Here is a 57,671-nt window from a genome sequence, read left to right as displayed (position 1 = left end):
CCAGAATCTTCTGGCAAAACAACGCTCACGTTGCACGCGATTGCAGAAATGCAAAAACTCGGCGGTACTTGCGCATTTATCGACGCTGAACATGCGTTGGATGTGCAGTACGCATCTCGTCTCGGTGTTGACGTAAACAATCTTTTAATCTCTCAACCAGATACAGGTGAACAAGCTTTAGAAATCGCCGATGCTTTAGTGCGTTCAGGCTCTATTGACTTGATCGTGATCGATTCTGTTGCCGCCTTGGTTCCTAAGGCTGAGATTGAGGGCGATATGGGAGACTCTTTGCCTGGCTTACAAGCCCGCTTAATGAGTCAGGCATTGCGTAAGTTGACGGGTGCGATCAAGCGCACCAATACTACGGTGATCTTTATTAACCAGATTCGCATGAAGATTGGTGTGATGTTCGGTTCACCAGAAACAACGACTGGCGGTAACGCTCTGAAGTTCTATGCCTCTATGCGTTTAGACATTCGTCGTATTGGTAGCATCAAAAAAGGTGACGAGGTTGTTGGTAATGAAACCCGCGTGAAAGTTGTGAAGAACAAAGTTTCCCCTCCGTTCCGTGAAGCCATTTTTGACATCATGTATGGCGCTGGTATTTCTAGAGAGGGTGAAATTATTGATATGGGCGTCGAAGCAGACCTCGTTGAAAAGTCAGGTTCTTGGTATAGCTACAACGGTGATCGTATTGGTCAAGGCAAAGACAATGTGCGCGAGTTCCTAAAAGAGAATCCAGCGATCGCTCAAGATATCGAGAAAAAGATTCGCGAGAAACTTGGAGTAAAAGCGGGTTCAGCTGTTGTTACTGATGTGCTGGCTGAGGAAGAGGAAGTTGAATAAGTTCGTTGAATAATTCAATGTCAGAATCAAGTAGCAATAAAAAGTCTAAACAAAGCCCGAGTCTCAAAGCTCGGGCTTTGCGTCTTTTGTCCCTGCGAGAATATAGCCGCAAAGGCTTGGCAGCTAAATTGACGGAATCTGAGGCTCGCTGGAGCAAATTAGGCGGTGAACAAGCAGAGCAAACTCCAGAATCTAGAACCATTCAGATTGAGGCTGTTTTGGATGATTTTGAGGCTCGCGGCTGGTTATCCGACGAACGCTTTGCAGAGGCATTGGTGCGTCGGCGTAGCGAGCGATATGGGATAAGAAAGATTGCGGATGAGCTGGAAAGGGCTGGGGTGGATTCTAAGCAATCAGCCAGGTTATTGGGGGCATTGAAAGAGACTGAGTTTCAGCGCGCCTACGACCTATGGATGCGTAAATATGGCCAGCAAGCCACCGATCAGAAGGAGCGAGCCAGACAATACCGCTTTCTAGCTTCAAAGGGGTTCGGGTCAGATATCGTAGCTAAGGTTATAGGTGGGCAAACCCCTGATTAGGGCAATTACGGATCGGAAAACGCGATTTGCGGCATTGCAACATGATAGACTTATGAAGTCGGTCAAGCCGTTCACATTTATTCAAATTTGGCTAATTTAGCCATTTCTCGAGTAAGTATGGGATCAAGGCAACATCGGTTTAACTAATCCTCATCGCTTGCTAAAAAAGATACCGTTTCGGAGTAATTATGAAAATTCACGAGTACCAAGGCAAAGAACTTCTTCGCCAATTTAATGTGCCTGTTCCTAACGGCATTCCTGCATTTAGTGTTGATGAGGCGGTTAAAGCTGCTGAAAAATTAGGTGGCCCAGTATGGGTTGTGAAGGCGCAGATTCATGCAGGTGGTCGCGGTAAAGGCGGCGGTGTGAAGTTGGCTAGAAGCATGGATGAAGTGAAGAAATATGCTTCTGAAATTTTGGGTATGCAGCTCAAGACACATCAAACTGGACCAGAAGGTCAAAAAGTAAATCGCCTCTTGATTGAAGATGGCGCTGATATTAAAAAAGAGTACTACTTCAGTATCGTTACAGACCGTGGCACACAAAAGAATGTGATCATGGCTTCTAGCGAAGGCGGTATGGATATTGAGGAAGTTGCTGAATCTCATCCAGAAAAAATTATTAAAGTATTTATTGATCCAATGGTTGGCTTGACAGATGCGGATTGCGACATCGTTGCAAAAGGTATTGGCGTTCCCGAAGCGTCTATTCCAATGGCACGTGACGTGTTCAAAAACCTCTACAAGACCTACTGGGATACCGATGCATCATTGGTTGAAATCAACCCATTAATCCTTGAGGGTAACGGCAAGATCAAGGCTTTGGACGCTAAGTTCAACTTTGATCCAAACGCATTATTCCGTCATCCAGAGATCGTTGCTTATCGTGATATCGATGAGGAAGATGCCGCTGAAATTGAAGCTTCCAAATTTGACCTTGCTTACATCTCGCTCGACGGCAATATTGGCTGTTTGGTGAATGGAGCGGGCTTGGCGATGGCCACCATGGACACTATTAAGTTGTTCGGTGGCGAGCCAGCAAACTTCTTGGACGTTGGCGGTGGTGCTACAGCAGAAAAAGTAACTGAAGCATTCAAAATCATGTTGAAGAACAAGAGTGTTGAAGCGATTTTGGTTAACATCTTCGGCGGCATTATGCGTTGCGATGTGATCGCTGACGGTGTTGTTACTGCATGTAAGGCAGTAAACCTGACGGTACCTTTGGTTGTGCGTATGAAGGGCACTAACGAAGAGTTGGGTAAGAAGATTCTTGCGGACTCTGGTTTGCCAATTATTAGCGCCGATTCAATGGCTGAAGCTGCTACTAAGGTAGTTGCTGCTGTTGCCAAAAACAAATAATCCAGGAATTTCAATATGTCTATTTTGATCAATAAAAACACCAAAGTCATTACACAAGGTATTACTGGTAAGACAGGTCAGTTCCATACTGAAAAATGTCAGGAATACGCAAACGGCAAAAACTGCTTTGTTGCCGGTGTAAATCCTAAAAAAGCTGGCGAGTCCATTTTTAATATTCCTATTTATGGAACAGTTAAAGAGGCTGCACAGCAAACTGGTGCAACCACTTCTGTTATCTATGTTCCACCTCCTGGTGCTGCTGCAGCGATTTGGGAAGCAGTTGAGGCTGACCTTGACTTCGTTATTTGTATTACTGAGGGCATTCCTGTACGTGACATGCTTGAAGTACGTAACAAGATGCATGCGAAAGAAGCTGCTGGCGGCAAGAAGACTTTGTTGCTCGGCCCTAACTGCCCAGGCATCATCACTCCAGATGAACTCAAGATCGGCATCATGCCTGGTCACATTCATAAGAAAGGCCGTATTGGTGTTGTTAGCCGTTCCGGTACTTTGACTTATGAAGCAGTTGGTCAGTTGACAGCTATTGGTTTAGGCCAATCCACAGCGGTAGGTATCGGTGGCGACCCAATCAATGGTCTCAAGCACATCGACATCATGAGAATGTTTAACGAAGATCCAGAGACTGATGCTGTGATCATGATCGGTGAAATCGGCGGCCCAGACGAAGCAGAAGCTGCTCGCTGGTGCAAGGACAATATGAAAAAGCCAGTAGTTGGCTTTATTGCGGGCGTAACAGCGCCTCCAGGCAAGCGTATGGGTCACGCCGGTGCATTGATTTCTGGCGGTGCAGATACTGCCGATGCGAAATTGGCTGTAATGGAAGAATGTGGCTTCAAAGTCACAAAGAATCCATCAGAAATGGCTGCTTTATTGAAAGCCATGTTGTAATTAGTGTTTTGGAAAAGGGTGCTGCTAAAACAGCATCCTTTTTTGTAGTGCCAAGTAGTTAAAAATAAAATAAAACATAAGAGAAACGTAGGAGACATCATGGATTTATCAGCATTTTCTGACGCTACCTTCTGGGCGGCGCTTTTATCAATCATCGTTGCAAATATCTTGCTATCTGGGGATAACGCAGTCGTGATCGCCTTGGCATCACGCAACTTGCCTCCTGCGCAACAAAAGAAAGCGATTTTTTGGGGTAGTGCAGCCGCAATTATTTTGCGTGTCGTACTCACCATTACGGCGGTTGCGTTGCTTACTTTGCCTTACTTAAAAATTGTTGGTGGTTTGTTATTGCTTTACATCGGTATTCAGCTTTTATCTGATAGCGGTGGCGAAGAGCATATGGAAGCTAAGACTAGCATCTGGGCTGCCATCCGTACGATCTTGATCGCTGACTTAGTAATGAGCTTGGATAACGTATTGGCAGTTGCAGCTGCGGCACAAAAAGGACCGGAAGAGACCCGCCTCCTCTTGTTGATCATTGGCTTGGGAATGTCTATTCCATTAATCATTTTTGGTAGCGCTATGTTGCTGAAGGTGATGGAGCGTTTCCCAATCATCATCACTTTGGGTGCCGGCCTTTTAGGTCTGCTGGCTGGTGGCATGTTGGTTGATGATCCTGCTATCAAAGACAGCATCCAGGCAGCTTTAGGTGATGCCAAACTTGCTTTTGAGGTTATCGGTGTTGCTATTGTGATTTTGGTAGGTACATATCTGAAGAAAAAGAACTCTGCTAAAGAGCACTAATTTTCTTACGAGTGATTCAAGAAAGCCGGCCTTTAAAGCTGGCTTTTTCATTTCTAGCGCCCCTTGAATATAAAAGGCGTAGACTGGAATATGAGGATTTCACCTCAGGAGCTAGAAAATATGCAGAGTATTAACAAAGAAATGGAGAGTCTAAAAAGCTCTCAGGATCAAAGCTTAGAATCTGGATTTACTTTGATTGAGGTGATGGTTGTCGTCGCCATCATTGGTATCTTAGTTGCTGTAGCAGTGCCGCAATATCAGGATTACATTGCACGCAGTCGCGTAGTAGAGGGAATGAATTTATCCTCTAGCGCTAAGCTTGCGGTAACGGAGGCATTCGCAAGTAGGGGCACTGTCCCAATGGATGAGGCAACTAATGGGGCCTTCACTTTTACACCGACGCGCAGCGTCAAGCTCATTGAAATTACACCATCAGGAGCGATTGCAATTGACTATCAAGTGAGCGTAGCGCCAGATGGCAAGAACACCCTTCATTTAGTACCCACCAATGAGCCTGATGCAAATGTGCCTAAGCCATTGGACTTATCTAAACCCGAGGGCTCTACTTGGGCAGGCGGTTGGTCATGTAGGTCGACGGAAACGAATTTGATTTCCCAGCTTTTACCTTCAGAATGCAGATTGAGTAAATAGTAAATTAAATGATTTATAGGGCGGCCCTACATGCTGGCAGCCCTATCTCAGACTTAATTAATTTTTGTATTGATGGCTGAGCTTAGTAATAAAATTAGGCTATGAATCCACAATTTCAATTAATGCTCCAGCAGGCTATAGAAGCGTTTCAAACTGGTCACTTTGATACGGCCGACGGTATTCTCAAACGAATACTACAAGTGGATCAAAAGAATTTACCTGCACTACACGTTTTAGGACTAATTAAAGCTTCACAAGAGAAATTTAAAGATGCAGCGGAGCTGCTGGGTAAGGCAGCTAGAATAGCCCCCGATGACGCTTCCATTCAATATAACCTTGCTAAAGCATTGATGGATAACGGCTCGGTAAAAGAGTCTATTACTCACCATAAAAAAGCTGTAGCGCTCTCCCCGGGAAATCCAGAGGCATGGATGAATTTCGGCAAGGCTGCTTCCATCCTCAAAGATTTTGAGCATTCAGTTTCTCATTTTGAAAAAGCAATCAATCTAAATTCTAGCTATGCAGAAGCCTGGTTCAATAAGGGGAATGCTTTACGAGAGTTAAAGTTCAATGATGAATCTATGGCGGCTTATGATGAGGCAATTAAGATTAAGCCTGATTATGTTGAAGCCATCCTCAATAAAGGTGGCGTGCTCCAGGAGCTTAAGCAGTATGAAAGTGCTATAGATCTATATGATCAGACCATCAAGCTAAAGCCTGATAGTGTTGAAGCATGGTCCAACAAAGGCGGCTGTCTTCATGAATTAAAGCAATATGAGGAGGCAGTCATTGCTCTTGATAAGGCAATTTCCCTGAATGGTAACTATGCATTAGCATGGAGCAACAAAGCACTTAGCCTATTGCAATTAAAGAAATTTCCTGAGGCTATTTCGCATTATGAGCAGGCAATAAGAATTAGGCCAGATTTTCTTGAGGCCATCATAAATAAAGGGAATCTTTTTTATGATTTGAAAAGATTTCACGAGGCTATTGAGCAGTATTTAGCTGCAATTAATTTAAACCCAAAATATGCTGAAGCAATGTTTTGTTTGGCAAATACTTTGGTTGAGTTGAGGTTGTATAAAGATGCCATCCTGAATTATGAAAAAGGTTTGGCTTTAAAACCCGATGCCGATTGGTATGCGGGCGAAATTATGCAGGCCAAGCTTAGAATTGCTTCTTGGGATGGGTTCGATGGCAACGAAGAGGCAATTAAAAACTTTGCAGAAAGTCAAAAATTAATTCCATTTAACCTTCTGGTGCTTACCGATTCTGGAAAACTAAATAAAAAATGTTCTGAAGTTTATATCGAGGAAAAGTATCGACAGAACTCGCGCCTAGGGAATATTGCCAAATTAAATAGAAAAGATAAAATCCGAATCGGATATCTTTCCGCAGACTTTAGTACGCATCCAGTTGCTTTTTTATCTGCTCAACTATTTGAGATGCATGACAGAGATTGCTTTGAAGTATATGCATTTTCATCCAGAAAAGTCTCGGAACAAGATGCTATGCGCACCAGGCTAATTAGGGCATTTGATCATTTCATTGATATTGATGATTTGAGTGATCTTGAGGTTGCAAAGCAAATTAGAGGGCTTGAGATTGAAATAGTTATTGATTTAAGTGGATTAACCAAGGATTCGAGGACGGGAGTTTTGGCATGTCGCGCCGCCCCAATACAAGTAAATTATCTTGGATATCCGGGAACGATGGGTGCACCGTATGTTGATTACATCATTGCAGATTCAGCCTTGATCCCAGAAAATCTGCAGGGTAATTACACTGAAAAAATTGTATATTTACCTAACACTTATCAAGTCAACGATAGCACCCGTCCTATTTCAACGCGTGAGTTTTCAAGAAAAGAGCTTGGCTTACCTGAGTTTGGGTTTGTATTTTGCTGCTTTAACAATAATTTTAAAATATTGCCGAATATTTTCGATGGCTGGATGCGTATTCTCAATTCCGTACCAGGAAGTGTCTTATGGTTGTATGAGGACAACGAATTCGCATCTGAAAACTTAACGAAAGAGGCTATTAAGAGGGGTGTTGATGCAGATAGAATTGTTTTTGCCAAGCGAATGTCGCTTGCGGACCATTTGGCAAGACATCAGTATGCTGACCTTTTTCTTGATACATTCCCGTATAACGCACATACAACCGCAAGCGATGCTTTGTGGGCTGGACTCCCATTAATTACCGTTATGGGTGAATCTTTTGCATCACGAGTTGCTGCGAGCTTGTTAAAAGCAATTGGCTTGCCAGAGATGATCGCTGAATCCCGCGAAGCATATGAGTGTTTAGCTATTGATCTGGCCAAAAATCCCGAAAAATTGTCTGCAATTAAGAGCAAGCTTGCAGACAATAGATTGAAATTACCTTTATTTGATACTAAAAGATTTGCAAAAAATATTGAATCGGCTTATGTTCAGATGGTTGAACGATATCAGGCAGATGCTCCGGTTGAGAACTTGTATATTGAGGAATGAGTTCATTCTTTTGATATGTATATAACATTACCTATTAGCATTGCTTAACCAGATGAATGATCGGCTCCGATATCTTTTGGGGGAAGCTGTGAATGCTCTCCGAAATCAAAATAGTGTCGCGGCAGAATTATTTCTAAATCAAGCTTATAAGCTTGATCCCAAAAGCATTGATGTTTTACGTTTGCTGGGTATATATGAAGTACAAAGAAAAGATTACGATAAGGCCTTAACCTTATTTAAAAAAGCATTTAAAAATGCCCCTAAAAATGCATTACTTGCAAGCAATATTGGTAACGTATATTTAGAGCAAAAGCATTTCTTAAGAGCTTTGGAATTCTATGAAAAGGCAATCTCACTAGATGTAAATTATGCAGAGGCTTATAGCAATAAAGGCAATGTTTTGCAGGAGCTAAATCGGTACCCCGAAGCTATCGTCTCTTATGATCAGGCGATACAGCTTGATCCTATGGATGCTAAGACTTATGTAAATAAAGGCAATGCCTTGTTGGAGAGTGGGCAATTAACTGATGCCATTCAAGCTTATGATGATGCTATTCAACTGCAGCCAGATCATTATTTGGCGTATTGGCACAAGTCATTGGCTTTGCTTTTAAGCGGCAATCTGGAGGATGGATTCTCACTTTATGAGTCTCGATGGGGTAATGGAGATGAATTTAAATTTAGTGGCGTAAGAAGAGGGTTTACAGAGAAATTGTGGCTTGGCGAAGAGTCACTGCAGGGTAAGACCATTCTGATCTATTGTGAACAAGGCTTGGGGGATGCCCTTCAGTTTGCTAGGTATGTTGAGTTAGTAGCTCAGCTTGGTGCCAAGGTGATATTAGAGGCACCAAAGTCACTGAATGAAGTTTTTAGTAATCTAAGTGGTGTTTCCCAAATCATCAATAGAGGCAACAATCTCCCGGAATTCGATTTTTATTGCCCCATTATTAGTCTTCCCTTCGCATTTAAAACGAATTTAAATTCCATACCCTCAAAATCTGCATATTTCAAAGCGGATATGAACAAGGTAGAGGATTGGGTGAAAAAATTGGGCCCCAAGACAAAGCCACGCATTGGAATCGCGTGGAGTAGTACTTCAAACTTTAAAAATGACGCTAAACGCAGTTTGTCGTTGTCGGAGTTTCTTGTGGCTTTGCCCGATAAAGGGTATGAATATGTTTGTCTTCAAAAAGAGATTAAAGATTGCGACAAGGAGACACTAGCTTCTCACGGAGATATCAGATTTTTTGGAGATGACTTACAAAGTTTTGGAGATACGGCGGCTTTAATAGAGTGCGTAGATCTAGTTATTAGCACCTGTACGAGCATCCCCCATCTTAGCGCCTCTCTTGGTAAAGAGACCTGGATTCTGCTATCTTTTATCCCTGATTGGAGGTGGCTATTGAATCGCGAAGATAGTCCTTGGTACCCATCTGTCAAATTATTTAGGCAGGATAAGTTAAATAACTGGGATGGTGTGTTGACAAGGGTGAGGGCAAGCTTAGAAAAGGGTATCAGCTAGAAGTGCAGGAGCCATTCTTTGGCACAACCCAATGGCTTGGTATATTTGCCGCATAATCTGCATCGCTTGGAATCCCGTCTAATCCTATTAGCTCGCCGTAACGATCGCCAATAAATTTTCTTTCAACATTTGTAAAGGGCATAAATAGTTCAATTGGCTTATTTGCAAAATTAATATCGTAGTCGTGACGGCTAAATTTTGTAAATTTTCTAAGCTGATCTTCGCAAATCACCTGTATACAGGTTTCTGGCAAATTTTGACTCTGACAAAAAAGAGTGGTCCAGCCGCTATTTAGCTTGTTTATATAATCCGTAAGGCTTTTAGAAAGGATAAAAGTATCGCTTTCAATATGAATGATCTTATTGAATCCCAAGGTCTGCGCCCACGTACCAGAAAAAATAAAACTTCTATACCAGCCTGGATAGTTGAGCAGGCTACTTCTTCCAAGGCGGCTATTAAAGTGATAAAGAGCGATTTCTTTGTCATTTAATCTCGGCAAGTTGGGCTCTTGGTAAATGGTTAGATTTTCCCAGTTTGGTAATATGGGGCTGCCATCGTCAATTAATAAAATTTGAGCCCTCTCTAAATGACTGTTGCTAATATGGTCTAGCCATTTCTTATAGCGATTACCCCACTCTTCATTTGTAGCTGCAAATGAGGTGCAAAAAATGAGAGTTTTATTTTGTGGCTGAGAGGACATTACGGGCTTTAATTAATAAGGCTATCAAAATTTTAAGGATTGCCTTTATAGCGCTCAATAAAAGTCAAATTATAGAAAACTTTCTTAACTTTATGTGCTTAAACAGGGGGGGGTAATTTAAGAACCCTATATACATATGGCAGAGTCTAGTAATATTTGCCCATGAATCCACAGATAGGTTTGCTTCTCAATCAGTCGCTTGAATCGCTCCGAAGCTCGAATTTCGAGTCAGCCGAGATCTATCTAAAGCAAGTGATTAAATTGGAGCCAAGTAATCCCCATGCTTTGCGGCTCCTGGGGGTTTTATCGGCTCAGAATAAGCAGTATTCCGATGCTATTCGCTACCTAAATGATGCTCTTATCGCAATGCCTAATAATGCATTAGCGTTGAGTAATTTGGGAAATATTTATTTGGAGTTAAAGCAGCCCACAAAAGCTCTTGACGTATATCAAAAATCAATTACTATTGACCCGCATTACGCCGAGGTCTGGTCAAATAAGGGTAATGCATTATTTGCACTTAATAGGTATGAGGAGGCGTTAGAACACCATCATCAGGCTCTATCTTTAAATCCCAATTATGCTGAAGCCTATTCCAATGCGGGAAATACTCTAAATCATCTCAAGCGTTACGAAGAGGCAATTGCGTATTATCAGCAAGCCATTCTTTTAAATCCAAACTACCCTGAAGCATATTTTAATATGGGTAATGCGCTAACAGAGTTAAAGAATTTTGAGCAGGCAATTTCTTGCTATCGGTCTGCATTAGATTTGAATCCGACCTCTCTAGAGACGCGCTGCAATATAGGAGTTGTATTTAACCAAATGGGACGCCCTGAAGAAGCTCTCGTTGAGTTTGAAGAGATAATTTTGCGCAATCCGAACTATGCGGAAGCGTATTTGAATAAGGGCGGCACCTTAGTTGAGCTTAAAAAATTTGAAGAGGCCATTACTTCTTTTGAAAGAGCTATAAGCTTAAAGTCAGATATTGATTGGGCTCTAGGAGATTTATTATTTACTAAGATGAAAATCTCTCGTTGGGAAGAAATGTCCGAGAGCATCAAAGTAATGGAGAATGCCTTATTGGAAAAGAAGCGAGTAATTCAGCCATTCGCACTCTTAGCGATATCAGACAACCCAAGACTTCATAGCGCCGCTTCTGAAATTTATGCCGCCGAAAAGTATCCTGCGATCTCAAATTTAGGAAATTTCCCTAAATACCTAAAAAAGGAAAAGATTCGTATCGGGTACTTTTCCCCAGATTTTCGCACGCATCCGGTCTCATTTTTAACGGCGGAGCTTTTTCAAAAGCATGATAGAAGCAGGTTTGAAATTATTGGATTTTCTATGCTTCAAGCTCCCCAAGGCGATAAGATGCGCGCTCGCTTAAAAGATTCATTTGATATTTTTATTGATGCGGAAAACATGTCAGATGCTCAAATTGCAAATCTTGCTAGAGAAATGGAGATTGATGTAGCGGTCGATTTATCAGGGCCAACTCAGCATTCAAGGGTCGGGGTTATGGCTCATCGCGCTGCCCCAATTCAGGTGAATTGGCTCGGGTATCCCGGAACCTATGGCGCTTCATTTGTTGACTACATTATTGCCGATGAAGTCATTCTTCCGGAAGAAAATAAACAGTTCTTTGTAGAAAAAGTCGCATACTTGCCAAAGACTTATATGGTGGATGACTCTAGACGGCTACCCTCTGGCCGAGTTTTTACAAAGGTAGAATGCGGTCTGCCTGAAGATGGATTTATTTTCTGCTGCTTTAATAATGACTATAAATTTAATAAAGAAGTATTGGATTGCTGGGCGAGTATCTTATTAAGAGTTCCAGGCAGCGTCCTATGGATCTCAGAGAATAATCCAGCTTTTAGAGAAAACATTCTGGCCGAATTTGAGCTTCGTGCGGTTGGGGCATCTAGAATTATTTTTGCCAAAAGAATGGATTTAATGTCTGATCATCTAGCTAGATACGCATTGGCTGATCTATTTTTAGATACATTTCCCTATAACGCTCACTCCACTGCAGTTGATTCTCTAAAGACGGGCGTTCCAATAGTCACGCTCTTGGGAAAATCTTTTGCTGGTAGAGTGGCGGCAAGTCTTCTAACGGCAGCTGGTTTAGTTGGGCTCATTGCAACCACAAAAGATCAATATGAGGATATCGTATGTGATCTAGCAACCAATCCACAGAAATTATTGCAATATAGAAAAATACTAGTTAATTCAAGATTAAATGGGGTACTGTTTAATTCCAGTCAATTTGCTAGGAATATTGAGGCTAGCTATTCAATGATGTATGAGAGGCATCATCAAGGGTTGCAACCAGATCATCTAAAAGTAAATTGAATATTTCATCCATTTCTTACTTGTTGTAAAAAATTTTTCCATTCTGTGGTTCTGCTGTCCCAGGAATAGAATTTTTTATAGTAAGCGTGTTGCTCTTTAAGTTTACTCTGGTTTTCTTGAGTCCAGTATTCATCTATAGATTTATTGAGCGCGAATGAAAATTTCTTTGCTAAATTTTTCTTATTTGAGTCATAGCTAACCAATCTTCCCCAGCTATTTATAGTTTCATAAATCGCCCCCAGATTTGTGCTTACCAAACTTAATCCAGCCATTCCTGCTTCAATGGCACACAAGCAAGATGTCTCCTCCCAGGTGCTTGGGTATGCAAAGATATGAGCTTTGGCAAGAGCCTCTCTTACCTCTTCATTGCTAGCATAGCCATGATAGTTAACGTTTTTCATGGCTCGAGCTTGTTCGAAGAGGCCCTCATATTTTTGCTCATTTCCGTCAAAAAACTGGGTTCCATAGATGATGGTCGAGGAATAAATATCTAGTTCAACATCATCTCTATCTAAAAGCGAAAATGCTTCCAATAGAACATCAAGGCCTCGCCATGGCGTAGATGTGTAAATCAGATGAATTTTTTCCGGCTTTTCTTTTGGCTCAATTAATTCAACTGCGTTTTTAATAACGAGAGATCTACTCTCGGGTATTTGAAAGTGGTAGCGATACTTTTCGAATTGCCAGTTGGATACATACACAAAGTACTGAACTTCATTTAGGAGAGCTCTATTCTTGTAGTTTTGTATGGCCGGCTGATTATAGGAATGATGGTTCCATAAAATATTTATTTGATCATTTCTCAGGGCTTTTGGTGAGAGATCATTCACAAATAAATTAACTCCCTGCAGATCCTCTTGCCCAAGTTTTTTAAGTAGGGTCTGATGAAGTATCTCTGTACCACCCTTTGGCTCAATCATAAAAGTACCTAGTTCTTTGCTTATTCAATTAAATTTATTATCAATTTCTTAAAATTGATAATTCGCCCTACATTCCAATTAAGAGCATGAGTTGCTAGCTTAAGCTGCCTTCCACTCCCCAGACTTCCCGCCACTCTTCTCAAGTAACTTCACATCACCCATCACCATGCCACGGTCTACTGCTTTGCACATATCGTAGATTGTGAGTAAGGCGACTTGGACTGCGGTGAGGGCTTCCATTTCAACACCTGTTGGCCCAGTAGTTTCAGCCTTAACCTGGCAGGTCACACTATTTTCTTGGGGATTCGTTTGAAACTCCAGACTAACGTGAGTAAGAGCCAATGGGTGGCAAAGGGGAATAAGGTCCGAGGTTCTTTTTGAGGCCTGTATTCCTGCAATCCGAGCTATACCTAGAACATCCCCCTTTTTATGGGTGCCTGCCTCAACCATTGTGAAGGTATCAGGACGCATGGAGATCTTGCCGGTAGCAATAGCTATGCGATGGGTGTTAGGCTTATCACCAACGTTTACCATGTGGGCTTGCCCGCTGGCATCAAAATGAGTTAGTTTGTTCATGGGATAAGTTTTACCATATAGAGATGCAAGACATAAAGTCAGTACCTAAAACCGCTTTTTTGCACCGCGCTTTAGCCGTTTGGCTGGTGCTGGGGCTTGCCTGCTCTGGATTCCCTGTTTACGCAGCACCCCCTACTGGGGATGTATCCGTTGAGGGTAATTCTGCCGCCATGGAAAATATTGGTCGAGCCATGCAATCCCCTGATGCTCGACCCAGTAATGCGCCAACGCGAGGCGCTTTACGGAGTCAGCCAACAATCGTCTTGCCGGATATGGGTGATCCGGGGGGTGATGCCTTAAGTCGGGTGGACGAACGTAAGTACGGCGAGATGATCATGCGCCAAATTCGTCCAGATCCAGATTACTCAAATGATTTACCTCTTTATGATTTTCTGAATCAGATGGAGCGTCGCTTATTGCAGGCGGCCAAGAAATTACAATTAGGTGGTGCAAACGAGCAGGGCAGCGGCGCATATAACTTCGAGGTATTTGCAGTTAAAGACAGCAGCATTAATGCGTTTGCATTACCTGGAGGCTTTATCGGTTTTCATACGGGCTTGATCGTCAGTGCAGAATCAGATTCTGAGGTGGCTTCAGTTATGGGGCATGAAACAGGCCACGTATTGCAACGTCATCTGGCACGCCAGATGGATAAGCAAACCACCAACACGATGATTGCGATTGCCGGTATGGTGCTTGGGGCATTAGCAATGTCTCGCAATCCTCAGGCGGGTGCTGGCCTAATGCAGGGCGGTCAAGCGGTTGCCATCAATAATCAGCTTTCTTATTCAAGGGATGCGGAGCGTGAGGCTGATCGTATTGGCTTTCAGATTTTGGATGCCAGTGGATATGATGTCAATGGTGCGCCAGGCTTTTTCCAGCGCTTACAAAAAGCGACTGGCATTATGGATAAGGGTGTTCCTGCGTATGTGCGGACTCACCCTTTAACAACTGATCGTATTGCCGATATGCAGGATCGGGCTCGCACTGTGCCCGCTCGCAATGTGCCCAGTTCAGTAGAATTCTTTTTTATTAAAGCTCGAGCACGCATGGAGCAGGCGGGAAGCTCCAGTGGAATGTATGACTTAAAAAATACCTTTGACAGTTTGAGTAAACAGACACAAATTGGCAAACAAATGGAGGGTTTTTATGGCTTGGCACTCATCGCTCAGCGCCAAGGAAAATTAGATCTAGCTGAATCCAATCTTCAGCAAGCCCGAAACCTAGCTCAGAAAGCAAGTGCACCTGGATCGCCTATTCAGAGGCAGAGTTTATCGCTAGATATCACTGCATCTGAATTGGCTTTAGCTAAAGGCAAAGGTGAAGAAGCGCTTCAAATTGCTCAGACAACATTACGCGCATATCCTCAATCGTACGCAGCAGGTGCTGCAATGATTAATGCCTATCTGAAACTTGGCCGCACTAACGATGCAATTACTTGGTTAAAGGCGCGAACAAGATCTCAACCTAATGAAATTGTCTGGTGGAACTTGCTATCTAAGTCCTATGATCAAGCTGGTAATGTCCCAATGCGTCATTACGCGCTCGGCGAAAAATATGCTCTTGAGGGTGCTTGGCCATCTGCCATTGAGCAACTCCGCATTGCTCGCTCAGCTGGTGGTGCTGATTTTTACCAAGGCTCCAGTATCGATGCTCGTTTGCGTGAAATGCAAAGGCAATACCAAGATGAGCTCAAGGAGCAAGGCAAGCAGCCCCCAGGTTAAGGTTGCGGCGAGTTTTGGTAATGAAAGCGCGCGGCTAATTCTTGCGAATTTATGGGGTCTAAGGGTAATTGCTTTTCGTACCAAGACCAAGAGCCTCCAAAGCTACAAGCTTCTTCACGCAGCTTAGCCAGTTCAGAAAAATGATCTAGATCGTGATCGTGTAAAAGAGCAATAGTCTGAGATTCTTTTTTTAAAAAGGGTTTAGCACCTCCCCCATTATTGCTGCTGTCGTAAATCGTTTGATCTACTTTCCCAACAATATAAATATTTCCGTTTTCGTCACTTAAGGCTGAATCAGGGGTGATTGCGCTATTGCATTGGGTGAGTAATGCAAGACCGTGTTCATTTGGAATGATGCGCACAATCCAAGGAGTGGCAGTTAGGGTAATAAAAACACGTTGAGGGCCATTCTGAAAAAAGTATCTGCCAAGCTCATCGCATGCATAGTTACGCGCAATAAAATCATTTAGTGCAGCATGTTGAATAACTTGCCCTGGAAGCTGATTTTGCTGGGTAAATTCATCTCGCATCCGCCATTGGCCACGACGATCTAGGGCAAGCCAACCAAAGCAATCAGGCACATTAGGCCACTTCATTAGTGACCGAAGTACTTGATCATCCATAGATTTAATGCAAACCGTGTGGGGTTGATGGTGCGTCGAAGGTATTTTCAGTAGAGTGGCTTGCGTGTAAGTGCGCAATACGCCAACCCTGACTATCTTGTAATAGCACAAGTGTGATGTTGAGAAAAAACTCTGCTTCAACTTGGTCTGCACGCAAATGAACCGCTTCAGTGGTGTCATATACAGCGGCACCAAGTACGGAGTGACTAATACATGCAATCGGCTCTAGGAATAGCGGTTGTTTTGAAAGCAGTCGCTCCAGACCTTCACGAATTTCTGCATGGCCGCTTAGGCGATGTCCCTCAGGGAGAACGCAGGTAATGGAATCATCATCTAGCCAAATATCTAAAGCACTTTGAACATCGCGATGACTCAACGCATCTCGCCATGCCTCTACTACGTCATCTGCATTTTGAAAGAGTCTGGCAAGTTTAGGCATGGCTTACTTTTCCTGGGTTATGACTGGAGTGTATTCAGTGTAGCGAATACCTGGGCCGGCAAAATGTCATTTAAGCACTTGAGATGACCTAGGGGGCATTCCCTCTTATGGCATGGGCTGCAGGCTAGGTTTAGCCAAATGACCTTGGCTTTGTCCGATAGTGGTGGCGTATGAGCTGGATCGCTGGATCCAAAAATAGCGATCTGCGGAGTTTTGAGTGCTGCCGCAATATGCATTAAGCCCGAATCATTGCTGATAACGGCTTTACTCATGTCAAGCAAGGCAATAGCTTCATCCAGGGAGGTGTTGCCACACCAGTTGTGAATATGGGGATCTTGCTTTGCTAGGGTATGGATTTCTTGGGCAAGGGGATGATCGCCTTTGCTACCTAAAAGGACAACCTGATTGTTTGGATTGCCGGTAATTAAGCTTTCAGCCAATTGCGCAAAGTGACTAGTTGGCCAACGTTTAGTTGGGCCATATTCAGCGCCAGGGCAAATTGCATAGATATGTGCCTCATCAATTTGCACACTTTGTAACTTGGCTTTTACGGAATGATTAGCCGCTGCAGATACATTTAACTTTGGCGTCAGATTGCTGGTCGTCAGTGAAGCTTGCCCACCATTTAAAAGTTGACTTAACTGGAGGTAGTGATCGACCATTGGTGGGCGATTAATTTTGCTTGGATTATTTAGCGCTACGTTAATCAACCCAAAGCGAAACTCACCACGATAGCCAACACGGAAAGGAATATTAGCAAGCCAGGGAATTAGTGCTGATTTAAAACTATTAGGCAACACAAAACATGCCTGATATTTTTTTATTGCGAGCTTCTTTGCTAATTCTTTACGCAAGCCCCATTGCAATTGTTTGTGTTCAAATTTTGCCTCGATTACTTCATGCACTTCAGAGCAGGCTCGATAGATTGGTGCAACCCAAGTGCTGGCAAGTACATCAATATTTGAATCTGGGTATTGCGCTTTGAGGGATGCTAATAAAGGTTGCGTCATTACTGCATCCCCAATCCAGTTGGGGGCGATGATCAGAATACCGTGCATGTAATGTATCCCGACTCAGCGCCTCACCAGGAGGCGCTGATAAGGCTTAGTGACCGTGTGGCTCAGTGCCGGGAATGAGCTTGTACTCTGCGCCGCAATAAGGACACTTCGCTTCACCGGTTTTAGTGATATCTAGGAAAACGCGTGGATGCGAGTTCCAGGCTGGTGTTTTATTGGTAGGGCAATGCAATGGCAAATCCTTGCCGTCCACCATTACAACTTGAGCTTGAGTCATGTGCTATTCCTTAATTACTTAACGTAAGTAAGCCAAGATTTGTATTTATCGTTTCTGCCATACACCGCATCGAAATACGTCTTCTGAATTTTTTCAGTGATCGGACCACGCTTTCCATCACCAATCGTACGGTCATCCAATTCACGAATCGGAGTCACTTCAGCAGCGGTGCCGGTAAAGAATGCTTCGTCAGCAGAATAGACTTCATCACGAGTAATGCGTTTCTCACGCACTTCATAACCAAGGTCTTTAACGATCTGAATAATGGAATCACGTGTGATGCCATCCAAGCAAGACGCTAAGTCAGGGGTGTACACAATGCCATTGCGAACCATAAAGAGGTTTTCCCCGGAGCCTTCAGAAACGTAACCTTCGGTATCGAGCAATAAGGCCTCGTCGTATCCATTGGCGGTCACTTCTTGATTGGCCAGGATAGAGTTGATGTAGTAGCCAGAAGCTTTAGCGCGCACCAGGGAAGAATTCACAAAGTGGCGGGTAAAAGAGGAGGTTTTCACCCGAATACCCTTATTTAGGCCATCTTCACCCAGGTAGGCGCCCCATTCCCAGGCAGCAATTGAGGTATGAATACTGTTCCCTTTTGGGGATATTCCCAACTTTTGGGAACCAATAAAGATGATTGGGCGGATATAGCAGGCTTCTAGCTTGTTGGAATTTACCGTATCAATAATGCCCTTGGTGACCTCTTCGGGGCTGTAAGGCATGTTCATTTGGAAGATCTTAGTTCCGTTAAACAGGCGTTTTACGTGCTCTGGAAGTCGGAAAATGGCTGTTCCCTGGGGGGTTTTGTAGGCTCGGATGCCCTCAAATACGCCCATGCCGTAGTGTAGGCTGTGTGTTAACACGTGAACATTGGCCTCACGCCAAGGAATTAGCTTCCCATCAGTCCAAATAAAGCCATCGCGGTCGGACATCGACATTTTCTTTACCTTTTGTGTCTATTAAGTATCTATAAAAGCGGTTTTAGTAAGGCATCAGACCGGTAGATATTGGTCTTTCAGCCCAGAATGCATTTAAGTCCTTATTGTAGAGCAGGCAGGGCAGTCTGTCGGCTTGGATCCTTAGGGTAAATGGGTCGGAGCCTTTAGAATGGGATATTCCCATAAACCACCAAATTTACCCAAACTCATGCCGGAATCCTTATTTAAAGTTAAGCGTTTAAGCGAATTAGCCCAATCAGGTCAATTAAAGGGTAAGCGGGTTCTTATCCGTGCCGATCTGAATGTTCCTCAGGACGAGGCTGGAAATATTACTGAAGATACTCGTATTCGGGCATCAATGCCGGCGGTACAGATGTGCTTGGACGCTGGGGCAGCGGTAATGGTGACTTCACATTTGGGCCGCCCAACTGAAGGCGAATTTAAACCTGAAGATAGTTTGGCTCCGGTTGCTGACCGTATTGCGAGCTTGTTGAATCGTAAAGTTCCTTTAATCAGTGACTGGGTCAACGGCGGTTTTGAAGTAAGTCCAGGCGAACTAGTATTGTTGGAAAACTGTCGTCTCAATGTTGGTGAAAAAAAGAACAACGACGAGCTAGCAAAAAAGATTGCTGCATTGTGTGATGTCTATGTCAACGATGCATTTGGAACTGCGCATCGCGCTGAAGCAACTACTCATGGTGTGGCGAAGTTTGCTCCAATAGCTTGTGCTGGTCCTTTAATGGCTGCTGAGTTAGATGCACTAAGTCGTGCATTGGCAAGTCCAAAGCGTCCTTTGGTAGCCATCGTAGCAGGCTCTAAAGTTTCCTCTAAGCTCACCATCCTTAAGGCCTTGTCAGAAAAGGTGGATGAGTTGATTGTTGGGGGCGGTATCGCCAATACCTTTATGTTAGCTAAGGGCTTACCTATCGGCAAGTCACTTGCTGAACCTGATTTAGTTGATGAAGCTAGAGAAATTATGGAGCTCATGGAAAAGCGTGGCGCCCATGTACCTATCCCGGAAGATGTGGTTGTAGCAAACGAATTGTCTCCACTGGCTCGTGCAAACCGGGTACCTGCAGATCAAGTGGCAGAAGACGACATGATTTTGGATATTGGTCCAAAAACTGCAGCGCGTTTATCAATCATGCTTGCTCATGCTGGCACGATCGTGTGGAATGGTCCTTTGGGCGTATTTGAAATTGATCAGTTTGGTGGTGGCACCAAAATGTTAGCTGCGGCAATTGCACACTCACCGGCTTTCTCTATTGCTGGCGGTGGCGATACTTTGGCAGCTATCGCGAAGTACGGAATTGAGAACCAAGTAGATTACATCTCTACTGGCGGCGGCGCCTTCTTGGAGTTCCTTGAAGGCAAAACCTTGCCAGCCTTTGCAGTACTTGCTGAAAGAGCGAAAGACTAAATATGTTGAGAGCAACAAAGATCATTGCAACCCTGGGGCCCGCTTCTGAAAAGCCCGAAGTATTGCGTGACATGATCCGTGCTGGCGTCGATGTGGTGCGGATGAATTTCTCTCACGGCACTGTGGCCGACCATAAAGCGCGACATGATTTGGTACGCACCATCTCTGCTGAGGCAGGAAAAGAAGTGGGCATCATGGCTGACTTGCAAGGGCCTAAAATTCGCGTTGGTAAATTTTCGGAAAATAAAATTTTGCTCAAGGAGGGTGATAAATTTACTCTCGATGTAGCTTGTGAGCTTGGTGATCAAACCAAAGTAGGCCTTGATTACAAAGAGTTGCCGGGCGATGTCAAGCCGGGCGATCGCCTTTTGTTGAATGACGGCTTAGTTGTTCTTACCGTTGAGAGTGTTAAAGGCGGAGAGATTTTTACCGTTGTTGAGCAAGGTGGACCACTTTCTAATAACAAGGGCATTAATCGCGCCGGCGGCGGTTTAACTGCTCCTGCTTTAACTGAAAAAGATATTGCTGATTTAGATGCAGCGATTGCGATGGGCGTGGATTTCTTGGCAATTAGCTTTCCAAAAGATGGTGCCGACATGGCTTACGCGCGCAAGTTGGCGGATGCTGCTAGCGCCAAGTATGGCGTAGGTAAGGTGAGAACAATTGCTAAAGTAGAGCGTGCAGAAGCCATTGAGCCAGCTGCGCTGAAAAGCATTATTGCTGAGAGCGACGGAATCATGGTTGCCCGTGGTGATCTAGCGATTGAGGTGGGTAATGCTGCTGTACCTGCGTTGCAAAAACGCATGATTGCATGGGCGCGTGAAGCCGATAAATTTACCATTACTGCTACGCAAATGATGGAGTCTATGATCAATGCTCCAGTTCCAACGCGCGCAGAAGTGAGCGACGTTGCTAACGCGGTATTGGATGGTACTGATGCGGTGATGCTCTCTGCCGAATCTGCTGCAGGTATGTACCCTGTGCAAACTATCAAAGCAATGGCAGAGATTTGTGTTGAGGCTGAAAAATCAGATCGAGTGAAGCTTGATACCGATTTCCTAGATCAAACTTTTACTCGTATTGATCAAACGATTGCCCTTGGAGCTCTTTTCACAGCACATCATTTAAATGCTAATGCGATTGCAGCCTTAACAGACTCAGGCTCAACAGCAATTTGGATGAGTCGACATAATATTCATGTCCCTATCTTTGCATTGACATCTAAGATCGCTACACAGCGGGCGCTGAGTACTTATCGCAATGTCACTCCAATTGGCTTGGACTACACCAAGGATCGTGACACTGCGTTACAGGAAGTGGAAGCATGTTTGAAAAAGGTGGGTGCGGTCAAAAAAGGCGATACCGTTGTACTGACTTCTGGCGAACCGATGGGTGAGCCTGGTGGCACCAATACCCTCAAGATTATTCATGTGAAGTAGTTTGCATCTCTAACTATCTAATTTTTTACAAACCTTATTACTATTTATTAAGAGAACATCATGGCTTTAGTATCTTTAAGACAACTCTTGGATCATGCTGCTGAAAATGGTTACGGCCTACCAGCATTTAACGTCAATAACTTGGAGCAAGTGACGGCAATTATGGAGGCAGCGAATGAAGCTGACTCTCCAGTAATCATGCAAGCCTCTGCAGGTGCTCGCAAATATGCTGGCGAAGCATTCTTGCGTCACCTGATTTCTGCTGCGGTTGAAGCTTACCCACATATTCCAGTGGTGATGCATCAAGACCACGGTCAAAGCCCTGCGGTTTGTATGGCAGCAATTAAGAGTGGCTTTACGAGCGTGATGATGGATGGTTCATTAGAAGCTGACGGCAAAACAGTTGCTAGCTATGAATACAACGTAGATGTCTCTAAAGAGGTGGTGAAGTTTTCTCATTCCATTGGGGTTACGGTTGAGGCGGAATTGGGCGTATTGGGCTCACTAGAAACTATGCAAGGTGACAAAGAAGATGGTCATGGCGCTGACGGCAAAATGACTCGTGAACAGTTGCTGACTGATGTTGAGCAAGCCGCTGATTTTGTTAAGGCTACTCAGTGCGATGCTTTGGCTATTGCGATTGGCACAAGCCATGGCGCCTACAAGTTCAGCAAGAAACCTACGGGTGATATTTTGGCAATTGATCGTATCAAAGAAATTCATGCACGCATTCCGAATACTCATTTAGTGATGCATGGCTCTTCTAGCGTTCCACAAGAGTTACTTGCTGAGATTCGTGAGTTCGGCGGAGATATGAAAGAGACTTATGGCGTTCCTGTTGAAGAAATTCAGGAGGGCATTAAGAATGGTGTTCGTAAGATCAATATTGACACGGATATTCGTCTGGCAATGACTGGCGCAATTCGTCGTTACTTTATCGAGAACCCATCTAAGTTTGATCCACGTGATTATTTGAAGCCAGCTCGTGAAGCTGCTAAAAAAGTGTGTATCGCTCGTTTCCAAGCTTTTGGTTCTGCTGGTCAAGCATCCAAAATTAAACCGATTTCTTTAGAGAAGATGGCCGAGCTTTACAAGAGCGGCAAATTAACTCAAATTGTGAAGTGATTTAAACATGGACGCCTTGTACGCAACCTCCATTAAGTCATTGCCCTTGCTTTCTAAAGGCAAGGTGCGCGATGTCTATGCGCTAGACAATGACAAGCTATTAATGATTACGACTGACCGCCTCTCCGCATTTGATGTGGTCATGGGCGAGCCCATCCCTGAAAAGGGTGTGGTTCTCAATCAAATGGCTAATTTTTGGTTTGATAAATTAGCTTCCGTTATCCCCAATCACTTGACTGGAATTGATCCGGCGACTGTTGTGGCAGCAAATGAGGTAGATCAAGTTAAGGGTCGCGCTGTTGTGGCTAAACGCTTGAAGCCTATTTTGGTTGAGGCGGTAGTGCGTGGTTATTTAGCTGGCAGCGGCTGGAAGGATTACAAAGAAACTGGCAAGGTATGTGGAATTGCATTGCCAGCTGGTTTGGAAAACGCTCAGAAATTACCCGAGCCTATTTTCACTCCAGCAGCTAAGGCTGAATTTGGTCAACACGATGAAAATATTTCATTTGAAAAAGTGGTTGAGCTGATTGGTGAAAAGTTAGCTAATCAAATTCGTGAAGTCAGTATTCGTCTATATAAAGAAGCTTCCGAATTTGCAGCCACTCGCGGCATCATCATTGCGGATACTAAGTTTGAGTTTGGCTTAGATGCCAATAATCAATTGGTATTGATGGATGAGATCCTGACGGCCGACTCTTCCCGTTTCTGGCCTGCTGAGACCTACTATGTGGGCTCCAATCCACCTTCTTATGACAAACAGTTTGTCCGTGATTGGCTTGAAACAGCGATGGTGGATGGCAAGTTATGGCCCAAAACAGCCCCTGCACCGCAGTTGCCGGCTGATGTGATTGAAAAGACGGCTCAAAAGTATCGTGAAGCCCTTACTAGGTTAACTCAGGGATAATAGGGTCCCTAGAGGAATATTGAAGGTATTTGGAGAGGTAAATGAGCAAGAAACCAATTGTCGGAATAGTGATGGGATCCAATTCAGATTGGGATACCATGCAACACGCCGCTCAAATGCTTGAGCAATTTGGTATCGCTCACGAAGCAAAAGTACTCTCTGCGCATCGTATGCCTGATGATATGTTTCAGTATGCTGAAAAAGCCCAAGCTAACGGCTTACAGGCCATCATTGCTGGTGCGGGCGGTGCCGCGCATTTGCCGGGCATGCTGGCATCCAAAACAATCGTTCCGGTTTATGGTGTGCCAGTAGCTAGCAAATATTTGCGTGGCGAAGATTCTTTATATTCAATTGTGCAAATGCCTAAAGGCATTCCGGTCGCCACCTTTGCGATTGGTGAGGCTGGTGCAGCCAATGCCGCCTTGCATGTGATTGCTGGCTTGGCATTGCATGATGCAGATTTGGCTAAGCGTTTAGAAGATTTCCGTGCGAAGCAGTCTGATACCGCGCGCGCTATGAATTTGCCAGGATATTAATTACATGGCAGATCGCATGGAACCCATTTTGCCGGGTTCATATTTAGGAATATTAGGTGGCGGTCAATTGGGTCGGATGTTCACACAAGCCGCTCAAGCAATGGGCTATAAGGTTTGTGTTTTAGATCCCGGTGCTGATAGCCCAGCAGGCTCTATTGCAGAAAAATTCATTCGAGCTGATTACACAGATTCTGCTGCCTTAAAAGAAATGGCTGCTCTTTGTCCCTCGGTTAGCACAGAGTTTGAGAATGTTCCTGCCCAAGCTTTAGATGAGTTAGAGGCTTTGGGTGTATTTGTCGCACCACGAAGCAGCTGTGTCTCCTTGGCACAGAACAGGGTGGCTGAGAAAAAGTTTCTAGCTACCTGGAAATCAGAAACAAATATTGGCCCAGCACCTTATGCTGTTGTTGAACATGATGCTGATATTACCCATATTCCAGCCGATTTATTTCCAGGAATATTAAAGACAGCTCGTATGGGTTATGACGGTAAAGGTCAAATTACTGTTTACACGGCAGCGGATTTGCCGGCTGCCTGGGCGGAATTAAGCAAGGTTCCTTGTGTATTAGAAAAGCGCATGGATTTGGATTTTGAAGTATCTGCTTTAGTTGTGCGCGGATACGATGATTCAGTGGTTGCTTATCCAGTTTCACAAAATATTCACCGTGATGGTATTTTGCACACCTCTACTGTGCCAGCGCCATCATTAAAGCCCGCACAAGAAAAAAAGATTGTAGAAGCAGCAAAAGCGCTTATTCGCAAAATTGATTATGTTGGTGTTCTCTGTGTTGAGTTTTTTGTCCTCAAGAATGGCGATATCGTCGCTAATGAAATCGCTCCTCGCCCACATAACTCGGGACACTACACGATGGACGCTTGTGTTAGCAGTCAATTTGAGCAACAAGTGAGAGCAATGGCCCGCCTACCTTTGGGTGATACACGTCAACTAGCGCCAGTCTCGATGTTGAACTTATTAGGCGATCTTTGGTACGAGGGTAGCGAGGATCAACCAAAGGAACCCGCTTGGAATAAAGTGCTCTCTCATTCTGATGCTAAGTTGCATTTGTATGGAAAGTCTGAGCCTCGCATGGGCAGAAAAATGGGTCACATCAATTGCCTGGGCGAAGCTCTAAATGAAGCCCGCCAAAATTGCTCAGCCGTTGCTACCGAATTAGGGATCGAGCCCTAGAAATGTCCAGCGACAGTACGCTACTGCAATCTTCCGCAGTCATGAGCGAAGCAGTGCAAACTTTGCGTGATGGTGGTCTAGTCGCCTTTCCGACTGAGACTGTTTATGGATTGGGTGCAGATGCTAAAAATACTGAAGCCATAAAGAAGATTTTTACTGCCAAGGGCCGCCCTTCGAATCATCCGCTGATTGTCCACTTAGCTGCACCAGATAAATTCGATCAGGCACAGATAGATTGGGTGCCGATATTGGCGCCTTGGGCAAGAGATGTATCAGAAGAAGCTTTAAAGCTGATCAATGCATTTTGGCCAGGACCTCTAACGCTGGTCTTCAAAAAAGATAAAAGTGTTTTAACGGCTTTAACTGGCGGTCAAGATACGGTAGCAATTCGTGCACCATCACACCCTATTGCCAAAGAGCTATTGCGTAAATTTAAGGGCGGCGTTGTAGCTCCATCAGCCAATCGCTTCGGTAAAGTGTCGCCAACCAGTGCTGCAGATGTTCGCCATGAATTTGAGGGCATGCTCGATTTGATGGTTTTAGATGGCGGTGATTGTGAGATAGGTATTGAGTCAACCATTATTGATTTGTCTTCAGGCGACAAGGCAGTGTTGCTCAGGCCTGGTGCAATTACGCCAAGCGAGATCTTCGCTAAGACGGGTGTAAAGGTATATCTGCCTGGAGAACTACAAGATTCAGCGCAAGAGCTTCCTAAGGTATCTGGAAGTCTCAAAGCCCATTACGCGCCAACGACACCTTTGCGTTTATATGCTCCCGGTCGCGTCTTAGATGCCTTAAGCGAATTTCCCGACATTAAATCTCGTGTTGCTGTAGCAGTATGGGATTCTGACTCTTCCTTGGGTGACGATGGGCATCCTTCTGCTCACTTTGAAGAGGTTGAAGTTCCGAGTGATAGCGCTTCCTTCGCTAGTCGTCTGTATCGCTCATTGCGTGATTTGGATCAACAGGGCTGGGACTTAATTTTATTCCCTGAGCCGCCAGCGGGTGAGGAGTGGGACGGTGTTAGAGACCGACTTCAGCGTGCTTGCTTTGGTTCTGGCCCATCTTCCAGTAACCAAGTTAGCAACTGATCGTGCGCTTCAAGACCTCTCCAGGCATTGGGGTGGTTAATAAAGGAAGTCACGGCGTACATTTTTCCGGATTTACTTAAAACATAGCCCGAGATTGCGCGCACGTCTACTAGAGAGCCAGTTTTAATTCTCGCTTCAGGCTTTTTCTTTAGATGTAAAAACTTACGAAGTTGACCCATTAAACGATTGCGCATGGTGCCATCAGTTCCTGCAATCGGGAGGCTGTTATAAAACACTTCTGCTACAGGAAGATTACGAGCGGTTAAGAGCAGTTGGTTCATTTGCTCAGCGGAGATAGCCTCAGTGCGAGATAGACCGGACCCATTTTCGATAATCAAGTCCGTAAAATTTAGACCGTTTTGCTTGAGCCAACTCTGAATGACTTGATCGCCATTAGCAGTTGTTGCGGGCTTACCCATTTTCTCGAGAGCAAGTGTGAGCAGAACTTGGCGTGCCATGACATTGTTGGAGTATTTATTGATGTCTACAACATCATCGGCCAGCTTAATGCCTTCGAACTGCAGTAATAGACGCGCTGCCAGTGGTACGCTGCCATCCTTGCCAATAGGGGGTTTAGTCCAAGTGCCACCCGCTAACTCCCAGGCGGCCGCAAAGCCTTGGGTTAAGAAAGTGTTGGCATCTAAAGCAACAATGTTGAAGTTCACGCCCTTGCAAGAGCTTGGAAAGGCTCCGGAGAACTGGGCCGTTAAAGTTTGATCGGTATTGCTAGCTCCCTCAGGCTCTAAGCTAAAGCGAATATTACTTTTCCAGCTATCGCAGGCACGATCTACTAACTGCATTTGATTCACAACCTTTAGTTGTGAGAGCGCGGGGGTATAGCTGATATCAATGAAGTCTGCGGTGCGTGACTTACCCAATTGAAACGAGAGAGTGCGGAAAGCGTATAGCAGTGGATCTGGCGGAACGTTGTAGGCGCGTAAGGCCTCGCCATCAATCGTGTTGTGCTCCATGACACTCGGCGCATAGGCGCTACGGTCAAAAAATAAATTACCGTCTATTTTTTGAATGCCAAGACCTTGTAGCTCCTTCATCATCTTAGCAAGCTCTTCAGGAATAAGCTTAGGATCGCCCGTACCTTGCAAATACAAATTACCTTTTAATGTGCCTTGGCGAATAATTCCATCGGTATAAATATTAGTGCGCCAACGATAATGAGGCCCCAAAATATCCAAGCCACTCAAAGTGGTCAGCAGCTTCATCGTTGAGGCGGGGTTCATGACCGCTTCCGAACGCCAGCCTAGAATATTTTTAGAAATATGCTTTCCTGAGCGTCCAGTCTCAATCTCTATTACTGAGATGCTGATGGCATCTTTGGGGATCTGGTTACGCTCAAGACTGCTAGTTACTGCTTTAGGAATATCAATTGGAGCAGCATTATTCGCAGCAGCACTGGAACTGGCAAGCCAGAAAAGGGCCGCTATTAAAGCGGGGTAATAAAGAAAATAAGAGCGCATTCCTCATAGGATAAACCCACCTTATTTAGGATTCTGAGTATTTGGATTGATACCCCGCAATAATTTGATTTTGCTGCATCAGTAATTGAGTAAATTCTTCGATCCTGAGGTGTAAATTACCCTTTTGCTCAAGCCCGGCACAGGCCTGAATAAACGATTTAGCCTGCAGTAGGTGGGCACCGCCTTTTACCTTATGAACCAGGCCAGTGAAAATCGCTTCATCACATTGATTACCTCGTAATATTTCAAGAGCTTCATCATGAACCTTTTTAAACTCATTCAAAATGACCAATATATGATCTGGATTTTGTTTGAGTAGGTTTGCAAATACATCAAATGAATATTCCCCGTCAGGACTGTCTAGCACATCCCCCTCAACAACTTCTTGTACTGAGAAGTGGCGTGTTAATTCATTTTCTAGAATCATTAAACTCAATGGCTTAATGAGGACGCTATTCATGCCGGCAGCAAAGAACTGATGGCGTGAATCCAGCGCGTAAATATCTGCGGTCACACCGATGATCACCAGATCGCGATGTCCAAGATTGCGGATGCGCTTAGCCAGTTCTGAGCCCTGCATGCCAGGTATAGATTGATCTGTAAGTAAAAGGTCGAAATTGGATTGAGTAATTAAATCTAGGGCGGTGTGTGCGTTATCGCAAACCACGGCTTCAATACCTAGGGCTTCTAGCTGCAAGGAAATAATTTGCCTACTAGCGGGATGATCCTCTACCACTAGGGCACGTAGGGAGGGGTTGGATTTATTCTGGGATCTAAAGACTAGTTTTTTGGAGGGAGGGGTGTGATTGCTTGTTAACTCCTGTCTGGATGAGGCTATGCTGGTGCGAGGTAATGCTATTGAGAAATGAATATTGCTACCAAATCCTGGTGCGCTATCAAAAAACAACTGACTGCCCATGGAGTGAACCAAGTGATTGGTGATAGTGAGCCCAAGACCAGTTCCATTATGTTGCTCAGTAGTGCCTGGAATTTGCTCAAATGCCTGTAAAGCAAGCTCGATATCCTCAGATCCCATACCAACACCAGTATCAATTACCCGAAATTCAATTAATTGCCCTGCATGGTCATCTGCTAAAACGCTAATGGAGAAATAAATTTCTCCATGCTCGGTGAATTTAATGGCATTGCTAATGAGGTTTTGCAGGATTTGCCGAAGCCGAAGTGCGTCGATCATCAGCACTTGTGCAATTCGAGAATCTTTCGATGTGTGAAGCGTAAGATTTTGAATTTTGGCAACGGCTGAGAATGCTGAATCAATATCGTCAATTAAAGTGTTGAGACAGCAGGGCTCTAAATTTAGAGTCAGCTTTCCTGCTTCTATTTTGGAAAGATCTAAAACCTGATTTAAGATGCCTAAGAGTGACTCGGCTGATGAATGGGCGCTTTTGAGTAATGCCTTTTCATTTTTAGGGAGTGGGCTATTGAGCAATAGCTCTTGTACTCCTAAGATAGCATTCATGGGTGTACGAATTTCATGGCTCATCGTAGCTAGAAATGACGATTTCGCCGCATTTGCTTTTTCTGCAAGCTCTTTAGAGTTCATGAGGCTTTTAGTTTCTTGTGTATGCAGTTGATTTTTTCTCTTCATATGCCAAAGCAACATCATCCCGCCAATTAAAGCTGTCAAGGCAGACACCCAGGCAAGTTTTGAGTGGATGGAGTCTGTATTTTGATCAAAATCTTCACTTGAGTGAATTGCAAAGAGATTGCGCGACTCTATGGGATCCAAGTGATTAAGAAAATTCTCAAGAACTCCATGTAAGGCCTCGTTCTGATGGGCAATAAGCCAGCGATATGCAAATGGTTCGCGGCTATATAGACCATTTAATTGCAATTGCTGACCATATGCGCTTTGAATCAGTCGTTGTGCAAGTCGAATTGGTAAGACGAGCGCTTCAATATCATTTTTAAGTAGGGCCAATATTAGGTTATCCGCATAACTAGAAATCTTGGCTTGTGGGTGTGCGGGTAATGGTGGGTTTTCATAGCCACGATCGAAGTAAGCAATATTGATGGATTCAATAGACATATCGCTTTTTGAACGCTTAGTCAGAATGGCATCATGACCCCAAAAGATTGCCTCTGATAGAGAGCCGAACCTCAGATATTCGTCATCCAGGGCTGGCGGATCAATAATGAAGTCGACTTCCCCGCTGGCGAGATGTTGCAAACCCTCCTGATCGCTCTTGCGCCATTTAGGTAGAAATTCTTGCTTAGTAAATTCACTGAGCTTACTCAAAAGACTATGAAAAATACCAACCTCACCTTTTTCATTGGGTCCTAAATAAGGAGCGTACTTTTCATGAATGCTAAAACGTACTACAGGATGTGCATCGACCCACCTTTGCTCAACCGAATTCACCAATTTGGCATTGGCGTTGCTCATTAACCCATTGAGGAGAATAAAAAAAGCAATATGGGCGATAGATCGACGCATGCTGGTTTAGCTTTCGATAATGTTGTTCATGCGGCAAAATAAAATGAGGTCGGCAATATTGTTTATGCCAAGTTTGTCAAAGACTCTAGTCTTGTAAGTGGCCACCGTCTTATTGCTGATATGCAACATATCGGATATCTGTTGATTGGTGTTGCCCTTACCTAGATATTTCATGACCTGTAATTCACGATCAGAAATTAGTGCGAGCTTATCGTTGTCACTTAATGAGCTATTTCCATTTTTGCCATGAGTAAAAAAGTTATAGCCTTGAGAAATGGCAACGCAGGCAGCCAAAATGACATCTGCCCCTGCAGTTTTATTAACAAAGCCGTGACCGCCTAATGAGCGCACTCTGCCGCCATATACGGCCTCATCCATGCTGGAAAGTACCAGCATACGAACGTCGGGATACATCAGCCCGATGCGACGAATAACATCAAATCCATCGGTCTTGGGCATATCCAAATCCAGAATCACCATGTTGGGATTTACTTCCTTCATAGATCTAAGGCACTCTTCGCCGTTCTGAGCTTGTCCCGCAATTTCAAATAACAACTGGTCCTGCAACATACTTTTAAGCGCCATCAACATTGCTGGATGGTCGTCTACCAACATCACGCGTTTTCTCATTACTTGTCTCCATTAGGGTTTAGGTGTTGATGAGGGTGCAGCGAAAAAATGGCTTTAGCGATACGGCTATCATTTATTTGAAGCATTTGGTGGCGGCTGACTGGCGCCATCATGATTCCGCCATATGCGTGGTCAGCAATGAGGGTTGAGGCTCTCTCCAAATCTTTGACTAAGCCAACATTCCTTGCGTAAATTTGTGTTGGCAAGTAAGGTGACTGCCTTAGTAGGGAGAGCGCATTACTTTCTAGATTGTGTTCACGTACTTTGCTCATATCAATATGAACCCCGTCCAATTGCATCTCAGCAATCCAATGCAACTCCTCAGCACTTCCGCAGAAATTTAAGAAATGTAGCAAGACTCCAAGTCTTCGTAAGCGAAGCAAACCTTCTTTAAAGGAATCAACATTTGCGGAGTCTGGAATGGATTGAAGACCAATCGCCAACAAGCCAACCGGCAAGCGGGAGTTCAAAATCAATTCACTCATTACATCTACATAGCCACTTGAAGCTATGGTATGGGTTGGTATTGGCAGAATTCCGGGGATAAAGCGACCACTGCGATACCAATAGGCAACGGTGTCTAGACCTTCCATAAAAAGGCGTAATAGCTGCATGTCTGAGGCATTCAGCAGCGGTCTAAATAAAGATCCTGTCAGTTTTGTTCCCTTGCAGTTAAAAATGGGTTCATGACTAATCGCTTGTCGTTTAGACCAGGATTGGTGTTCTTCGAGGGCTTGGCTGCTAAGGCCAAGCCAGGGGTCGCCATAGGCGTCTCGTACTTCGTGGAAGGGTTTGTTCTTCCATGCCTTTACAAGCGTGTACAGCCGGGATTTCGGGCTCATCAGCATTCTCCAATCGGTGACTGTCCAGTCTAGGCAGGACAGATTGGAGCGGTAAGGGCTTTAGGCTGATTTATCTGTAGGAAATGACCTACTAGCCTTTCCCAATTATAAAAAGGGGCTAAATCCTTAAAGAATTTATGGTGATCCACCCTTGAAATACTGAGAATGAGACCTATATAATCAGCACTCCCTACACGCGAGTGCTAAAAAGGTCATTTAATCTTAAATTACCCCAAAACTCCGTGTAATGAGATTTTAAGGCTTTGATTTATATAGTTTATTTAAATAGTTAATACTTACTAACATAGGAGAAGAGATGAATTTGCGTCCCTTACATGATCGCGTAATCATCAAGCGTTTAGATCAAGAATCAAAAACTGCTTCCGGAATCATCATTCCTGACGCTGCTGCAGAAAAACCTGATCAAGGTGAAGTTTTGGCAGTAGGTCCAGGCAAACGTGATGACAGCGGCAAATTAAACGCGCCTGACGTCAAGGTAGGCGATCGCGTTTTGTTTGGTAAATATGCAGGTCAAACAGTAAAAGTTGACAGCGAAGAACTCATCGTGATGCGTGAAGACGACATCATGGCTGTTGTACAGAAGTAATTTCGGCATCTAAGAGAGGAATTTAATCATGGCAGCAAAAGACGTTGTATTTGGAGATAGCGCCCGCACCAAGATGGTCGAAGGCGTAAACATTCTTGCTAATGCAGTGAAAACAACTTTGGGACCAAAAGGTCGCAACGTGGTGATTGAGCGTTCATTCGGTGGACCAACGATTACTAAAGACGGTGTATCCGTAGCAAAAGAAATCGAACTCAAAGACAAGCTCCAGAACATGGGTGCGCAGATGGTAAAGGAAGTTGCTTCTAAAACTGCTGACATCGCTGGTGACGGTACAACTACCGCTACTGTTTTGGCTCAGTCCATCGTCCGCGAGGGTATGAAATATGTAGTTTCAGGTCATAACCCAATGGACTTAAAGCGCGGTATCGATAAGGCTGTTACAGCTGCAATCGAAGAGCTCGCCAAAATTAGCAAGCCTTGCACAACCACTAAAGAAATTGCTCAAGTAGGTTCAATCTCTGCAAATAGTGACCACAGTATTGGTCAGCGTATTGCTGAAGCAATGGAAAAAGTAGGTAAAGAAGGTGTTATTACTGTTGAAGATGGCAAGTCTTTGGAAGACGAGCTCGAAGTAGTTGAAGGTATGCAGTTTGACCGTGGCTATCTTTCTCCATACTTCATTAACCAACCAGAAAAACAAGTTGCCGTACTGGAAAGCCCATACGTTCTCTTGTTTGATAAGAAGATAGCCAACATCCGTGATTTGCTCCCAGTGCTTGAGCAAGTAGCCAAATCTGGTCGTCCATTGTTGATCATTGCAGAGGATGTTGAAGGTGAAGCTTTGGCAACTTTGGTTGTGAACAACATCCGCGGCATTATCAAAACCTGTGCTGTTAAGGCTCCTGGTTTCGGTGATCGTCGTAAAGCAATGTTGGAAGACATCGCAATTTTGACTGGCGGCACAGTGATTGCTGAAGAAATTGGCCTCACACTCGAGAAAACAACTCTTGAGCACTTGGGTCAAGCTAAGCGTATCGAAGTAGGCAAAGAAAACACCATCATCATTGATGGTGCTGGCGATGCTAAAGCTATTGAAGCTCGCGTGAAGAACATTCGTGTTCAGATCGAAGAAGCTACTAGCGACTACGATAAAGAAAAATTGCAAGAGCGTGTAGCTAAGTTGGCTGGCGGTGTTGCAGTGATTCGTGTTGGCGCTGCTACTGAAGTAGAAATGAAAGAGAAGAAAGCTCGTGTTGACGACGCATTACATGCAACTCGCGCAGCTGTTGAAGAAGGTATTGTTCCTGGCGGCGGCGTAGCATTGATTCGCGCAATGCAAGGTATCAAGGGATTGAAAGGCGATAACGCTGATCAAGACGCTGGTATCAGCATCGTATTGCGTGCTATGCAAGAGCCATTGCGTACTATTGTTAGCAACGCCGGTGAAGACGCAGGTGTGGTTGTTAATGCTGTTCAGGCAAGTAAAGGCAATAATGGCTACAACGCAGCTACTGGTGAATACGGTGACCTCGTTGCACAAGGCGTTATTGACCCAACCAAGGTAACTAAAACTGCGTTGGTAAATGCAGCTTCTGTTGCTGGTCTCTTGTTGACCACTGATTGCGCGATTTCTGAAGCGCCAAAGGATGAGTCTGCTGGTGGCGGCATGCCTGATATGGGCGGCATGGGTGGTATGGGTGGCATGGGCGGCATGATGTAATAGCCTCACCCCTCCAGCTAGCTTGCTGTAGAAACAAAACGCCTGGTTCAAAAGACCAGGCGTTTTTTATTTGTTATAGTCAATTTTTAATAAATAACTAAAAGCACTTTTTAATAGTGACAGTATGAGCAATACCCCATCTTCCCTTATTACAAAAATTATTCAGGTAGTTCGTGAGAATAAGCTGGAGGAGACTCAGGATTTAATAACGGCAGCTTTTCAAGAGGGCCCTGATAATAAAGATCTGTTATTTCAAATCGGCCTTAGCTGTGCCCAAAATAACCGACTCTCTGACGCGCAACTTATTTTTGAGAAATTACAAACACTCATTCAAAATGATTACAAAATTTCATTCAATTTAGGTCTTTTACGCTCAATGCAGGGGGATTACCTGGGGGCAATTAGTGCATACGATCAAGCCTTAAATATTAAGCCAGATGATGCAGATACGTTAGTAAACAAAGGGTCTACTTTTAATGAGCTCAGACATTATAAGAAAGCACTTGAATCTTTAGATGCTGCTATTAGGATTAATTCAGCAATACCGGAAGCTTGGTTAAATAAGGGAGTTGCCTTAAATCATCTAGAGCGCTATCAGGAGGCGATTGGTGCCTATGATGAGGCTATTAAATTAAATCCAGCATATTTTGAGGCTTGGTCAAATCGCAGCATTCCCTTAAAAAATTTAAAGCAATATGTACAGGCCTGCGAATCCTGCGATAAGGCATTGAGTTATCAGCCAGATTATTCAATGGCTTGGTTTAATAAGGCAGATGCACTGCATGATTTAGAAAAATATGAAGATGCCTTAATTTGCTATGAGCGCGCATTAAGCTATAAACCAGAGCACGCAGAGGTTTGGGCAAATAAAGCGGTGCTTTTATATGCCCTTAAGAGGTATGAAGAGGCATTGTTTTGTTACGACAAAGCTCTTAGTTATAAGCCTGATTACTATGAGGCCTGGTCAAATAAGAGTGTGGCCCTCTTGACGCTAAAGCGCTATGAGGAGGCTCTATTGAGTTGTGAAAATGCACTTAATATTTCACCAGAATACTCTGAAGCTTGGGCGAATAAAGCAGTTATATTACAAATGCTCAGGCGTTATGAGGAGGCCTCTTCGTCATACGACAAGGCTCTATCGCATAAAACTGATATTGCTTGGGCTTTCGGAGATTCTCTACATTTAAAACTCAAACTCGGTATTTGGAAAAATCACCAAGAAAATATTGAGCTTTTAAAAAATAAACTCCGCTCTCATGAAAAAGCAACAACCCCTTTTTCTGTGCTATCGCTAATTGATGACAGTGCTACGCATCTAGAGGTTGCAAAAATATATGCAAAAGAAAAGTTTCCTGCTAACCCTGCGTTGGGAGAAATTCTGAGCCACCAAAAAAATAAGAAAATTCGTCTGGGATATTTTTCCGGTGATTTTTGTGAGCATCCAGTTTCTTATTTAACTGCAGAGCTTTTTGAATTGCACGATAGAAATTTATTTGAGGTTTATGCATTTTCATTAAAGCCTGCTCCCGCAACAGATTCAATGAGGCCTCGCTTAATTAATGCATTTGATCGCTTTATAGATGTCTCGTCCATGTCGGATGTGGAGGTTGCTAAATGTGCTCGCGAGTTAGGAATAGATATTGCCATTGATTTATCAGGCTTGACTGAGGACTCTAGGACTGGAATTTTTTCTTATAGAGCCGCTTCAATACAAGTGAACTACTTGGGATATCCAGGCACGACTGGTGCAGATTTTATGGATTACATCATTGCGGATGGTGTTGTCATTCTAGAAATAAGTCGTGAACTCTATACTGAAAAAGTGGCATATCTCCCCGATACCTATATGGTTGACGATTCTTCCAGGGTGCCGTCCAAGAAGGTATTTCATAGGCAAGAACTTGGACTGCCTGAACAAGGCTTTGTATTCGGTTGCTTTAACAACAGTTATAAATTTAATTCGGACGTAGTTCAAAGTTGGGCAAGAATTTTATCTCGGGTTACAGATAGCGTTATTTGGATTTCTGAAAATAATTCGACGTTTAAGAAAAACTTACAGTACGAGTTTGAAAAACTGGGAATAGACCCAAAGCGAGTGATATTTGCCTCAAAAGTCGATTCGATGAGGGATCATTTGTCTCGTATTGCCTTGGTTGATCTATTCTTAGATACGAGTCCATATAATGCGCATACCACTGCATTAGACGCATTAAAGGCGGGGGTTCCGATTATCACGAAAATTGGAAATGCCTTTGCTAGTAGGGTGGCCGCCAGTCTGTTGAAGGCTATCGAACTACCTGAGCTTGTAACGCACACGTCACAAGAGTATGAAAACTTGGCTGTTGATTTGGCGTTAAATCCACAAAAGCTAGGGGAAATAAAGGAGCGCTTATCTTGTAACCGTTTGTCAGCGCCATTATTCAATACCGCATTGTTTACGAAAAATATAGAGACAATTTTTTCTAGAATGCACGATCGTTACCTACGGGGCCTCTCCCCTGATCACTTAATGAATAATTAAGTTTTCTTGATGATTTAATTGGAAATAAAAAAACCGCCCGTAGGCGGTTTTTGTTTACTCTGATATTGGCTTGTTATTCAACAGCCTTGACCATCTCCTCAACAACCTTCTTCGCATCATCGAAGACCATCATGGTTTTACGGGCGAAGCCTGTTTTACTATTGGAAACAATAATTTAAGAGCAAGTAATTAAAGAATATAAAAAACCATATCCGTACGATTAATAATAAAAAACACCCATGAGCTAAGTGTAAATAGGCCAGAAAAAGGCCAGAAAAAGAATAGCACAATAGCTACTTAACTAAGTACTAATAAGTATTCATGGCGGCTCTGTAGAGCAGATTTCATCTGTATTACAGATGAATTAGGGGGCTTTTGCGATTTCCTGGAGACTTACTTTCATGGAGATGCTTTTCAGCTTAAGTTATAAGTGGCCTCATTTACTCTGGCATACACATACTGTTATATGTTGCTAGATGCCATTAAAATAGACATCTTTACATCTAACTCAATAATAGTGAAATTTATAGATGAAATATATTCCAAGTTACTTTGGCATGATAAATACAAAGAAATCTAGCCTCTATACCTATCATGCAGTCGAATCTTTTTTTGAAAAAACTGATTTTGATCTATCTCGAGGAGATAGGTTTTATTTGATTGATAATGACAACAGCCTTTTAAAATTACCAGAGAACTCAATAGGTAAATGTGTTGTCATTAAAAATAAAGAACAGAAATCATTTGCTCAAAACGTAAACTCGATTCTCTCTATTACTCTTCAGAATGATGTTCACTTGATTTTTTTAAATAATGACATTATTTTTACCCGTGATTGGCTACCTCCTCTTTTGCAATCTGATGCCGTTATTACCTTGCCATGTTGTAACCAATATGAGGTATTTAAAAATGGTGAATTTTCGTTAGATGTAGCAATGGATCTAAAAGATTTTATTGGACATGAAAAATCTTTTGAAGAAATTATTGCCTGGCGACGTAAGGAGAGATTAGGGCCAAAATACATGTATTCTCATTTTTTACCATTTTATTGCTTTAGATTACCTAATGCTGTTGCTTCAAAAGTGGGTCTATTTGACGAGGGTTTTGGAAGGGGTGGGGCAGAAGATATTGATTATCGAATTAGAGCTAATTTAAATGGATTTGAAGTTGCTATTGCTTTGGATTCCTATGTGCTTCATTTCATGGGGAAATCAACTTGGAGGGGCGCAGAAACTCCCGAGCAAACTGAAGAGAGAAATAATATATATAAAAAGGAATTTGTAAAAAAGTGGGGTGAAAAATTAACTAATATTTTTCTAAATCCTTCTAATGCGGAATTTGAAATAAAAAAACATTCACTCGAGCACGAGTGGATTAATAAAAAATATAAAACTATTATTGAAAAGTGTTTACCGACATAAATATCTTATCGGCATCTATTTCTGGTTAGCACTAACGCAACCTCTGCCTTACAGCTAGGGTAGCTTTCAGACCTCTAAGGTGGGATAGTTTCAAGTAATTTTTCCTGCAGCTACTAAAAAGTCAAAATTAGTGGGCCCAAATTAAATTTAATCTGATAGAGCTGTATTCTAAAGTTAAATTTTTGGTTTTCTTCCTCTTGAGCGTAATTTCCTGCACATAGCGCTCTATAACGTCCTTAAACAGGGTTCTTTCGGCTAGGGCTATGTTGGTATAGCTGCCTTTATCAATCTCGGCTTCAATCTGCCTCGCCCAGCGCTGAGCATCTTCTTTAGATTGGAATGATTTACTGACGGGCTGCTGCCCCTTGCGTTGAACACGGGCTTGCCACTTCCCGTGTCTATTCCTAAATGTTGCCATCTTCTATCCCTCGATTAGGACAGATTTAGGCCTTTCACATTCTTTTTTACTTTCAAGCTTTATCTAGTAAGGCTTTCCCACTTTATTCAACAGCCTTGACCATCTCCTCAACAACCTTCTTCGCATCACCGAAGACCATCATGGTTTTATCCATGTAGAAAAGTTCGTTATCTAGGCCAGCATAACCGGCAGCCATAGAGCGCTTATTAACAATGATGGTTTTGGCTTTAAAGGCCTCTAGGATTGGCATACCAAAGATTGGGCTACCTGGAGTGCGAGCTGCTGGGTTAACTACGTCGTTAGCACCAAGCACCAAGACTACGTCGGCTTGACCAAAATCACTATTGATATCTTCCATCTCGAATACTTGATCGTAAGGAACCTCAGCTTCAGCCAATAAAACGTTCATATGACCAGGCATACGACCGGCAACTGGGTGAATAGCGTATTTCACAGTAACACCATGGTGAGTTAACTTTTCAGTTAATTCTTTCAAAGCGTGCTGAGCGCGAGCAACTGCAAGGCCATAGCCTGGAACAATAATCACAGTATCTGCGTTTTCCATCAAGAAAGCCGCATCTTCGGGTGAGCCTGTTTTGTAGTTCTTAGGGCCGCCATCATCGCCGCCACCTGTAGCAGCTTCTGCGCCAAAGCCCCCAAGCAATACAGCCAAAATAGAGCGGTTCATCGCCTTACACATAATGTAAGACAGAATTGCACCTGATGAGCCTACGCAGGCACCTGCAATAATCAATACGGGGTTGTTTAAAGTAAAGCCAATACCTGCAGCTGCCCAGCCAGAATAACTATTGAGCATCGATACAACCACTGGCATATCGGCGCCGCCGATAGGGATAATCAAGGTCACCCCCAATACCAAAGCGATCGCACACATTGCCAAGAATGCTGCATGGCTATCACCCATATAGTAGGCAATACCAGCACCAACCATTGAGACGGCTAAAAGGAGATTGAGCAAATGTTGGCCAGCAAAGCTGACGGGTTTGCCGCTGACCTTACCAGATAACTTACCGAATGCAATCACAGATGCAGTAAAGGTGATGGCACCAATAAATGCACCAATAAAGAGTTCGATCTTTTGTGCGCCAGTATGGTCGTGTGCAGGATTAAATACCGCAGCAATCGCGATCAATACAGCTGACAAACCAACGAAGGAGTGCATTAAGGCCACCAGCTCAGGCATCTTGGTCATTTGCACACGCTTGGCAGCAATGATGCCAATAACAGCGCCGCCAACAATTGCAGCAATGATTAATGAAAATACAGGCTTGAAGTCTGGAATCATGAATGTTGTGATCACAGCAAGCAGCATGCCAATCATGCCGAAGGTATTACCTTGGCGTGAAGTGGTTGGTGAAGACAGGCCACGCAAAGCGAGGATGAACAACACCGATGAGATGAGATAAGAAATAGCGGTTATGTTTGACATAGTTTTGTTCTCTATATAGGTCTTGTTCTAGGTTTATTTAGTTCCAGCCGCATCAGCCTTAGGGGCTTTTTTCTTGAACATTTCAAGCATGCGACGGGTGACCATAAATCCACCAAAAATATTGATAGATGCGAGAAATACAGCAACTGCACCAATGATGCTGGTGAGGGTAATTTCATCGCCACCGATGACTTCAGTTTGAAGCAATGCGCCAACGATGATGATGCCGGAGATGGCATTGGTTACCGCCATAAGAGGTGTATGAAGTGCAGGGGTAACGTTCCAAACTACGTGATAGCCAACAAAAATAGCCAACACAAACACAGTGATGTTCTGAACGGTAAGGATGCTTTGAAAGGCAGCGAGATCCATAATATTTCCTTAGTATTTTTTACTATTAATTCTTGCGAATGGCTTGGCCATCACGGCACATTAAGCAAGCGGTGACAATGTCGTCATCGGTTGGAATTACCAACTTCGCTTCTTTATCCACGATGAGCTTCATAAAGTCGAGCAAGTTACGTGAGTAGAGAGCGGATGCATCTGCTGCAACCATGCTAGCTAAATTGGTATAGCCCACAATCTTCACGCCATTTACATCAATCACTTTATCTGCCTGAGTTAAAGGGCAGTTACCAGAACCGTTCTCACCTTTACCTGCAGCTAAGTCAATCACGATTGATCCTGGTTTCATGTTAGCCACAGTGTCACTGTGCAATAGAACAGGAGGTTTACGTCCGGGGATCAATGCAGTAGTGATGACGATGTCTGCTTGTTGTGCGCGTTCAGCAACTAATGCTGCTTGGCGCTTCATCCAAGCTTCAGGCATTGGACGGGCATAACCACCAACGCCTTGAGCAATTTCGCGTTCTTCATCAGTCTCATAGGGAACGTCAACAAACTTAGCACCTAAAGACTCAATTTGTTCTTTAGCTGCAGGACGAACATCCGATGCTTCAATCACAGCACCAAGGCGCTTTGCAGTAGCGATTGCTTGTAGACCAGCAACACCAGCGCCCAAGATCAGAACGCGAGCTGCTTTAACGGTACCCGCGGCAGTCATGAGCATTGGCATGAAGCGTTGATATTCATTAGCAGCAACCATCACGGCCTTGTATCCAGCAATATTGGCCTGAGAAGACAAGACGTCCATGCTTTGTGCACGTGTTGTGCGTGGTGCAGCTTCTAATGAGAATGCGGTAACACCTTGAGCCGCCATCGCAGCAATCATGTCGTTATCAAATGGATCGAGCATACCCAAGAGGACGGTGCCAGACTTAATTTGTTTAAGCTCAGCCGCCTCAGGTGCGCGCACCTTAAGAACAATCTCACCACCAAATGCGTCAGCTGCGCTACCAATAGTCGCACCAACAGCTTCATACGCAGAGTCGGGTTGACTGGCTTTTACTCCGGCATCTTTTTGAATGACGACGCTATGACCTTGACCAATAAGTTTTTTAACGGTTTCTGGTGTAGCGGCTACTCGAGTTTCCCCGGGCCTTGTTTCCAGTGGCACTCCTATGCGCATGGCATGTCTCCAAAAGCAAAATTTTTCAAAAAATCTATTTTATGTATATATACGCAATTGCGTATATATACATACCCTTATACATAAAGCCCTTCAGACCCACTTAGAATTGCACTAATTTTCTTTAAGGCTTCTACAATGGGGTATACCAGCTTATATTGAATTCTCGCATTTTTTGATGATCCCGCTCAATTCTTCCGCAATCCCATCGCCCCAGACCAAGAAAGTCGTTATTGGCATGTCTGGAGGGGTAGATTCGTCGGTTGCCGCCTGGATGCTCAAGGAACAAGGCTTTGAAGTTATTGGCCTTTTTATGAAGAATTGGGAGGACGATGACAACGACGAGTACTGTTCTGCTCGCCAGGACTGGCTAGACGTGGTTTCTGTGGCCGATATGATCGGCATAGACGTTGAGGCCGTCAATTTCGCTGCTGAGTACCGTGAACGTGTATTTGCTGATTTTTTGCGCGAATACGCTGCAGGGCGAACACCTAATCCCGATGTGTTGTGCAATGCTGAAATTAAGTTCAAAGCTTTTTTAGATCACGCCATGAGCTTGGGGGCTGACGCGATTGCCACAGGCCACTATGCGCGCGTGCATCACGAGGGCGGAAAAGTGCAGTTATTGAAAGCGGTTGATTCGAGTAAAGATCAAAGTTATTTCTTGCATCGTTTAACTCAGCAGCAATTAGCAAACGTCATGTTTCCGCTGGGAGAAATTCCTAAGATGGAAGTTAGAAAAATTGCCGAGAAAATTGGTTTGCATAACGCCAAGAAAAAAGATTCCACTGGAATTTGTTTTATTGGTGAACGCCCTTTTAGAGAATTTTTAAACCGCTATTTACCTCGTATACCTGGTCCCATTAAATCGCCAGAGGGTAAGACTGTTGGCGAGCATATGGGTTTAGCATTCTTTACCTTAGGTCAGCGCAAAGGCATTGGTTTGGGCGGCAGTCAGGATGGCAATGGTGATGCTTGGTATGTTGCCCGTAAAGACATCCCAAATAACACCCTATACGTAGCTCAAGGCCACGAGCACCCATGGCTATTGGCTCACAAGCTTTCTGCAATGGACGCTAGCTGGGTATCTGGCACAGCGCCAATACCTGGAAGCTATTCCGCTAAGACGCGTTATCGTCAAGCTGATTCAGCTTGCACCTTAATCGCCGGTAATGATGCGCAAAGTTTTGAATTGAGTTTTCCGGATGCACAGTGGGCAGTGACACCCGGACAATCAGCTGTTCTTTATGACGGAGAGATATGTTTGGGTGGCGGAATTATTTCCGCATAATTTGCATTGCCCAGAAATAGATACAAAAATGCCAATCAGTGCGATTGGCATTTTTTATTTAAGCAGTCAGCTATTTAAGCAGCGGGTGGTACTGTTTCCATAAATGAAGGTCGCTCCATTAGTTTCTGATACAGGCGATCTAGGTTTGGATATTGTGTCTGCCATTTCACTTCAGGAAAGCGAAACAATAAATAACCAATGGCGCAACCAACGGCGATATCGGCCAAGGTCATTTGATTGCCATGACACCAGGTGTTTTCGCCGAGTTGCTCAGACATTTCACGAAGGGCGGCATCGATCTTACCCATTTGGCGGTCATACCAAGCTTGGCTTTGTTGTTCTGCTGGGCGCAAGGTACGCTCTAAACGAGCCAAAATACCGGCATCCATAATTCCGTCAGCCAGGGCTTCCCAGGTCTTCACCGCAGCCCGTTCTCGGTTATCGACAGGGATGAGCTTGCTGACAGGGCTTAGGCCGTCAGCATATTCTGCTATGACGCGGGAGTCATAGATCGTCTCCCCATCATCAGAAATCAGGCAAGGAACCTTCCCTAGGGGGTTTGTAGAGCTAATTTTGGTATCTGCAGCCCAAACATTCTCTAATTCGAGGTCAACATCGACCTTTTTCTCGTTAAAAACAATACGTACCTTACGTACGTAGGGGCTAGTGAGGGATCCGATAAGTTTCATGGGATCCAGTATAGCCATCCTATTTGAGGTTTGCTGGACTCCTAAACGCATTAAAATTAGCTTTTATTGACATCTTCAATGCAAAGGCAATATTCGTGAGTCAGCCGCTTTCTACCCTTAATGCTCTTTCCCCTCTGGATGGCCGTTATGCCGGAAAACTGGATGCTTTGCGTCCTTGGCTTTCTGAGGCGGCTTTTATGCGTCAGCGTGTGTTTGTGGAAATTCATTGGCTATTAGCTTTAGCTGCCGCTGGTCTTCCTGATGTGCCAAAAATTAATGCCGCTGATGAAGCCTTTTTGTTATCTCTACCTGAGAACTTCTCTGATGCCGATGCGCAGCGGATCAAAGATATTGAAGCTGTTACTAACCATGACGTTAAAGCGGTTGAATATTTCTTAAAAGAAAAAGTAGCTGGACGCCCTGATTTATTAGTAGCTAGTGAGTTCATTCATTTTGCTTGCACTTCTGAAGATATCAATAACACTTCGCATGGTTTGATGTTGCGCGGCGCACGCGATGAAGTGCTCTTGCCACAACTTCGCATGGTACTTTCCGTTCTTACTGACTTGGCACTTGAGCACGCTAAAGTGCCTTTGCTATCTCGCACCCATGGCCAACCTGCTTCACCAAGTACTCTTGGAAAAGAAATTGCAAATATTGCAAAGCGTCTAGAGCGTGCGATTGATGCGATTGCTGCTGTTCCGCTATTGGGGAAGATGAATGGTGCGGTTGGTAACTACAATGCCCACTTGTCCGCTTACCCTGATTTTGACTGGGAAAATTTCTCCAAGAACGTAGTGGAAAAGCGTTTAGGTTTGACCTTCAATCCATACACTATTCAAATTGAGCCGCACGATGGTATGGCGCAACTTTTTGATGCGATTGCTCGTGCCAATACGATTCTCTTGGATATGGATCGTGACTTCTGGGCCTACATTTCTGTTGGGTATTTCAAGCAGCGCACTAAGGCGGGCGAGATTGGCTCATCAACTATGCCGCACAAGGTCAATCCAATTGACTTTGAAAATTCAGAAGGTAACTTGGGGGTTGCTAACGCATTGCTACGTCACCTTGCGGAAAAATTACCAATCTCTCGTTGGCAACGCGACCTTACTGATTCCACTGTATTGCGTAATTTGGGCCCAGCCTTTGGACACAGTGTATTGGCCTATGACAGCGCTTTGCGTGGGCTTGGTAAGCTAGAGGTTAATCTCGCAGCGATTGCTGCTGATTTGGATGCATGTTGGGAAGTATTAGCTGAGCCTGTGCAGACTGTCATGCGTCGTTACGGCATCGAGAACCCGTACGAGCAATTAAAAGAATTGACTCGTGGTAAAGGTATCAATCAGGCGGATTTACAAAGCTTTATCCGCGGCTTGAAGATTCCTGAAGATGCAAAAGTGCGTTTGTTGGAGATGACCCCATCTTCCTATTTGGGTAAGGCGGTCGAGTTGACCGAACGTCTGAAAAAGTGAGTTTGACTACCAATTCAGAGTACGGGGCGCGTCCTCGGATCTGGTTTGCTGTTTATCAACTGCTATGGCATCTCTTATTGCCATTGGCTTTTATTCGTCTGGCATGGCGTGCTCGTCATGCCTTCTCCTACTTGCATCACATTCCGGAGCGATTAGGATTTGGTTATAGCAAGCCCATTACGCAGAGATCAATTTGGATTCATGCGGTATCTGTGGGTGAAACCAGGGCAGCACAACCTTTAATTGAAGCTTATCTGGCCAAAGGCGAATCCATTCTACTCACCCATATGACTTTGAATGGGCGTCGGACTGGTAAACAATTATTTTCAAATGAGATTGCAACGGGACAGATTCGACAAGTCTATTTGCCATATGATATTTGTTGGGCTGTAGAGCATTTCTTGAAGACCTTTAAACCAAAGCTAGGTCTTTTTATGGAGACTGAAGCTTGGCCAACGGTTGTCTTTCGCTGCAAAAAGATTGGCTTACCCCTCTTTTTAGTCAATGCTCGCTTATCAGAGCGTAGCGCACGACGCGTCAATCGATTTGGTAAGGCGGGACGCGCTTTATTTCAGGCCTTTGCTGGTGTCTTGGCGCAAACCGAGTTTGACTCCCAGCGTTATCTCAGTTTAGGTGTGAAGAATGTGCAGATAGTCGGCAACCTAAAGTTTGATGTTCCTTTGGATTCCGCTCTCGTAGAGCAAGGTAAGGTTTGGCAGTTTGAGTTGCATTCCAGCCAACGCTTGATGGTATGTGCTGCTAGCACGCGTGATGGGGAAGAGGCCATCATTCTGAGGGCATGGAAAGATTTACTGCTAAATCATCCTTTTGAAATCCCACCCTTGCTATGTTTGGTGCCGCGGCATCCAGAGCGATTTGCAGAAGTAGCGGATCAAATTGGCGCTACCGGTTTAAAGTTTCGCAGGCGTAGTGAGTGGTCAGGTATCCCAAGCGAATGTGCAGGGGTAGATATTGTCTTAGGTGATTCCATGGGTGAGATGCCAATGTATTACAGTGCTTCTGACTTGGTATTAATGGGCGGAAGTCTGCTTCCTTTTGGTGGTCAAAACCTCATTGAGGCGTGTGCAGCTGGGTGCCCTGTTTTATTAGGCGAGCATACTTATAACTTTCAGCAGGCAGCTTTGGATGCGATTGATAGTGGGGCAGCTAAGCGAGTCAAGGGCGAGTTATTATTAACCGAACCAATTGCCCTAATGGAATCTTTGAAAGAGTTGCTCTTAAATACGGCTGAGCTTAGAAGAATGAGCGAAGCGGCGAAGGCATACTCAGTGAAACATCAAGGCGCAACTAAGAAAATCTTAGTTGCACTTGATCAACAAACTCAACTACTGACTTAAACCCGCGCCCCGTAGTTAGGGTCGTCTTTACGAGCTTCATCATCTGGCTTTTTATCGCCTTTCACCAAATCTTCGCGAGTAACACCAAGCCACATTGCTAGTGCTGCGGCAACGAAGACTGAGGAGTAGATGCCGAACAAAATACCAATTGTCAGTGCCAAGGCAAAGTAAAAGAGCGTTGGACCGCCGAAAATGAGCATTGCCAAAACCATCATCTCAGTACTGCCGTGGGTAATAACAGTACGGCTGATCGTGCTAGTAATTGCATTATCAATAATCTCGCGGGTGTTCATCTTGCGGTATTTGCGGAAGTTTTCCCGGATACGGTCAAAGATCACCACAGATTCGTTTACTGAGTAGCCGAGAACCGCTAGGACTGCTGCCAATACCGACAGAGAAAACTCCCACTGGAAGAAGGCAAAGAAACCCAAGATGATGACAATGTCATGCAAGTTTGCAATGATGCCTGCAAGCGCAAATTTCCACTCAAAGCGGAAGGATAGGTACACAACAATGCCAATGATCACAAAGATCAAAGCCTTAATGCCATCAAATGCGAGCTCTTGACCCACTTGCGGACCAACAAATTCGACGCGTTGAAGTTTCACGCCAGTATTGGCGGGATCTAATGCCTGCATCACCGCATTACTTTGATCGGCTGATGAGATTAGCTTACCTTCAGCATCTTTTTGCAAAGGTAGGCGAATCATGACATCGCGCGAGCTACCAAAGTTCTGAATCTGCGTATCTGCGTAGCCAAGTTTCTCAACTTTAGAGCGAATCGAATCTAGCGGTGCAGTTTGTGGATAGCTGACTTCCATGACCGTACCACCAGTAAATTCGATGGAGAGGTGTAGGCCGTTATGCCAGAGGAAAAAGACTGCTGCTAAAAAGGTAATTAAAGAAATTGCATTGAGCGCCAATGCATGGCGCATAAAAGGAATATCTTTTTTAATACGGAAAAATTCCATGGCTTATTTCTCCTGTGGGCGCCAAACTTGGCCGATAGCGAGTTTTTGAATCTTCTTATGTCTGCCGTACCAAAGGTTGACAAGGCCACGCGAGAAGAAGACAGCCGAGAACATTGAAGTCAGAATACCTAAGCAGTGAACTACTGCGAATCCTTTGATAGGGCCTGAGCCAAAAGCTAATAGGGCTAAACCAGCAATCAAGGTGGTTACGTTCGAGTCCAGAATGGTTGCCCAGGCTTTATCGAAGCCTACAGAGATGGCCGTTTGTGGATAAGCACCATTGCGTAACTCTTCTCGAATACGTTCATTAATCAATACGTTAGAGTCAATCGCCATACCGAGGGCCAATGCCATCGCCGCGATGCCTGGCAATGTGAGTGTGGCTTGTAGCATCGATAACACCGAGATAAGCAAAAGTAAATTCACTGCCAATGCCACAACGGAGAAGGTGCCAAACAAGAGATAGTAAGACATCATAAAAATAGCAATTGCACCAAAACCAATTAAGAGAGACTTAAAGCCCTTCTCAATGTTTTCTGCGCCCAAGCTTGGTCCGATGGTGCGTTCTTCAATGATTTCCATTGGGGCCGCCAATGAGCCGGCACGCAACAGAAGGGCTAAGTCGTTAGCGCTCTCGGTTGTAGGTTGACCAGTAATCTGAAATTTAGAGCCAAATTCACTTTGAATGGTGGCAATAGTAAGTACCTCGCCTTTGCCTTTTTCAAACAAGATCATGCCCATTGGTTTGCCAATATTTTCGCGGGTGACTTCTTGCATGACGCGACCACCAGCAGCATCTAGAGAGATGTTGACTGCAGGACGTTGGTTTTGATCAAAGCCGGCACTTGCATCAGTAATACGATCGCCACTAAAAATCACTGATTTTTTAAATACGCCTAAGCGGTTTTCACCAAAGCGGAAAGTGTCCATCCCTGGAGGAGGTGTTTCACCAAGGGCAATAGTAGATACAAGTGGGTCAGCTAAGCGTGACTCAAGAGTAGCGGTTCGACCAATAATATCTTTTGCGCGCGCCGTATCTTGTACGCCAGGCAGTTGCACCACAATACGTTCAGCGCCTTGCTGTTGAATGACCGGTTCTTTAACGGCAAGTTCATTTACACGTTTATTCAACGTGACAATATTTTGCTTAACCGCATTGTCTTGAATTTCTTTTAAAGAGGCTGGTTTAAATTCACCAACCAGCTTTGGAGAAAGGCCGCTTGGTTTCACTTGCCAGATCAAGTCGGGCTGACTTGTCATTAATACGGAACGAGCCACATCAGCATCTGCAATGCTGCCAAAGTTAATGGAGATGGAGTCGGTGCCACGCTCAATACCTTGGTGACGAATATTCTTATCACGCAATTGAGTGCGAATATCTGTTGCTAGGGACGTTACTTTCTTTTGTACCGCACCCTTCATATCCACTTGGAGTAGGAAGTACACGCCACCACGTAAGTCAAGACCCAATGGCATTGGCAATGCATTGATGGCATTTAACCAGCCTGGAGTATTTGATAGCAAATTTAGGGCGACGGTGTAATTCGGATCATTTTGATCAACATTCAATTTCTGCTGCAAGAGATCGCGAGCGCGAAGTTGAACATCAGTGTTGTTAAAGCGAACTTTAATAGAGCCTACATTTCCAGCAACTTCAAAGAAGAGGCCAGTGTTATTGATGCTAGCTTCAGTCAGAATTTTTTCTACACGAGCCTGCGTTGCCAAATCAACCTTGATGGTTGGCTTGGCAGACGAGACTTGAACCGCTGGAGCCTCACCATAGAAATTAGGTAATGAATATAGTCCACCGATGAGTAATGCAACAGCGATGACTAGATATTTCCAGAGAGGGTAGCGATTCATATTGAGATACTTTTAAACAAACAAATTAAGCGGATGCATTAAGCGGACTTCAGTGTGCCTTTTGGCAATACTGTAGTAATAGCGCCTTTTTGCATCTGTACTTCAGTGCCAGTAGAAATTTCAACAGTCACCACTTGATCCTTGAGTGCCGTTACTTTGCCCATGATGCCGCCAACAGTAACTACTTCGTCGCCAACGCCTAATGACTCAAGCATGGCCTTAGTTTCTTTTTGACGCTTCATTTGTGGGCGAATCATGATGAAGTACAAAACTGCAAACATCAAAATCAAAGGGAGGAAGCTCATCAAGCCACCGGAATCTGCGCCCGCTGCAGGAGCTTGGGCAAAAGCATTACTAATCCACATACAAAACCTCCGTTAATTACCAATTAAAAACTGCTGAATTTATTGACCTATAAACCTAAGGCCGTAACCCGCAATTCTAAACTGTGTAGGGCTTTGGAGGTGATTTGAAGGGGGTTGTGCCTCCTGTAGGGCTATTAGTCCTGTCCTGGCTCAACGCCACGCTGGCGATTGCTATGAAATTCTTCGCGATAGGCGCTAAAACGGTCCTTGCTGAGTGCCTCGCGAACCTCAGTCATGAGCTGGAGGTAGTAGGACAGGTTATGGATGGTATTGAGTTGCGAACCCAGGATCTCATTGGCCTTTTGCAGGTGATTTAAGTAGGATCTGGTGAAGTTTTGGCAGGTATAGCAGGCGCAAGTAGGATCTACAGGGCGATCATCGTCCTTGTACCCAGAATTGCGCAGTTTGAGGTCTCCAAAGCGGGTAAAAAGCCAGCCATTACGGGCATTACGGGTAGGCATGACGCAATCAAACATATCAATACCTAAGCTCACACCCAAAATCAGGTCTTCTGGTGTACCCACGCCCATTAAATAGTGAGGCATATGCTCTGGAAGCTTTGGGGCTGTGAAATTGAGAATTCGCTCAAATTCTGGCTTTGGCTCACCCACTGAAAGCCCCCCAATCGCAATTCCATCGAAGCCTTGCTGGCTAACCGCATCTAAGGAGAATTCACGGAGATTTTCAAACATGCCGCCTTGGACAATGCCAAAGAGACCGTTGCCAGTCTCTAGTTCGCGAAAGCGTTTGAGTGAGCGATCGCCCCAACGTAGCGACATCTCGAGTGAAGCGCGTGCTGTTTTTTCAGAAGTGGGTTGACCCTTAATCTCATAAGGAGTGCATTCATCAAACTGCATAGCGATATCGCTATTTAGCACCGCTTGAATTTCCATCGATACTTCTGGGGACATAAATAATTTATCACCATTAATCGGTGAAGCAAAAGTCACGCCCTCTTCAGAAATCTTGCGTAATGCACCCAAGCTAAATACCTGAAAGCCGCCGGAGTCAGTCAGGATTGGTTTGTCCCATCCCATGAAGCGATGAAGACCGCCATGTTTTTTGATGACATCTAACCCCGGTCTCAACCAAAGATGAAAAGTATTTCCCAAAATGATTTGCGCTTTAGCTTCATTCAAATCACGAGGCGTCATGGCCTTTACCGTGCCGTACGTACCAACAGGCATGAAGATCGGCGTTTGCACGCTGCCGTGTGGGAGGTCAAGCCGACCAAGTCGCGCTGGGCTCTGAGAGTCGCGCGCCAAGATATTGAAGTGAACTGGTTTGGTCATATTTTTGTATTCTCGGGTCGGCAAAGAAACATCGCATCTCCATAACTAAAGAAACGATACTTCTGTGAAATGGCATGTTGATAGGCGGCGCGAATGTTATCCGCTCCCGCTAAAGCGCTAACCAACATTAATAAAGTAGATTTTGGCAGATGAAAGTTAGTGAGCAAACAATCCACTGTTTTAAATTGATAGCCCGGGGTAATAAAGAGATTGGTTTCCCCGCTGCTTTGTCCGCTTGCTGCTTGACTCTCTAGGGCTCGAAGGCTGGTGGTGCCTACAGCGATCACTCGGCCACCATTGCTCTTGGTTGTCTCAATTGCCTCTAAAGTTTCCTTTGGAATGGAGTACCACTCATAGTGCATCTTGTGTTTTGAGAGATCTTCTTCGCGTACCGGAGTAAATGTTCCTGCACCAACATGCAATGTAACGGTTGCTTGATTAACTCCCAAATCTTTGATCTTGTGCAAAATCGCTTCATCAAAATGCAGGCCTGCTGTTGGGGCTGCAACTGCACCTGGGTTTTTAGCTACTACCGTTTGATAGCGCCGTGCATCCTCACCATCTGGTTGATGTTCAATGTAAGGGGGCAGAGGGAGTTCACCAAAGCGCTCAAGCAAAGAAAAAACACTCTCCGGAAAGCGGACCTCATAGAAGCGCCCGTCATAGCCAATCATCTCAACTGGAAAAGTTTCTCTAACCTGGTTATGAACGTGAACAATAGTGCCAGTCTTTGGTACCTTAGAGGCTCTAATTTGTACCCAGGCCTGCTTATCGCCGCTGATGCGCTCGATCAATAGCTCAACATTGCCACCAGTCTCTTTTTTGCCATGTAATCGTGCTGGGATTACTTTGGTGTCATTGAAGACTAATAAGTCCCCAGGCTTCACAAGGCTAAGAATGTCCTTAAACTGTCGGTCTACCAATTGGACATGATTTGACTCATCAGCCCTAACCTCTAAGAGGCGGCTATCAGTTCTATTCGCCAAGGGATGTTGGGCGATTAGTTCGGCAGGAAGTTCGTAATTGAAGTCGGAAAGTTGCATAGCATTACCATCAGGTATTAGATTTTAACGATGACTACTAAACAAGCGCCAAGCACACTCCAAAAGATGGGTTTAGACAGCCCTATGGCCCTTGCTTTGCACCTGCCATCCCGTTATGAGGATGAGACTGAGTTGCTTACCATCGAAGAGGCTATTGCCCAGGGTAGATTTACCTCAGCCCAGACACAGGGTGTGGTCATTCGTAATCAAGTGTTATTTCGGCCCAGAAGGCAGATGGTTGTCACCATTGAAGATGAGACTGAGACTCTCAATCTACGTTTCCTCAATTTCTATCCCAGTCAGCAAAAACAGATGGCGGTCGGCGTTCATGTTCGAGTGCGTGGCGAGGTGCGAGATGGTTTCCAAGGCTCGGAGATGGTTCACCCGACTGTTCGCGCTGTAGCTCCAGATGCGCCGTTACCAAATAGTCTTACTCCAGTCTATCCAGCAAGCGTTGGCGTTTCACAGGCGGTTATTCGTAAAGCGGTTAACCAAGCCTTACGCGACCCCAGCTTGCAAGAGAGTTTGGCGGAGTTCTTGCCTAAGAGATTAATGGCGGAATTGTTGCCTAGTAATGATTGGCCAAGTTTGCAATCGGCAATTACGTATCTCCATCAACCACCTTCTGACGCCAATACTCAATCATTGTTAGAGCGTACTCATCCTGCTTGGCGTAGGGTGCAATTTGAAGAGTTATTGGCGCAACAGATTTCTTTAAAACGGGCACATGCTATTCGTCGTGAGCGGCATGCACCAAGCTTTGCAAAAGTTCAGGATGAGGGTAAAGATAAAACGAGAGTGCAATCTCTTGAAGGAGGCTTGCTGAAAGTTTTGCCTTTTAAATTAACGAATGCGCAAGATCGCGTTTGGTCGGAAATTAGCAATGACCTTTCTAAATCTTTTCCTATGAATCGCCTCCTTCAGGGGGATGTGGGAAGTGGCAAGACGGTAGTGGCCGCCTTGGCAGCAGCGCGGGTCATGGATCATGGTTATCAAGCCGCCATCATGGCGCCTACAGAGATCTTGGCTGAGCAACATTACCTAAAAATGAAGGAATGGTTTGAGCCTTTAGGGATAAAAATTGCTTGGTTATCAGGTAGCCTAAAAGCGAAAGACAAAAGATTGGCGCAAGAAGTGATTGAGAATGGGCAAGCTCAACTCATTATTGGTACGCATGCACTTATTCAAGAAAGCGTTAGTTTTGCTAAGTTAGGGTTGGCAGTGATTGATGAGCAACATCGCTTTGGAGTAAGGCAGCGTCTAGAGATTCAACAACGTGTTGGATCGGAGTTGTTTTACTGTCATCAGTTAATGATGTCTGCTACTCCCATACCTAGAACATTAGCAATGACGTACTACGCTGATTTGGACGTCTCGGTCATCGATGAGTTGCCTCCTGGTCGCAAGCCAATTGCGACTAAAGTAGTTAAAGCTAGTCGCCGCGATGAAGTCATCGGAGGCCTGCAAAGTTGGTTATCGAAGGGATTACAAGCTTATTGGGTTTGTCCTCTGATTGAAGAATCTGAAGCACTGCAATTACAAACAGCTGTAGAAAGTTATGAGCAGCTCACTCAGGCCTTGCCTAACTTTAAAGTGGGCTTAGTGCATGGCAGATTAAAAGCTGATGAAAAAGCAGCAGTGATGGCCGCCTTCAAAGCAAATGAAATTCAACTGTTAGTTGCCACTACGGTAATTGAGGTTGGAGTTGATGTGCCCAATGCGGCTTTGATGGTGATTGAGCATGCTGAGCGTTTTGGTTATGCTCAAATTCATCAATTGCGTGGGCGCGTAGGTAGGGGTTCCGCGGATTCAGTCTGTATTTTGATGTATGCCGAGCCACTTTCCATGGCTGCCAAGGAGCGATTACAAACATTGCGTGAGACCTCGGATGGATTTGTGATTGCAGAGCGTGATTTATCTCTGCGGGGTCCTGGGGAGTTGTTGGGTGCAAAACAATCTGGCGATGCCATGTTGCGCTTTGTGGATTTACAGCGCGATGCTTGGTTGATTGAGTTGGCTCAGAAGGCGGCTGACCGTTTACTTGCTGAGCATGCAGATTTAGTGGAGCGCCATCTAGAGCGCTGGCTTGGGTCTCGTGCAGAGTTCCTAAAAGCTTGATAATTACTCTATGAATTTAAAAGAGCGTTTAGTTTCTTATTGCTACCTCATTAGGTTGGACAAGCCTATTGGTACGTTATTGCTATTGTGGCCCACGCTCTGGGCCCTCTGGTTGGCCAGTAGCGGTACTCCTGATTTATCTATCTTGTTAATCTTTACTCTAGGTACGTTTCTCATGCGTAGCGCAGGTTGTGCTATCAACGACTACGCCGATCGTGACTTTGATCGTTACGTAAAAAGAACCCAGGGACGCCCTGTCACAAGTGGAAAAATTTCTGGAAAAGAGGCGGTAGCTGTAGCAGGTACGCTGGCTTTCATCGCTTTTTTACTGATCCAGCCTCTGAATGCATTTACAAAGCAACTGTCAGTTCTTGCGCTACTGGTCGCCTTTATTTATCCCTTCACCAAGCGCTTCTTTGCGATGCCTCAAGCAGTCTTGGGAATAGCTTTTGGTTTTGGTATCCCAATGGCATACGCAGCGATTCTGGATTTCATTCCTCTAGAGGCTTGGATCTTGTTTGTGGGGAATATTTTCTGGGCCATTGCTTATGACACAGCCTATGCCATGGTCGATCGCGACGATGATTTGCGTCTGGGTTTAAGAACATCAGCCATCACTTTTGGTCGCTACGATGTTATCGCCATTGCTATGAGCTATGGAGTGCTATTTATCAGTCAAGTGTGGGTAGCGCAATTAGCCAATCTCAGTAATTATTTTTTAGTAGGCTGGTTCGCAGCCTTGGCTTGTGCAATCTATCACCTAAAACTGGTTTCTACTCGCAATAGAGACGATTGTTTCAAGGCATTCCGCCACAACAACTGGCTTGGTGGATTTTTATTTCTTGGAATCGTACTAGGTTTGGCTATTAACTAGCTCTGACCCAACTCGTCACCCATAGCTTTACCACGTTGACTTGCTGCATCAATTGCTTTTTCCAAAATCTCGTGCCAGCCTTGTTGCTTCATCACATCTAAAGCTGCTGCAGTAGTGCCACCTTTGGAAGTAACTCTCTCGCGCAAAACGCCGGCATGCTCATCCGAGTTATGAGCCAACTGTGTAGCGCCCTCAAGGGTTGCATAGGCAAGTTTGCGTGCAGTTTCTGTATCAAGACCGAGCTTCTCACCAGCAGACTGCATTGCTTCTAAAAAGGCAAAAACATAAGCAGGGCCACTTCCGGATACGGCGGTGACTGCATCCATTAGCTTTTCTTCAGACACCCATACCGCTTGGCCTACCGCATTGCAAATGGTTTCGGCTAAAGCACGATCAGCTTGATCAACTGCTGCATCTGCAAAGAGTCCAGTGATGCCTTTGCCAATTAATGCAGGTGTATTAGGCATGGCACGAACACAGCGCGTGTGATCCAGCCAACGACTCATATCTTTTAGGCGAATGCCTGCAGCGATACTAAGGATCAGTGGGCCAGGTGCGCTTGCATGCTTCAGTTTTGCAGCTAACCCCTTTGCAACAACATTAAAGTCTTGCGGTTTGATTGCCATAACAACGACATTATTTTTCGTGAAGTCAAAAGCAATTTGCTCTAAGGCGCCAATACCCTGAACGCCATAGTCTTCATACAACTTTAAAGCCGTTACGGCGTTCGCTTCAACAACGGAAATTTGATTTGGCTCAAATCCGTTCGCAAGGAGGCCGCTAATCAAGGCTCGCCCCATATTGCCGCCACCAATAAATGTGATGTGGGCGTTGCCATTATTTTGTGCAGTTTTATTTATGCTCATTTAGCAATCTTATCGCGCTTCCCAAAAATGGCTGTACCAACACGAACCATCGTGCTTCCTTCTAGGATTGCAGCCTCCAAATCATCTGACATTCCCATGGAGAGGGTGTCAAAAAACTGGAATCCCAGTTCATTAGCGTGGGCTGTCCGAATCTGTTGAAAACACTCACGCACAGCGGCAAAAGCTCGACGCTGCTGATCAATATCTTGGCTAGGTGCAGGGATAGCCATTAAGCCCCTAAGAACTAAATTAGGTAGTGAGGTAATGGCGCTGCATAGTGCTTCGACCTCTGCCAGGGAGGCGCCACTTTTGCTATCTTCTTCACTCACATTGATTTGTGCGCAAACCTGTAATGGCGCTAAATTAGGAAATTCGCCTCGTTGAGCAGAAAGACGTTCTGCAATTTTGAGGCGATCAACGCTATGAACCCAATCAAAGTGCTCCGCTACCTCTCTGGTTTTATTGCTCTGTAGTGGCCCAATGAAATGCCATACTAACCAAGGACGTAATTTAGCAAGTTTCTCAATTTTTTTAACGGCCTCTTGGACATAGTTTTCTCCAAAGGCGGATTGGCCAGCATGCATCGCCTCTTCAACTGCTGATGCAGGAAAGGTTTTGCTGACAGCTAGGAGTTCAATTTCTTCAGGCTCACGTTTTGCTGCTAAAGCAGCAAGTTCAATCCGCTCTCTGACTTGCATTAGATTGATAACAAGTGAATTCATGAGGCCTTAGAAGAATTGCTAACGAGTTGATCGACCATTTCGATCCAATGCAGTACCGGAGTGTCATCTTGCTGGAGATGGGTAATGCAGCCAATATTTCCCGAAACAATCATCTCTGCTCCAGACTCTTCGCATGCAGCATTGAGGTGGGTGAGCTTGTTTTTACGTAGTTGTTCAGAAAGTTCTGGCTGAGTCACGGAGTAGGTGCCTGCAGATCCACAGCAAAGATGACTATCGGCACATAATCGCACGCCAATACCAATACTGGTAAGTAGTCCCTCAACTTTGCCTCGGATTTGTTGGCCATGTTGCAAGGTGCAGGGTGGGTGATACACCACGCCAGATTTGGGATCGGTACCTACCAGTTGCACAAGCTCATTTTGTAACGCAGGAAGAATCTCAGAAATATCCTTAGTTAAATCAGAGATCTTTTTGGCCATGACAGCATAGACAGGATCATTCGCAAAGAGATGTCCATAGTCTTTCACCATCACACCGCAACCGGATGCTGTCATCACAATCGCTTCTACGCCACTCTCTACTAAAGGCCACCAAGCATCAATATTTTGCTTGGCATTATCGAGACCGCCAGCTTGATCATTGAGGTGATAGCGCAAAGCTCCGCAACAAGTAGCGCTGGGCGCACTAATCAATTGGATCTTCAGTGCATTCAGTACACGTGCTGTTGCTGAATTGATGTTTGGTAACATGCCTGGCTGAACACAGCCTTCCAGCAAAACCATTTTTCGCTGATGCGTCGTTGTAGGTCTTGCATGTGGATCGGTCGATTTCGCTAATGCTTTATTGAGGGTCAACGGAATCTTGCGTTTAATCCCATTAGGCATCAACGGACGCACTAGACGACCCAAAGTCATCGCAGAATTAAATAAGGCAGGCTTGGTCAAACCCTCTTTGAGAGCCCAACGAGTAAGTCTTTCAGAGAGTGGACGCTCAGAAGTATTTTCTTCTGCCCATTTGCGACCGATATCAACCAAGTTGCCATACTGCACGCCGCTTGGGCAAGTGCTTTCACAATTACGACAAGTTAAACAACGGTCTAAATGCAGACGTGTTTTTTCTGTGGGTGCTTGGCCTTCTGCCATTTGCTTGATAAGGTAGATGCGTCCGCGTGGACCATCTAATTCATCGCCAAGTATTTGATAGGTTGGGCAGGTAGCTGTACAAAAGCCACAGTGCACGCATTTGCCCAGAATACGGGCTGCCTCGATACCTTCCGGTGTGTTGGCAAATTGAGGGGCGAGTTGAGTTTGCATAGAAATACTTATGGAAGACGTTTAGTGGCAAATACGCCAGCAGGAT

General features: G+C 44.5%; 52 protein-coding genes (2 of these 52 running past the window's edge). 26 read left to right on the top strand and 26 right to left on the bottom strand.

Translation table 11 applies throughout. The features are described from left to right. The 8 genes from recA to PKF022_RS08460 all read left to right on the top strand — a co-directional run. Positions 1–846: the 3' portion of a recombinase RecA gene (gene recA / locus PKF022_RS08495; RefSeq protein ID WP_281776593.1), read on the top strand. The gene continues 246 nt to the left of window position 1, outside the view; 846 of the gene's 1,092 nt are visible here — the last part of the coding sequence; the start codon falls outside the window, past its left edge; it ends in the stop codon at positions 844–846. A gap of 17 nt (positions 847–863) precedes the next feature. Beyond that, a complete protein-coding gene (gene recX, locus PKF022_RS08490; RefSeq protein WP_281776592.1) occupies positions 864–1,385 on the top strand; it encodes a recombination regulator RecX in 522 nt (173 codons plus the stop codon). Positions 1,386–1,573: 188 nt separating this feature from the next. Continuing rightward, the gene (gene sucC, locus PKF022_RS08485) at positions 1,574–2,743 is read left to right on the top strand and encodes an ADP-forming succinate--CoA ligase subunit beta (RefSeq protein ID WP_281776591.1); all 1,170 of its coding nucleotides are present in this window, start codon (positions 1,574–1,576) and stop codon (positions 2,741–2,743) included. A gap of 15 nt (positions 2,744–2,758) precedes the next feature. Further along, positions 2,759–3,652 (top strand): succinate--CoA ligase subunit alpha, encoded by an 894-nt coding sequence (gene sucD / locus PKF022_RS08480; protein ID WP_072582760.1) that lies wholly within the window; start codon positions 2,759–2,761, stop codon positions 3,650–3,652. Between the two features lie 99 nt (positions 3,653–3,751). Continuing rightward, positions 3,752–4,456: a TerC family protein gene (locus PKF022_RS08475; RefSeq protein WP_281776590.1), complete on the top strand. Its 705-nt coding sequence runs from the start codon at positions 3,752–3,754 to the stop codon at positions 4,454–4,456. 120 nt (positions 4,457–4,576) lie between these two features. Then, entirely contained in the window at positions 4,577–5,107 is a 531-nt protein-coding gene (locus PKF022_RS08470) for a pilin (RefSeq protein ID WP_281776589.1), read from the top strand. Positions 5,108–5,208: 101 nt separating this feature from the next. Beyond that, positions 5,209–7,599: a tetratricopeptide repeat protein gene (locus tag PKF022_RS08465; protein ID WP_281776588.1), complete on the top strand. Its 2,391-nt coding sequence runs from the start codon at positions 5,209–5,211 to the stop codon at positions 7,597–7,599. 88 nt (positions 7,600–7,687) lie between these two features. Continuing rightward, entirely contained in the window at positions 7,688–9,121 is a 1,434-nt protein-coding gene (locus PKF022_RS08460; RefSeq protein ID WP_281776587.1) for a tetratricopeptide repeat-containing glycosyltransferase family protein, read from the top strand. Here the strand turns inward: PKF022_RS08460 and PKF022_RS08455 are convergent. Next, on the bottom strand, positions 9,114–9,821 hold the full coding sequence (locus PKF022_RS08455; protein WP_281776586.1) for a hypothetical protein: 708 nt from the start codon (positions 9,819–9,821) through the stop codon (positions 9,114–9,116). The genes PKF022_RS08460 and PKF022_RS08455 overlap by 8 nt on opposite strands. 162 nt (positions 9,822–9,983) lie before the next feature. On the opposite strand from PKF022_RS08455, the gene PKF022_RS08450 reads away from it, so the two are divergent. Next, positions 9,984–12,176, top strand: a complete 2,193-nt coding sequence (locus PKF022_RS08450) for a glycosyltransferase family 41 protein (RefSeq protein WP_281776585.1) — start codon at positions 9,984–9,986, stop codon at positions 12,174–12,176. Positions 12,177–12,181: 5 nt separating this feature from the next. On the opposite strand, the gene PKF022_RS08445 is transcribed toward PKF022_RS08450, so the two are convergent. Both PKF022_RS08445 and moaC read right to left on the bottom strand, forming a co-directional pair. Continuing rightward, positions 12,182–13,096 (bottom strand): glycosyltransferase family 4 protein, encoded by a 915-nt coding sequence (locus PKF022_RS08445; RefSeq protein ID WP_281776584.1) that lies wholly within the window; start codon positions 13,094–13,096, stop codon positions 12,182–12,184. Positions 13,097–13,195: 99 nt separating this feature from the next. Beyond that, positions 13,196–13,672: a cyclic pyranopterin monophosphate synthase MoaC gene (moaC, locus tag PKF022_RS08440; RefSeq protein ID WP_281776583.1), complete on the bottom strand. Its 477-nt coding sequence runs from the start codon at positions 13,670–13,672 to the stop codon at positions 13,196–13,198. Between the two features lie 23 nt (positions 13,673–13,695). On the opposite strand from moaC, the gene PKF022_RS08435 reads away from it, so the two are divergent. Further along, the gene (locus PKF022_RS08435) at positions 13,696–15,396 is read left to right on the top strand and encodes a M48 family metalloprotease (RefSeq protein WP_281776582.1); all 1,701 of its coding nucleotides are present in this window, start codon (positions 13,696–13,698) and stop codon (positions 15,394–15,396) included. Here the strand turns inward: PKF022_RS08435 and PKF022_RS08430 are convergent. The 5 genes from PKF022_RS08430 to PKF022_RS08410 are packed head-to-tail and all read right to left on the bottom strand — an operon-like array spanning position 15,393 to position 18,689. Then, positions 15,393–16,019: a DUF2946 family protein gene (locus tag PKF022_RS08430; RefSeq protein ID WP_281776581.1), complete on the bottom strand. Its 627-nt coding sequence runs from the start codon at positions 16,017–16,019 to the stop codon at positions 15,393–15,395. The two genes, PKF022_RS08435 and PKF022_RS08430, sit on opposite strands and share 4 nt — an antisense overlap. Before the next feature lie 4 nt (positions 16,020–16,023). After that, positions 16,024–16,458: a nuclear transport factor 2 family protein gene (locus tag PKF022_RS08425; RefSeq protein ID WP_281776580.1), complete on the bottom strand. Its 435-nt coding sequence runs from the start codon at positions 16,456–16,458 to the stop codon at positions 16,024–16,026. A 17-nt stretch (positions 16,459–16,475) separates the two neighbouring features. Next, positions 16,476–17,516 (bottom strand): lipopolysaccharide heptosyltransferase II, encoded by a 1,041-nt coding sequence (gene waaF, locus PKF022_RS08420; protein WP_281776579.1) that lies wholly within the window; start codon positions 17,514–17,516, stop codon positions 16,476–16,478. A gap of 46 nt (positions 17,517–17,562) precedes the next feature. Next, on the bottom strand, positions 17,563–17,751 hold the full coding sequence (locus tag PKF022_RS08415; protein ID WP_215360214.1) for a zinc-finger domain-containing protein: 189 nt from the start codon (positions 17,749–17,751) through the stop codon (positions 17,563–17,565). Positions 17,752–17,765: 14 nt separating this feature from the next. Further along, positions 17,766–18,689, bottom strand: coding sequence for a branched-chain amino acid transaminase (locus tag PKF022_RS08410; protein ID WP_281776578.1), 924 nt, complete (start codon positions 18,687–18,689; stop codon positions 17,766–17,768). A 208-nt stretch (positions 18,690–18,897) separates the two neighbouring features. Here PKF022_RS08410 and PKF022_RS08405 point away from each other — a divergent pair, with 208 nt between their 5' ends. Genes PKF022_RS08405 through PKF022_RS08375 form a run of 7 tightly spaced genes read left to right on the top strand, consistent with a single transcriptional unit; the run spans position 18,898 to position 26,393 of the window. Further along, a complete protein-coding gene (locus tag PKF022_RS08405; protein WP_281776577.1) occupies positions 18,898–20,109 on the top strand; it encodes a phosphoglycerate kinase in 1,212 nt (403 codons plus the stop codon). A 2-nt stretch (positions 20,110–20,111) separates the two neighbouring features. Then, the gene (gene pyk / locus PKF022_RS08400; RefSeq protein ID WP_281776576.1) at positions 20,112–21,548 is read left to right on the top strand and encodes a pyruvate kinase; all 1,437 of its coding nucleotides are present in this window, start codon (positions 20,112–20,114) and stop codon (positions 21,546–21,548) included. A gap of 60 nt (positions 21,549–21,608) precedes the next feature. Next, positions 21,609–22,673: a class II fructose-bisphosphate aldolase gene (gene fba, locus PKF022_RS08395; protein ID WP_215347708.1), complete on the top strand. Its 1,065-nt coding sequence runs from the start codon at positions 21,609–21,611 to the stop codon at positions 22,671–22,673. 7 nt (positions 22,674–22,680) lie between these two features. After that, a complete protein-coding gene (locus tag PKF022_RS08390) occupies positions 22,681–23,577 on the top strand; it encodes a phosphoribosylaminoimidazolesuccinocarboxamide synthase (RefSeq protein ID WP_281776575.1) in 897 nt (298 codons plus the stop codon). Positions 23,578–23,618: 41 nt separating this feature from the next. Continuing rightward, positions 23,619–24,113, top strand: coding sequence for a 5-(carboxyamino)imidazole ribonucleotide mutase (gene purE / locus PKF022_RS08385; RefSeq protein ID WP_216230854.1), 495 nt, complete (start codon positions 23,619–23,621; stop codon positions 24,111–24,113). A gap of 4 nt (positions 24,114–24,117) precedes the next feature. Next, positions 24,118–25,302, top strand: a complete 1,185-nt coding sequence (locus tag PKF022_RS08380; RefSeq protein ID WP_281776574.1) for a 5-(carboxyamino)imidazole ribonucleotide synthase — start codon at positions 24,118–24,120, stop codon at positions 25,300–25,302. A gap of 2 nt (positions 25,303–25,304) precedes the next feature. Then, complete coding sequence (locus PKF022_RS08375) at positions 25,305–26,393, top strand: L-threonylcarbamoyladenylate synthase (protein WP_281776573.1); 1,089 nt, start codon at positions 25,305–25,307, stop codon at positions 26,391–26,393. Here PKF022_RS08375 and dacB read toward each other — a convergent pair. Genes dacB through PKF022_RS08355 form a run of 4 tightly spaced genes read right to left on the bottom strand, consistent with a single transcriptional unit; the run spans position 26,339 to position 31,798 of the window. Further along, complete coding sequence (gene dacB, locus PKF022_RS08370) at positions 26,339–27,868, bottom strand: D-alanyl-D-alanine carboxypeptidase/D-alanyl-D-alanine-endopeptidase (RefSeq protein ID WP_281776572.1); 1,530 nt, start codon at positions 27,866–27,868, stop codon at positions 26,339–26,341. The two genes, PKF022_RS08375 and dacB, sit on opposite strands and share 55 nt — an antisense overlap. 25 nt (positions 27,869–27,893) lie before the next feature. Further along, positions 27,894–30,326 (bottom strand): ATP-binding protein, encoded by a 2,433-nt coding sequence (locus tag PKF022_RS08365; protein ID WP_281776571.1) that lies wholly within the window; start codon positions 30,324–30,326, stop codon positions 27,894–27,896. 6 nt (positions 30,327–30,332) lie between these two features. Next, a complete protein-coding gene (locus PKF022_RS08360) occupies positions 30,333–30,956 on the bottom strand; it encodes a response regulator transcription factor (RefSeq protein WP_215347694.1) in 624 nt (207 codons plus the stop codon). Beyond that, positions 30,956–31,798, bottom strand: a complete 843-nt coding sequence (locus tag PKF022_RS08355; RefSeq protein WP_281776570.1) for a diguanylate phosphodiesterase — start codon at positions 31,796–31,798, stop codon at positions 30,956–30,958. Before PKF022_RS08355 ends, PKF022_RS08360 begins: the two co-directional genes overlap by 1 nt. Positions 31,799–32,114: 316 nt before the next feature. Here PKF022_RS08355 and PKF022_RS08350 point away from each other — a divergent pair, with 316 nt between their 5' ends. The 4 genes from PKF022_RS08350 to PKF022_RS08335 all read left to right on the top strand — a co-directional run bounded on the left by PKF022_RS08350 (position 32,115) and on the right by PKF022_RS08335 (position 38,028). Further along, entirely contained in the window at positions 32,115–32,405 is a 291-nt protein-coding gene (locus PKF022_RS08350) for a co-chaperone GroES (RefSeq protein WP_072582790.1), read from the top strand. Between the two features lie 28 nt (positions 32,406–32,433). After that, entirely contained in the window at positions 32,434–34,086 is a 1,653-nt protein-coding gene (gene groL, locus PKF022_RS08345) for a chaperonin GroEL (RefSeq protein WP_068320933.1), read from the top strand. A gap of 124 nt (positions 34,087–34,210) precedes the next feature. Beyond that, positions 34,211–36,607, top strand: a complete 2,397-nt coding sequence (locus tag PKF022_RS08340; RefSeq protein WP_281776569.1) for a glycosyltransferase family 41 protein — start codon at positions 34,211–34,213, stop codon at positions 36,605–36,607. A gap of 530 nt (positions 36,608–37,137) precedes the next feature. Beyond that, positions 37,138–38,028, top strand: a complete 891-nt coding sequence (locus tag PKF022_RS08335) for a hypothetical protein (protein WP_281776568.1) — start codon at positions 37,138–37,140, stop codon at positions 38,026–38,028. 127 nt (positions 38,029–38,155) lie between these two features. Here PKF022_RS08335 and PKF022_RS08330 read toward each other — a convergent pair whose 3' ends face one another. The 4 genes from PKF022_RS08330 to PKF022_RS08315 all read right to left on the bottom strand — a co-directional run bounded on the left by PKF022_RS08330 (position 38,156) and on the right by PKF022_RS08315 (position 41,424). Further along, positions 38,156–38,446 carry a hypothetical protein gene (locus PKF022_RS08330; protein WP_281776567.1) on the bottom strand — a complete coding sequence of 97 codons (291 nt, stop codon included), beginning with the start codon at positions 38,444–38,446 and terminating at the stop codon, positions 38,156–38,158. An 82-nt stretch (positions 38,447–38,528) separates the two neighbouring features. Continuing rightward, complete coding sequence (locus PKF022_RS08325; RefSeq protein ID WP_281776566.1) at positions 38,529–39,896, bottom strand: NAD(P)(+) transhydrogenase (Re/Si-specific) subunit beta; 1,368 nt, start codon at positions 39,894–39,896, stop codon at positions 38,529–38,531. Between the two features lie 33 nt (positions 39,897–39,929). Continuing rightward, the gene (locus PKF022_RS08320; RefSeq protein ID WP_011903634.1) at positions 39,930–40,268 is read right to left on the bottom strand and encodes a proton-translocating transhydrogenase family protein; all 339 of its coding nucleotides are present in this window, start codon (positions 40,266–40,268) and stop codon (positions 39,930–39,932) included. Positions 40,269–40,293: 25 nt separating this feature from the next. Next, a complete protein-coding gene (locus PKF022_RS08315) occupies positions 40,294–41,424 on the bottom strand; it encodes a Re/Si-specific NAD(P)(+) transhydrogenase subunit alpha (RefSeq protein WP_281776565.1) in 1,131 nt (376 codons plus the stop codon). Between the two features lie 178 nt (positions 41,425–41,602). Here PKF022_RS08315 and mnmA point away from each other — a divergent pair, with 178 nt between their 5' ends. Continuing rightward, a complete protein-coding gene (gene mnmA, locus PKF022_RS08310) occupies positions 41,603–42,715 on the top strand; it encodes a tRNA 2-thiouridine(34) synthase MnmA (RefSeq protein WP_281776564.1) in 1,113 nt (370 codons plus the stop codon). Between the two features lie 74 nt (positions 42,716–42,789). Here the strand turns inward: mnmA and PKF022_RS08305 are convergent, their stop codons facing one another. After that, positions 42,790–43,404: a glutathione S-transferase gene (locus PKF022_RS08305; RefSeq protein WP_281776563.1), complete on the bottom strand. Its 615-nt coding sequence runs from the start codon at positions 43,402–43,404 to the stop codon at positions 42,790–42,792. A 95-nt stretch (positions 43,405–43,499) separates the two neighbouring features. Here PKF022_RS08305 and purB point away from each other — a divergent pair, with 95 nt between their 5' ends. Beyond that, on the top strand, positions 43,500–44,879 hold the full coding sequence (gene purB / locus PKF022_RS08300; protein WP_281776562.1) for an adenylosuccinate lyase: 1,380 nt from the start codon (positions 43,500–43,502) through the stop codon (positions 44,877–44,879). Beyond that, on the top strand, positions 44,876–46,237 hold the full coding sequence (locus PKF022_RS08295; protein WP_281776561.1) for a 3-deoxy-D-manno-octulosonic acid transferase: 1,362 nt from the start codon (positions 44,876–44,878) through the stop codon (positions 46,235–46,237). The genes purB and PKF022_RS08295 overlap by 4 nt, the downstream gene beginning before the upstream one ends. Here PKF022_RS08295 and secF read toward each other — a convergent pair. The 5 genes from secF to queA form a co-directional block, all read right to left on the bottom strand. Next, positions 46,234–47,208, bottom strand: coding sequence for a protein translocase subunit SecF (secF, locus tag PKF022_RS08290; RefSeq protein WP_281776560.1), 975 nt, complete (start codon positions 47,206–47,208; stop codon positions 46,234–46,236). The two genes, PKF022_RS08295 and secF, sit on opposite strands and share 4 nt — an antisense overlap. A 3-nt stretch (positions 47,209–47,211) precedes the next feature. Continuing rightward, positions 47,212–49,071: a protein translocase subunit SecD gene (gene secD / locus PKF022_RS08285; protein WP_281776559.1), complete on the bottom strand. Its 1,860-nt coding sequence runs from the start codon at positions 49,069–49,071 to the stop codon at positions 47,212–47,214. A 38-nt stretch (positions 49,072–49,109) separates the two neighbouring features. Further along, on the bottom strand, positions 49,110–49,436 hold the full coding sequence (gene yajC / locus PKF022_RS08280; RefSeq protein ID WP_281776558.1) for a preprotein translocase subunit YajC: 327 nt from the start codon (positions 49,434–49,436) through the stop codon (positions 49,110–49,112). A 134-nt stretch (positions 49,437–49,570) separates the two neighbouring features. Further along, positions 49,571–50,728 carry a tRNA guanosine(34) transglycosylase Tgt gene (gene tgt / locus PKF022_RS08275; protein WP_281776557.1) on the bottom strand — a complete coding sequence of 386 codons (1,158 nt, stop codon included), beginning with the start codon at positions 50,726–50,728 and terminating at the stop codon, positions 49,571–49,573. Continuing rightward, on the bottom strand, positions 50,725–51,771 hold the full coding sequence (queA, locus tag PKF022_RS08270; RefSeq protein ID WP_281776556.1) for a tRNA preQ1(34) S-adenosylmethionine ribosyltransferase-isomerase QueA: 1,047 nt from the start codon (positions 51,769–51,771) through the stop codon (positions 50,725–50,727). The genes tgt and queA overlap by 4 nt, the downstream gene beginning before the upstream one ends. Before the next feature lie 30 nt (positions 51,772–51,801). Between queA and recG the strand changes: the two genes are divergently transcribed. Together recG and ubiA are read left to right on the top strand one after the other, a co-directional pair. Beyond that, positions 51,802–53,889, top strand: coding sequence for an ATP-dependent DNA helicase RecG (recG, locus tag PKF022_RS08265; protein WP_281776555.1), 2,088 nt, complete (start codon positions 51,802–51,804; stop codon positions 53,887–53,889). Between the two features lie 10 nt (positions 53,890–53,899). Continuing rightward, positions 53,900–54,763, top strand: a complete 864-nt coding sequence (ubiA, locus tag PKF022_RS08260) for a 4-hydroxybenzoate octaprenyltransferase (RefSeq protein ID WP_281776554.1) — start codon at positions 53,900–53,902, stop codon at positions 54,761–54,763. Here the strand turns inward: ubiA and proC are convergent. The 4 genes in view from proC to glcE are tightly spaced (at most 8 nt apart) and all read right to left on the bottom strand, a layout consistent with a single transcriptional unit that may run on beyond the window. Next, positions 54,760–55,629: a pyrroline-5-carboxylate reductase gene (gene proC, locus PKF022_RS08255; RefSeq protein WP_281776553.1), complete on the bottom strand. Its 870-nt coding sequence runs from the start codon at positions 55,627–55,629 to the stop codon at positions 54,760–54,762. The genes ubiA and proC overlap by 4 nt on opposite strands. Then, positions 55,626–56,351: a YggS family pyridoxal phosphate-dependent enzyme gene (locus PKF022_RS08250; protein ID WP_281776552.1), complete on the bottom strand. Its 726-nt coding sequence runs from the start codon at positions 56,349–56,351 to the stop codon at positions 55,626–55,628. Before PKF022_RS08250 ends, proC begins: the two co-directional genes overlap by 4 nt. Further along, positions 56,348–57,625: a glycolate oxidase subunit GlcF gene (gene glcF, locus PKF022_RS08245; protein ID WP_281776551.1), complete on the bottom strand. Its 1,278-nt coding sequence runs from the start codon at positions 57,623–57,625 to the stop codon at positions 56,348–56,350. Before glcF ends, PKF022_RS08250 begins: the two co-directional genes overlap by 4 nt. A gap of 8 nt (positions 57,626–57,633) precedes the next feature. Continuing rightward, positions 57,634–57,671: the end of a glycolate oxidase subunit GlcE gene (gene glcE / locus PKF022_RS08240; protein ID WP_281776550.1), read on the bottom strand. 1,108 nt of this gene lie beyond the right edge of the window; 38 of the gene's 1,146 nt are visible here — the last part of the coding sequence; its start codon lies off the right edge, out of view; it ends in the stop codon at positions 57,634–57,636.

Origin of the sequence: Polynucleobacter sp. KF022 (assembly GCF_027924105.1) — a bacterium.
Lineage (GTDB): Bacteria > Pseudomonadota > Gammaproteobacteria > Burkholderiales > Burkholderiaceae > Polynucleobacter.
The sequence above is the reverse complement of the archived record's forward strand: the minus strand, read 5'-3'. Positions and strand labels throughout refer to the sequence as shown.

What these genes read in the sequence shown, in the direction of transcription:
- recX (WP_281776592.1), top strand. Translation starts at nt 864, where the DNA reads ATGTCAGAATCAAGTAGCAATAAAAAGTCTAAACAAAGCCCGAGTCTC.
- sucC (WP_281776591.1), top strand. Translation starts at nt 1,574, where the DNA reads ATGAAAATTCACGAGTACCAAGGCAAAGAACTTCTTCGCCAATTTAAT.
- sucD (WP_072582760.1), top strand. Translation starts at nt 2,759, where the DNA reads ATGTCTATTTTGATCAATAAAAACACCAAAGTCATTACACAAGGTATT.
- PKF022_RS08475 (WP_281776590.1), top strand. Translation starts at nt 3,752, where the DNA reads ATGGATTTATCAGCATTTTCTGACGCTACCTTCTGGGCGGCGCTTTTA.
- PKF022_RS08470 (WP_281776589.1), top strand. Translation starts at nt 4,577, where the DNA reads ATGCAGAGTATTAACAAAGAAATGGAGAGTCTAAAAAGCTCTCAGGAT.
- PKF022_RS08465 (WP_281776588.1), top strand. Translation starts at nt 5,209, where the DNA reads ATGAATCCACAATTTCAATTAATGCTCCAGCAGGCTATAGAAGCGTTT.
- PKF022_RS08455 (WP_281776586.1), bottom strand. Translation starts at nt 9,821, where the DNA reads ATGTCCTCTCAGCCACAAAATAAAACTCTCATTTTTTGCACCTCATTT.
- PKF022_RS08450 (WP_281776585.1), top strand. Translation starts at nt 9,984, where the DNA reads ATGAATCCACAGATAGGTTTGCTTCTCAATCAGTCGCTTGAATCGCTC.
- PKF022_RS08445 (WP_281776584.1), bottom strand. Translation starts at nt 13,096, where the DNA reads ATGATTGAGCCAAAGGGTGGTACAGAGATACTTCATCAGACCCTACTT.
- moaC (WP_281776583.1), bottom strand. Translation starts at nt 13,672, where the DNA reads ATGAACAAACTAACTCATTTTGATGCCAGCGGGCAAGCCCACATGGTA.
- PKF022_RS08435 (WP_281776582.1), top strand. Translation starts at nt 13,696, where the DNA reads ATGCAAGACATAAAGTCAGTACCTAAAACCGCTTTTTTGCACCGCGCT.
- PKF022_RS08430 (WP_281776581.1), bottom strand. Translation starts at nt 16,019, where the DNA reads ATGGATGATCAAGTACTTCGGTCACTAATGAAGTGGCCTAATGTGCCT.
- PKF022_RS08425 (WP_281776580.1), bottom strand. Translation starts at nt 16,458, where the DNA reads ATGCCTAAACTTGCCAGACTCTTTCAAAATGCAGATGACGTAGTAGAG.
- waaF (WP_281776579.1), bottom strand. Translation starts at nt 17,516, where the DNA reads ATGCACGGTATTCTGATCATCGCCCCCAACTGGATTGGGGATGCAGTA.
- PKF022_RS08415 (WP_215360214.1), bottom strand. Translation starts at nt 17,751, where the DNA reads ATGACTCAAGCTCAAGTTGTAATGGTGGACGGCAAGGATTTGCCATTG.
- PKF022_RS08410 (WP_281776578.1), bottom strand. Translation starts at nt 18,689, where the DNA reads ATGTCGATGTCCGACCGCGATGGCTTTATTTGGACTGATGGGAAGCTA.
- PKF022_RS08405 (WP_281776577.1), top strand. Translation starts at nt 18,898, where the DNA reads ATGCCGGAATCCTTATTTAAAGTTAAGCGTTTAAGCGAATTAGCCCAA.
- pyk (WP_281776576.1), top strand. Translation starts at nt 20,112, where the DNA reads ATGTTGAGAGCAACAAAGATCATTGCAACCCTGGGGCCCGCTTCTGAA.
- fba (WP_215347708.1), top strand. Translation starts at nt 21,609, where the DNA reads ATGGCTTTAGTATCTTTAAGACAACTCTTGGATCATGCTGCTGAAAAT.
- PKF022_RS08390 (WP_281776575.1), top strand. Translation starts at nt 22,681, where the DNA reads ATGGACGCCTTGTACGCAACCTCCATTAAGTCATTGCCCTTGCTTTCT.
- purE (WP_216230854.1), top strand. Translation starts at nt 23,619, where the DNA reads ATGAGCAAGAAACCAATTGTCGGAATAGTGATGGGATCCAATTCAGAT.
- PKF022_RS08380 (WP_281776574.1), top strand. Translation starts at nt 24,118, where the DNA reads ATGGCAGATCGCATGGAACCCATTTTGCCGGGTTCATATTTAGGAATA.
- PKF022_RS08375 (WP_281776573.1), top strand. Translation starts at nt 25,305, where the DNA reads ATGTCCAGCGACAGTACGCTACTGCAATCTTCCGCAGTCATGAGCGAA.
- dacB (WP_281776572.1), bottom strand. Translation starts at nt 27,868, where the DNA reads ATGCGCTCTTATTTTCTTTATTACCCCGCTTTAATAGCGGCCCTTTTC.
- PKF022_RS08365 (WP_281776571.1), bottom strand. Translation starts at nt 30,326, where the DNA reads ATGCGTCGATCTATCGCCCATATTGCTTTTTTTATTCTCCTCAATGGG.
- PKF022_RS08360 (WP_215347694.1), bottom strand. Translation starts at nt 30,956, where the DNA reads ATGAGAAAACGCGTGATGTTGGTAGACGACCATCCAGCAATGTTGATG.
- PKF022_RS08355 (WP_281776570.1), bottom strand. Translation starts at nt 31,798, where the DNA reads ATGAGCCCGAAATCCCGGCTGTACACGCTTGTAAAGGCATGGAAGAAC.
- PKF022_RS08350 (WP_072582790.1), top strand. Translation starts at nt 32,115, where the DNA reads ATGAATTTGCGTCCCTTACATGATCGCGTAATCATCAAGCGTTTAGAT.
- groL (WP_068320933.1), top strand. Translation starts at nt 32,434, where the DNA reads ATGGCAGCAAAAGACGTTGTATTTGGAGATAGCGCCCGCACCAAGATG.
- PKF022_RS08340 (WP_281776569.1), top strand. Translation starts at nt 34,211, where the DNA reads ATGAGCAATACCCCATCTTCCCTTATTACAAAAATTATTCAGGTAGTT.
- PKF022_RS08335 (WP_281776568.1), top strand. Translation starts at nt 37,138, where the DNA reads ATGAAATATATTCCAAGTTACTTTGGCATGATAAATACAAAGAAATCT.
- PKF022_RS08330 (WP_281776567.1), bottom strand. Translation starts at nt 38,446, where the DNA reads ATGGCAACATTTAGGAATAGACACGGGAAGTGGCAAGCCCGTGTTCAA.
- PKF022_RS08325 (WP_281776566.1), bottom strand. Translation starts at nt 39,896, where the DNA reads ATGTCAAACATAACCGCTATTTCTTATCTCATCTCATCGGTGTTGTTC.
- PKF022_RS08320 (WP_011903634.1), bottom strand. Translation starts at nt 40,268, where the DNA reads ATGGATCTCGCTGCCTTTCAAAGCATCCTTACCGTTCAGAACATCACT.
- PKF022_RS08315 (WP_281776565.1), bottom strand. Translation starts at nt 41,424, where the DNA reads ATGCGCATAGGAGTGCCACTGGAAACAAGGCCCGGGGAAACTCGAGTA.
- mnmA (WP_281776564.1), top strand. Translation starts at nt 41,603, where the DNA reads ATGATCCCGCTCAATTCTTCCGCAATCCCATCGCCCCAGACCAAGAAA.
- PKF022_RS08305 (WP_281776563.1), bottom strand. Translation starts at nt 43,404, where the DNA reads ATGAAACTTATCGGATCCCTCACTAGCCCCTACGTACGTAAGGTACGT.
- secF (WP_281776560.1), bottom strand. Translation starts at nt 47,208, where the DNA reads ATGGAATTTTTCCGTATTAAAAAAGATATTCCTTTTATGCGCCATGCA.
- secD (WP_281776559.1), bottom strand. Translation starts at nt 49,071, where the DNA reads ATGAATCGCTACCCTCTCTGGAAATATCTAGTCATCGCTGTTGCATTA.
- yajC (WP_281776558.1), bottom strand. Translation starts at nt 49,436, where the DNA reads ATGTGGATTAGTAATGCTTTTGCCCAAGCTCCTGCAGCGGGCGCAGAT.
- tgt (WP_281776557.1), bottom strand. Translation starts at nt 50,728, where the DNA reads ATGACCAAACCAGTTCACTTCAATATCTTGGCGCGCGACTCTCAGAGC.
- queA (WP_281776556.1), bottom strand. Translation starts at nt 51,771, where the DNA reads ATGCAACTTTCCGACTTCAATTACGAACTTCCTGCCGAACTAATCGCC.
- recG (WP_281776555.1), top strand. Translation starts at nt 51,802, where the DNA reads ATGACTACTAAACAAGCGCCAAGCACACTCCAAAAGATGGGTTTAGAC.
- ubiA (WP_281776554.1), top strand. Translation starts at nt 53,900, where the DNA reads ATGAATTTAAAAGAGCGTTTAGTTTCTTATTGCTACCTCATTAGGTTG.
- proC (WP_281776553.1), bottom strand. Translation starts at nt 55,629, where the DNA reads ATGAGCATAAATAAAACTGCACAAAATAATGGCAACGCCCACATCACA.
- PKF022_RS08250 (WP_281776552.1), bottom strand. Translation starts at nt 56,351, where the DNA reads ATGAATTCACTTGTTATCAATCTAATGCAAGTCAGAGAGCGGATTGAA.
- glcF (WP_281776551.1), bottom strand. Translation starts at nt 57,625, where the DNA reads ATGCAAACTCAACTCGCCCCTCAATTTGCCAACACACCGGAAGGTATC.